The 57,671-nt window shown below is 36.4% G+C and carries 45 protein-coding genes and 1 tRNA gene (1 of these 46 running past the window's edge); 25 read left to right on the forward strand and 21 right to left on the reverse strand.

The features are described from left to right. Positions 1–678 precede the first annotated feature (678 nt). A complete protein-coding gene (rimK, locus tag AACZ41_RS14590; RefSeq protein ID WP_339629285.1) occupies positions 679–1,554 on the forward strand; it encodes a 30S ribosomal protein S6--L-glutamate ligase in 876 nt (291 codons plus the stop codon). Between the two features lie 407 nt (positions 1,555–1,961). Here rimK and AACZ41_RS14595 read toward each other — a convergent pair whose 3' ends face one another. Then, positions 1,962–2,837, reverse strand: a complete 876-nt coding sequence (locus tag AACZ41_RS14595; protein ID WP_339629286.1) for a hypothetical protein — start codon at positions 2,835–2,837, stop codon at positions 1,962–1,964. 146 nt (positions 2,838–2,983) lie between these two features. Here AACZ41_RS14595 and AACZ41_RS14600 point away from each other — a divergent pair, with 146 nt between their 5' ends. From AACZ41_RS14600 to dnaE (AACZ41_RS14610), 3 genes are all read left to right on the forward strand, one after another. Then, on the forward strand, positions 2,984–4,381 hold the full coding sequence (locus tag AACZ41_RS14600; protein ID WP_339629287.1) for an ADP-ribosylglycohydrolase family protein: 1,398 nt from the start codon (positions 2,984–2,986) through the stop codon (positions 4,379–4,381). Positions 4,382–4,472: 91 nt separating this feature from the next. Continuing rightward, complete coding sequence (gene dinB, locus AACZ41_RS14605; protein WP_339629288.1) at positions 4,473–5,687, forward strand: DNA polymerase IV; 1,215 nt, start codon at positions 4,473–4,475, stop codon at positions 5,685–5,687. 256 nt (positions 5,688–5,943) lie between these two features. Beyond that, positions 5,944–8,985: a DNA polymerase III subunit alpha gene (gene dnaE, locus AACZ41_RS14610; protein ID WP_339629289.1), complete on the forward strand. Its 3,042-nt coding sequence runs from the start codon at positions 5,944–5,946 to the stop codon at positions 8,983–8,985. Positions 8,986–9,243: 258 nt separating this feature from the next. On the opposite strand, the gene AACZ41_RS14615 is transcribed toward dnaE (AACZ41_RS14610), so the two are convergent. Continuing rightward, positions 9,244–10,875 carry a carboxylesterase family protein gene (locus AACZ41_RS14615; RefSeq protein ID WP_339629290.1) on the reverse strand — a complete coding sequence of 544 codons (1,632 nt, stop codon included), beginning with the start codon at positions 10,873–10,875 and terminating at the stop codon, positions 9,244–9,246. A 189-nt stretch (positions 10,876–11,064) separates the two neighbouring features. On the opposite strand from AACZ41_RS14615, the gene AACZ41_RS14620 reads away from it, so the two are divergent. Beyond that, entirely contained in the window at positions 11,065–12,087 is a 1,023-nt protein-coding gene (locus tag AACZ41_RS14620; protein WP_339629292.1) for a nucleoside hydrolase, read from the forward strand. Here AACZ41_RS14620 and AACZ41_RS14625 read toward each other — a convergent pair. Further along, positions 12,084–13,064 (reverse strand): Gfo/Idh/MocA family oxidoreductase, encoded by a 981-nt coding sequence (locus AACZ41_RS14625; protein WP_339629293.1) that lies wholly within the window; start codon positions 13,062–13,064, stop codon positions 12,084–12,086. The two genes, AACZ41_RS14620 and AACZ41_RS14625, sit on opposite strands and share 4 nt — an antisense overlap. A gap of 42 nt (positions 13,065–13,106) precedes the next feature. Continuing rightward, entirely contained in the window at positions 13,107–14,786 is a 1,680-nt protein-coding gene (locus AACZ41_RS14630; RefSeq protein ID WP_339629294.1) for a sulfatase, read from the reverse strand. A 220-nt stretch (positions 14,787–15,006) separates the two neighbouring features. On the opposite strand from AACZ41_RS14630, the gene AACZ41_RS14635 reads away from it, so the two are divergent. Further along, a complete protein-coding gene (locus tag AACZ41_RS14635; RefSeq protein WP_339629295.1) occupies positions 15,007–15,879 on the forward strand; it encodes a DUF808 domain-containing protein in 873 nt (290 codons plus the stop codon). 136 nt (positions 15,880–16,015) lie between these two features. On the opposite strand, the gene AACZ41_RS14640 is transcribed toward AACZ41_RS14635, so the two are convergent. From AACZ41_RS14640 to dnaE (AACZ41_RS14655), 4 genes are all read right to left on the reverse strand, one after another. After that, a tRNA-Asp gene (locus AACZ41_RS14640) sits at positions 16,016–16,089 on the reverse strand. A gap of 72 nt (positions 16,090–16,161) precedes the next feature. Then, positions 16,162–17,091 carry a DUF58 domain-containing protein gene (locus AACZ41_RS14645; RefSeq protein WP_339629296.1) on the reverse strand — a complete coding sequence of 310 codons (930 nt, stop codon included), beginning with the start codon at positions 17,089–17,091 and terminating at the stop codon, positions 16,162–16,164. Positions 17,092–17,215: 124 nt separating this feature from the next. After that, positions 17,216–17,533 (reverse strand): thioredoxin, encoded by a 318-nt coding sequence (gene trxA, locus AACZ41_RS14650; RefSeq protein WP_027065108.1) that lies wholly within the window; start codon positions 17,531–17,533, stop codon positions 17,216–17,218. A 236-nt stretch (positions 17,534–17,769) separates the two neighbouring features. After that, on the reverse strand, positions 17,770–22,155 hold the full coding sequence (gene dnaE / locus AACZ41_RS14655; protein ID WP_339629304.1) for a DNA polymerase III subunit alpha: 4,386 nt from the start codon (positions 22,153–22,155) through the stop codon (positions 17,770–17,772). 399 nt (positions 22,156–22,554) lie between these two features. On the opposite strand from dnaE (AACZ41_RS14655), the gene AACZ41_RS14660 reads away from it, so the two are divergent. Together AACZ41_RS14660 and rimM are read left to right on the forward strand one after the other, a co-directional pair. Next, the gene (locus tag AACZ41_RS14660; protein WP_339629306.1) at positions 22,555–23,142 is read left to right on the forward strand and encodes a 30S ribosomal protein S16; all 588 of its coding nucleotides are present in this window, start codon (positions 22,555–22,557) and stop codon (positions 23,140–23,142) included. Positions 23,143–23,155: 13 nt separating this feature from the next. Then, the gene (rimM, locus tag AACZ41_RS14665; RefSeq protein ID WP_339629308.1) at positions 23,156–23,683 is read left to right on the forward strand and encodes a ribosome maturation factor RimM; all 528 of its coding nucleotides are present in this window, start codon (positions 23,156–23,158) and stop codon (positions 23,681–23,683) included. On the opposite strand, the gene AACZ41_RS14670 is transcribed toward rimM, so the two are convergent. Both AACZ41_RS14670 and AACZ41_RS14675 read right to left on the reverse strand, forming a co-directional pair. Beyond that, complete coding sequence (locus AACZ41_RS14670) at positions 23,680–24,726, reverse strand: sugar phosphate isomerase/epimerase (RefSeq protein ID WP_339629309.1); 1,047 nt, start codon at positions 24,724–24,726, stop codon at positions 23,680–23,682. The two genes, rimM and AACZ41_RS14670, sit on opposite strands and share 4 nt — an antisense overlap. 38 nt (positions 24,727–24,764) lie before the next feature. Beyond that, a complete protein-coding gene (locus tag AACZ41_RS14675; RefSeq protein WP_339629310.1) occupies positions 24,765–27,530 on the reverse strand; it encodes a discoidin domain-containing protein in 2,766 nt (921 codons plus the stop codon). Between the two features lie 123 nt (positions 27,531–27,653). On the opposite strand from AACZ41_RS14675, the gene AACZ41_RS14680 reads away from it, so the two are divergent. The 5 genes from AACZ41_RS14680 (at position 27,654) to AACZ41_RS14700 (ending at position 33,070) form a co-directional block, all read left to right on the forward strand. After that, complete coding sequence (locus AACZ41_RS14680; protein WP_339629311.1) at positions 27,654–29,090, forward strand: sulfatase; 1,437 nt, start codon at positions 27,654–27,656, stop codon at positions 29,088–29,090. A 201-nt stretch (positions 29,091–29,291) separates the two neighbouring features. Beyond that, positions 29,292–30,377, forward strand: coding sequence for a histidine kinase (locus AACZ41_RS14685; RefSeq protein WP_339629313.1), 1,086 nt, complete (start codon positions 29,292–29,294; stop codon positions 30,375–30,377). After that, a complete protein-coding gene (locus AACZ41_RS14690) occupies positions 30,374–31,087 on the forward strand; it encodes a LytTR family DNA-binding domain-containing protein (protein ID WP_339629315.1) in 714 nt (237 codons plus the stop codon). The genes AACZ41_RS14685 and AACZ41_RS14690 overlap by 4 nt, the downstream gene beginning before the upstream one ends. 38 nt (positions 31,088–31,125) lie before the next feature. After that, on the forward strand, positions 31,126–31,836 hold the full coding sequence (locus AACZ41_RS14695) for a methyltransferase (RefSeq protein ID WP_339629316.1): 711 nt from the start codon (positions 31,126–31,128) through the stop codon (positions 31,834–31,836). A gap of 55 nt (positions 31,837–31,891) precedes the next feature. Next, positions 31,892–33,070: an acyl-CoA dehydrogenase family protein gene (locus tag AACZ41_RS14700; protein ID WP_339629317.1), complete on the forward strand. Its 1,179-nt coding sequence runs from the start codon at positions 31,892–31,894 to the stop codon at positions 33,068–33,070. A gap of 176 nt (positions 33,071–33,246) precedes the next feature. On the opposite strand, the gene AACZ41_RS14705 is transcribed toward AACZ41_RS14700, so the two are convergent. The 3 genes from AACZ41_RS14705 to AACZ41_RS14715 all read right to left on the reverse strand — a co-directional run bounded on the left by AACZ41_RS14705 (position 33,247) and on the right by AACZ41_RS14715 (position 37,154). Continuing rightward, a complete protein-coding gene (locus AACZ41_RS14705; protein WP_339629318.1) occupies positions 33,247–35,544 on the reverse strand; it encodes an FdhF/YdeP family oxidoreductase in 2,298 nt (765 codons plus the stop codon). A gap of 95 nt (positions 35,545–35,639) precedes the next feature. Continuing rightward, a complete protein-coding gene (locus AACZ41_RS14710; protein WP_339629319.1) occupies positions 35,640–36,005 on the reverse strand; it encodes a hypothetical protein in 366 nt (121 codons plus the stop codon). Positions 36,006–36,275: 270 nt separating this feature from the next. After that, positions 36,276–37,154, reverse strand: a complete 879-nt coding sequence (locus AACZ41_RS14715; protein WP_339629321.1) for a sugar phosphate nucleotidyltransferase — start codon at positions 37,152–37,154, stop codon at positions 36,276–36,278. Positions 37,155–37,295: 141 nt separating this feature from the next. Here AACZ41_RS14715 and AACZ41_RS14720 point away from each other — a divergent pair, with 141 nt between their 5' ends. Beyond that, entirely contained in the window at positions 37,296–38,648 is a 1,353-nt protein-coding gene (locus AACZ41_RS14720) for a Gfo/Idh/MocA family oxidoreductase (RefSeq protein ID WP_339629323.1), read from the forward strand. Positions 38,649–38,659: 11 nt separating this feature from the next. Here the strand turns inward: AACZ41_RS14720 and AACZ41_RS14725 are convergent, their stop codons facing one another. Both AACZ41_RS14725 and AACZ41_RS14730 read right to left on the reverse strand, forming a co-directional pair. Continuing rightward, positions 38,660–39,853 (reverse strand): permease, encoded by a 1,194-nt coding sequence (locus AACZ41_RS14725; RefSeq protein WP_339629324.1) that lies wholly within the window; start codon positions 39,851–39,853, stop codon positions 38,660–38,662. Positions 39,854–39,972: 119 nt separating this feature from the next. Continuing rightward, on the reverse strand, positions 39,973–41,163 hold the full coding sequence (locus tag AACZ41_RS14730; protein WP_339629325.1) for a histidinol-phosphate transaminase: 1,191 nt from the start codon (positions 41,161–41,163) through the stop codon (positions 39,973–39,975). A 555-nt stretch (positions 41,164–41,718) separates the two neighbouring features. Here AACZ41_RS14730 and AACZ41_RS14735 point away from each other — a divergent pair. Continuing rightward, a complete protein-coding gene (locus AACZ41_RS14735; protein ID WP_335636915.1) occupies positions 41,719–42,192 on the forward strand; it encodes an Lrp/AsnC ligand binding domain-containing protein in 474 nt (157 codons plus the stop codon). A gap of 1 nt (position 42,193) precedes the next feature. On the opposite strand, the gene AACZ41_RS14740 is transcribed toward AACZ41_RS14735, so the two are convergent. Next, positions 42,194–43,585: a Gfo/Idh/MocA family oxidoreductase gene (locus AACZ41_RS14740; RefSeq protein WP_339629326.1), complete on the reverse strand. Its 1,392-nt coding sequence runs from the start codon at positions 43,583–43,585 to the stop codon at positions 42,194–42,196. A 234-nt stretch (positions 43,586–43,819) separates the two neighbouring features. Between AACZ41_RS14740 and AACZ41_RS14745 the strand changes: the two genes are divergently transcribed. Together AACZ41_RS14745 and AACZ41_RS14750 are read left to right on the forward strand one after the other, a co-directional pair. Next, positions 43,820–44,275, forward strand: coding sequence for a small multi-drug export protein (locus AACZ41_RS14745; protein ID WP_339629327.1), 456 nt, complete (start codon positions 43,820–43,822; stop codon positions 44,273–44,275). 104 nt (positions 44,276–44,379) lie between these two features. Further along, positions 44,380–44,751: a pyruvate kinase gene (locus tag AACZ41_RS14750; RefSeq protein ID WP_339629329.1), complete on the forward strand. Its 372-nt coding sequence runs from the start codon at positions 44,380–44,382 to the stop codon at positions 44,749–44,751. 165 nt (positions 44,752–44,916) lie between these two features. Here AACZ41_RS14750 and hutG read toward each other — a convergent pair whose 3' ends face one another. From hutG to hutH, 4 genes are all read right to left on the reverse strand, one after another. Then, the gene (gene hutG, locus AACZ41_RS14755) at positions 44,917–45,873 is read right to left on the reverse strand and encodes a formimidoylglutamase (RefSeq protein ID WP_339629330.1); all 957 of its coding nucleotides are present in this window, start codon (positions 45,871–45,873) and stop codon (positions 44,917–44,919) included. A 65-nt stretch (positions 45,874–45,938) separates the two neighbouring features. Beyond that, positions 45,939–47,939 (reverse strand): urocanate hydratase, encoded by a 2,001-nt coding sequence (locus tag AACZ41_RS14760; RefSeq protein WP_339629331.1) that lies wholly within the window; start codon positions 47,937–47,939, stop codon positions 45,939–45,941. Positions 47,940–48,017: 78 nt separating this feature from the next. Continuing rightward, a complete protein-coding gene (gene hutI / locus AACZ41_RS14765; protein WP_339629332.1) occupies positions 48,018–49,265 on the reverse strand; it encodes an imidazolonepropionase in 1,248 nt (415 codons plus the stop codon). A 4-nt stretch (positions 49,266–49,269) separates the two neighbouring features. Then, positions 49,270–50,844: a histidine ammonia-lyase gene (hutH, locus tag AACZ41_RS14770; RefSeq protein WP_339629333.1), complete on the reverse strand. Its 1,575-nt coding sequence runs from the start codon at positions 50,842–50,844 to the stop codon at positions 49,270–49,272. Between the two features lie 84 nt (positions 50,845–50,928). On the opposite strand from hutH, the gene AACZ41_RS14775 reads away from it, so the two are divergent. Together AACZ41_RS14775 and AACZ41_RS14780 are read left to right on the forward strand one after the other, a co-directional pair. Then, the gene (locus AACZ41_RS14775; protein ID WP_339629335.1) at positions 50,929–51,816 is read left to right on the forward strand and encodes a LysR family transcriptional regulator; all 888 of its coding nucleotides are present in this window, start codon (positions 50,929–50,931) and stop codon (positions 51,814–51,816) included. A 99-nt stretch (positions 51,817–51,915) separates the two neighbouring features. Beyond that, complete coding sequence (locus tag AACZ41_RS14780; protein WP_339629336.1) at positions 51,916–52,473, forward strand: nitroreductase; 558 nt, start codon at positions 51,916–51,918, stop codon at positions 52,471–52,473. A 2-nt stretch (positions 52,474–52,475) separates the two neighbouring features. On the opposite strand, the gene AACZ41_RS14785 is transcribed toward AACZ41_RS14780, so the two are convergent. Then, positions 52,476–52,991: a DUF456 domain-containing protein gene (locus AACZ41_RS14785; RefSeq protein ID WP_339629337.1), complete on the reverse strand. Its 516-nt coding sequence runs from the start codon at positions 52,989–52,991 to the stop codon at positions 52,476–52,478. A 143-nt stretch (positions 52,992–53,134) separates the two neighbouring features. On the opposite strand from AACZ41_RS14785, the gene AACZ41_RS14790 reads away from it, so the two are divergent. The 6 genes from AACZ41_RS14790 to hemW all read left to right on the forward strand — a co-directional run. Further along, positions 53,135–53,497 (forward strand): BlaI/MecI/CopY family transcriptional regulator, encoded by a 363-nt coding sequence (locus tag AACZ41_RS14790; RefSeq protein WP_339629338.1) that lies wholly within the window; start codon positions 53,135–53,137, stop codon positions 53,495–53,497. Continuing rightward, positions 53,494–55,125, forward strand: a complete 1,632-nt coding sequence (locus tag AACZ41_RS14795; protein ID WP_339629339.1) for a M56 family metallopeptidase — start codon at positions 53,494–53,496, stop codon at positions 55,123–55,125. Before AACZ41_RS14790 ends, AACZ41_RS14795 begins: the two co-directional genes overlap by 4 nt. Before the next feature lie 91 nt (positions 55,126–55,216). Beyond that, positions 55,217–55,693 carry a hypothetical protein gene (locus tag AACZ41_RS14800; RefSeq protein WP_339629341.1) on the forward strand — a complete coding sequence of 159 codons (477 nt, stop codon included), beginning with the start codon at positions 55,217–55,219 and terminating at the stop codon, positions 55,691–55,693. A gap of 5 nt (positions 55,694–55,698) precedes the next feature. Further along, complete coding sequence (gene ruvC / locus AACZ41_RS14805; RefSeq protein ID WP_079511787.1) at positions 55,699–56,253, forward strand: crossover junction endodeoxyribonuclease RuvC; 555 nt, start codon at positions 55,699–55,701, stop codon at positions 56,251–56,253. A 25-nt stretch (positions 56,254–56,278) separates the two neighbouring features. Further along, the gene (locus tag AACZ41_RS14810) at positions 56,279–56,641 is read left to right on the forward strand and encodes a four helix bundle protein (protein ID WP_339629344.1); all 363 of its coding nucleotides are present in this window, start codon (positions 56,279–56,281) and stop codon (positions 56,639–56,641) included. Positions 56,642–56,676: 35 nt separating this feature from the next. Further along, a protein-coding gene (gene hemW / locus AACZ41_RS14815) for a radical SAM family heme chaperone HemW (RefSeq protein ID WP_339629345.1) crosses the window boundary here: on the forward strand, positions 56,677–57,671 show its 5' portion. It continues 139 nt past the right edge of the window; only the first 995 of its 1,134 coding nucleotides appear in the window; the start codon lies at positions 56,677–56,679; its stop codon lies beyond the right edge, outside the window.

Consider the following 57,671-nt stretch of genomic DNA (forward strand, 5'->3'; position numbering starts at 1 on the left):
ATATCAATTGACATTATATAAAATTAAATATATGTTAATCAGTTGATTATAATATAACTTACGGAAATTTGGTAGTAAATACGCTGGATTCAAAATCCAGTTCTTCGGAGTGCGGGTTCGATTCCCGCCTCGAGTACATAAAAAAACCGTAACAATCTAATTATTAGAATGTTACGGTTTTATTTTTTTTATGAGGATGTTTTTAGCGGTCTTGCCATAGGTTTTTCAGTAACAGATAGTTTTAAAGTGGTTTTTCCTTTGAGCGATATTAATTTTGAAGCAGATCGATTGTTCAGGGAAAATTCCAGCACCATTCTATTTTCTAAAAGATGTGCATTTATATAATCGTTAAAAATTTATTTGGAATATATGGCCTTAAAGGATTTTGGGGCATAAAGGGTGATTTCCTCCTGTATAAGGGTCAATTATAATGGCAATTTTTTATTGATGGCATTTAAAAAGGACCATCATTAAGTAACTTTTGAATAAATGGGTGTATATATTTAATAACTCATAATAAAGATTAACTTGGCGATTACTTGTCTTAAAATTTACCTGGTCTTGGACCTCTAGGCTAGTTCTGAAGTATTTTGATTAAAGTATTTTTTCAAATTTTAAGTGTCGCAATGCTAATTTTAATTCAAATAAATAACCTAAATAAAGCAAAAAAAAAGTAATATGAAGATTGTAGTTTTATCACAAAATCCAAACTTATATTCTACCAAGAGATTAGTCGAAGCCGGAGAGAAAAAGGGGCACGAAATGGTTGTTATAGATCATACCAAGTGTAATTTGGTTATTGAAAAGAAAAAACCAAGTATTATTTATAAAGGGCAGGAAATTACTGATGTAGACGGCGTTATTCCTAGAATTGGGGCTTCTGTGACTTTTTTCGGTACAGCCGTTGTAAGACAGTTTGAAATGATGAAGGTTTTTACCGCAACAGAATCTCAAGCATTGGTTAGATCTAGAGATAAACTTAGAAGCCTACAGATATTGTCTAGAGCAGGTTTAGGGCTGCCAAAAACCGTTTTTAGTAATTACTCTAAAGACGTTAGTCAAATTGTAGAACGTGTAGGGGGGGCTCCGTTAGTTATTAAATTATTGGAAGGAACTCAAGGTTTAGGAGTAGTATTGGCAGATAATCAAAATTCAGCAGAGTCTATTTTAGAAGCATTTAATGGTCTACAAGCTCGTGTAATAGTACAAGAATTTATAAAAGAAGCGAAAGGGGCGGATGTAAGGGTTTTTATTGTTGACGGAGTAGTAGTGGGTGCTATGAAGAGGCAAGGAAAAGAAGGTGAGTTTAGGTCTAATCTCCATAGAGGTGGTAGTGCGAATATTATAGAATTAACTGATGAAGAGGAAAATGCCGCACTTAAGGCGGCAAGGGCTATGGGCTTAGGAATTGCCGGGGTAGATTTACTGCAGTCAACGCGTGGTCCTCTAATATTAGAAGTAAATTCTTCGCCAGGTTTGGAAGGTATAGAAAATGCAACTGGCAAAAATATTGCAAATCACATTATTAGGTATGTTGAAAGAAATGCCGAATAATAATGTTAAAATAATTGGTAATTAGAAGAAGAAGTATTCCTATTACACCATTTTTTAATAGGAAAATTAAAAAACAAAAAAGCCAGAATATTAATATTCTGGCTTTTTTGTTTTTTTACGTTAATCAATACCATACCCATGAGTACAACTTAGGCATTTATACGTATTTTGGCAGGAAGGGAAATAGCAATTAGCTATCGTCTTAAAAAAGACGAGCTTAATAAAACATACCGTATCATCCTCAAAGACTTTGCTAAAGTAAATATCGGACTATTTGTAAGTATTTTGATAACCTATTTAATTCCGTTTCTAAAAACGTAGGCACTAGTGTACAATTGTAAATTTATGTTATTAGTTCTTTAACAACTGGAGATGCCATGCCCATGCCCATGAGTTATGAGATTGTATTACTTGACACTAATCAATACAGCTTCACAACTTTGAAGGTCTGAGTTAAGAACAATATTCTCAGATTTTTTACCATCTGATATTTCAACTGAGACGGTGTTAGGTGGTGAGTCCCCTAAATTGTGTGCATAAAGAAACAGGTCATTAGATTTTTTAGGGTCTAATTTTACTTTAAATTCTTTTTTCCAGTATGTTAAATAATATTTAGAAACTACGGATACACCATTGAGGTATATAGAAACAATATCGCCATCTTGTCTACCATGATCCCAAATCTTTATAATTATATTTTCTGAATCGAAATGTAATTCCTTGGTGTATGATATTTTCCTACCCTCAAAAGTTTCTCTTAAGACCGGTTTCTTTTCAGTTGGGGTTACTTCTGTATTTTTAGGAGCAATTGCTTTTTTAGTTCTTGATTTTTTCTCACTTAGGACTGAGCTGGTATTCGCTAATTGTTGTTTTTTCTTTCGCTCATCAGATGCCGCATTGGTTATGGTAAAGAAGGGGGTCACTCTTTTGGCTATCTTATATTTATCGTCTGGAAACAATTCTATGGCAACAACTTGATATCGACTGCCAGAGCCAATATTCTTAGCAAGCTCAATACCTTCTTGAAAGCCATCATTTTTAAAAGTCCCTAATTCTTGAACGACCATTTCATTTCGTACCAGAAAAAAACGGATAGTTTTACTTGTGTCAATATTTATGGTGTTCCATTCTAAAGTAATTTTATCAGGAATGTTCCAATTTGTACCTGTATCGGGTTTGGTAAGGTTGATTACAGAATTTTCATTGTCCAGATTATTTTGTCCAAATAAAGTTGCAGTAAAAAAACATAAAAACGATATAATTATAAAATGGATTTGGCGCATAATTTAAGTCTTGTTTCAAAGATAGTATTTAACCTTAACATCCTAATAGTGCTTTGGCAGATTGCAATTTACTTGGTATTTATTGATAGAAACTATAATCAGATTATATTATTTACTTAGCTTTATTGTGTATGAAATTATCCATTATGATATTATATTTAAATAGATTTTCAAGAAAAATTACGCATTACTTTTTAGGATTATTAATAGTAATTTCTGCAATTTCCTGTAAGGATAAAATGGGTTCTACAGGAAAAATGTCACACGATATAGTACAAGATTCTTTGTTGGATTATAAATCCTATCAACCAAAAAGCACTGATATTACAATCTCGAGATCAGCATACAAGAATAAATTATATGGTTTTTGGTTGGGCCAATGTATTGCCAATTGGACAGGCTTGATTACCGAAATGGATAAAATTGGAATTCCCAATAGTGAGGGTAAAGGAGAAGGTTTTTATACTCGTGATAACTGGGGTAAACCCGACCAGCCTAATTTATGGAATTCAAATAATTATTCTAAGACAATTGATTTTTTATACGCTGAGGTAGACAGTATCTGGGGTGCAGATGATGATACGGATATTGAATATATCTATCAAGAGTTGCTTTATAAAAATAAGACATCACTTTTATCAGGTGAAATGATTAGGTCCGGATGGTTAAAGCATATTAAAAAAGAAGAAGAAAACTATTTGTGGGTTTCCAATCAGCAAGCGCTTGATTTAATGGAGGAAGGTATGCTGCCGCCAGAAACAGGATTGCCCGAAAATAATCCATTTTATGAAATGATCGATGCCCAACTGACTACCGAAATATTTGGTTTTTTCGCTCCCACACGCTCAGATGTAGCACTGAAAATGGCGCATTTACCTATACAAACGGTAGCTAGAAAAAATGCAGAGTGGATTTCTAATTTTAATGTAGTCATGTATGCTCTGGCCTCTTTGGCAGATGATGATAAACCAATTAAAGTGAATCTAGATTGGATGGCTGCAGAAGCCCGTAAACAATTGCCCAATGATTCATACTCGGCTAAAATGTTCGATTTTGTAAAAGGTGAATATGAATCAGGAGCTACATGGGAAGAAGCTAGAGATGCATTACATGAGAAATATCAAATTCGTCAAGAAGACGGGTATTTATGGGCTACAAAAGATAAGACCTGTAATGGTTGTTTTGCGGCAGGTATTAATTTTGGGGCAAGTATTGTTAGCTTATTATATGGGGAAGGCGATATAAAGCAAACTATTAAAATTGGAGCATTATGTGGATGGGATTCTGATAATCCTACCGCTACGTGGGGCGGGTTATTAGGTTTTATGTTAGGCAAAGAAGGGGTTGAAAAGGCTTTTGATAGAAAGTTTGCCGAAAAATTCAACATACACCGTACTAGAATCGGTTTTCCAAACGATGGGATAGATGATTTTGACCATATGGCTACAAAAGGAATCTATATCATTGATAGGGTAGTGCAAGAAGAGATCGGTGGTGGGGTTGACTTAAATAAAGATGTTTGGTACATACCTCAAGAAAATTGAATAAAATATTAAGATGTTAAATATTGGAATAAATCCTAATAATTGGAAATAATCCATAATTTAGCTATCCCGATTTTTTAGAGGGGTAGTTATGAGCAAGACCATACTTCATATAGATTTAGATACATTTTATGTGTCCGTAGAGCGACTCAACAATCGCGAGTTGCAGAACAAACCTTTGTTGGTAGGCGGTACGGGAGACCGTGGTATAGTGGCGGCATGCAGTTATGAAACCCGTGGATTTGGAGTACATTCTGGTATGCCTATGAAAATGGCGCGTGAACTATGTCCCGAAGCTTTTGTAATTCGTGGTAATGCGGGGGAGTACAGCAAACACTCAGATGTGGTGACCGAAATCATCAAAGAATATGTACCCGTATTCGAAAAATCAAGTATCGATGAGTTTTATGCTGACCTCTCTGGTATGGACCGCTTTTTTGGCTGCTACCAGTACGCTTCAGAAATGCGAAAGAAGATTATTAGAGAAACGGGACTCCCAATTTCTTTCGGTTTATCGGCTAACAAGGTCGTTTCTAAAGTGGCCACCAATGAAGCAAAACCTAATAATCAACTGAAAATAGATGAAGGGCTTGAGAAACCTTTTTTAGCGCCCCTTTCTATTAAAAAGATTCCAATGGTAGGTGACAAAACCTATCAGACGTTGCGAAATCTTGGGTTACGGCAAGTGCGCACCGTACAAGAAATGCCCATGGAGGTTATGCAGCGGGTACTGGGCGCCAATGGGGGAGTGATTTGGAAAAGGGCTAATGGTATAGATAATACGCCCGTAATTCCCTTCTGTGAGCGAAAATCGATTTCAACCGAACGTACATTTGATAAGGATACTATTGATATAAACAGACTTAGAGGTATTCTCATTGCCATGACCGAGAACCTAGCATACCAATTACGACGTGGAGAGAAACTTACCGCTTGTATATCGGTTAAAATCAGATATTCGGATTTTAATACCTATTCAAAACAATTGCGTATACCCTATACCAGTGCAGATCATATTTTGATTCCCAAGATTTTAGACCTGTTCAAGAATTTATATAACCGCAGGTTATTGGTACGATTGATAGGCATACGTTTTAGTCATTTGGTTACTGGTAACTATCAAATCAATCTATTTGATGATACTGAAGAAATTCTAAGCCTATATAATGCAATGGATGAAATTCGCAAACGCTACGGAGATAAGAGTGTGCTACGGGCGTCGGGCATGGGAGCAAAGACCATTGGCAGAATGCATAATCCTTTTAACGGACTGCCGCCTGTTGTGCTAGCTCACAGGAAATTATAAGTCCTTTAGCCCCAAAAGGGTGGAATAAAATAGAGTGTGTTGCGCATTGCGCCCAAAGAAAAGCCTCGGAATGACGCCTTCTATTCACTGAGCGTAGCCGAAGTGAGTATTGGGAGTTAGAGAAGAGGAAAATAGAAAAGAAAGGCATCGCGAATAGCGGACAGCGCACCAAGCCCAGCACTAAGTGTGAAAAACCATCAACCGACAATCAAAAAATAGCGCGCAGCGCAAAACCCGAACAACGAACAACAAAAAAGTGTACCTAAACTGCCATACATATTATAGCCTTCGCTACGGTACCTTTTCGGAACTGGAGCTTTTGCAACTGGCAAAGGAGCATCACGTAAAGCAATTGGCATTAACGGATATCAACAATACTTCTGCCTGTTTAAATTTTGTTCGTAAGGCTTCTGAATATAGTGTTCGACCTATTTTGGGCATCGATTTTAGAAATGGGGTAGAACCTTGTTTTGTAGGTATTGCAAAGAATAATGAGGGGTTTTTAGAACTCAATGATTTTTTATCGCATCACATTCATCAGAGAAATAAAATTCCCGAAATAGCTCCGAAGTTTGAACATGCATATGTTATTTATCCCTTTGAGAAAGTGCTTCAGAATGAAAAGAAAAGCTTTGCTGAAAATGAGTTTATAGGAGTTTCTGTCAACGAACTAAAACGACTTCGCTTTTCAAAATTATTAGAGCAACGCGATAAAATAGTACTGTTGCAACCCGTAACATTCAGGAACAAGCGCGATTTTAATGCGCACCGATTATTACGTGCCATTGACAATAACACCTTGCTCAGCATGCTATCGGTTACGGAACAGGCGAGTGAAGATGAAAAGATGTATTCCATCCCTAATCTGGCGGCACATTTTTCTGAACATAGTTTTATTCTAGAAAATACACAGCGGTTGATGGATTCTTGCGCTATACATTTTGATTTTTCTGAAGGTAGAAAACCACAGAATCTTCAGACCTATTTAAAAACAAAGGAAGAGGATGAAGTGTTTCTTGAGAAATTGTGTCAAGAAGGTTTGCCATATCGATATCCAGAAGTAGACCAGCCAGTTTTAGAGCGTTTGGCAAAAGAACTCTTCCTTATTAAAAAAATGGGTTTTGTCTCTTACTTTCTCATCAATTGGGATATTATTTCGCATGCACGTAAGCAGAATTTTTTTTACGTTGGGCGTGGCAGTGGTGCCAATAGTATCGTAGCCTATTTACTTTTTATTACCGATGTGGATCCTATGGAGCTTGACCTCTATTTTGAGCGATTTATTAATCTGTACCGCGTGAATCCACCAGATTTCGATATTGATTTTTCCCATAGGGATAGGCCCGTAATGACCGAATATATTTTTAATCGATTTGAGAATGTAGCCCTGTTAGGTACCTATGTTACGTTTCAATCGCGGGGAGTTATTCGTGAATTGGGTAAGGTGTTCGGTCTTCCTAAAGATGAAATCGATTTGCTTTGCGATGGTAATGTTCAAGCAAGTCGTTTAGATAATATTTCGACCCTAGTGTTAAAATATACGCAGTTGCTACACGGCATGCCCAATTACCTGAGCATACATGCCGGCGGAATTTTAATTACCGAAAAACCCATTCACTGGTTTTCGGCTACGAATATGCCACCAAAAGGATTTCCGACCACACAGTTCGATATGATTATTGCGGAGGATGTCGGTATTTTTAAGTTCGATATTCTTGCCCAAAGGGGATTATCTAAAATAAAGGAAACCTTGGATATTTTGGAACGCGACCGCCCAGAAGAATTCGCCAAGTTCGATATTCATGATATCAAGGCATTTAAAAAAGACCCTAAAATCAATAATATGGTTAAAATGGCGCAATGTATGGGGTGTTTTTATGTAGAATCGCCCGCTATGCGTATGCTATTGAAAAAATTAGAGGTGGATACCTACTTAGGGCTGGTGGCGGCAAGTTCCATAATTCGCCCGGGAGTGTCTAAAAGCGGAATGATGCGCGAGTATATTCTGCGCCATCGTAATAAAGGCAGGGCAGAGGAGTTAGCGCACCCGGTGATGCTAGAGATTATGCCAGAAACTTACGGAGTAATGGTGTATCAAGAAGATGTCATTAAAGTAGCACATCATTTTGCGGATCTTGATTTGGGCGAAGCCGATGTGTTGAGACGCGGTATGAGCGGTAAGTTCCGGTCTCGCGAAGAGTTTCAAAAAGTGCAGGATAAGTTCATGGATAACTGCAGAAAGAAGGGTTATGAGGAAAAACTTATTGAAGAAATTTGGGACCAAGTGGCTAGTTTTGCTGGTTATGCCTTTGCTAAGGGCCACTCCGCTTCGTATGCAGTTGAAAGTTATCAGAGTTTATTTTTACGTGCTTATTATCCGTTAGAATATATGGTGGCAGTACTTAATAATGGAGGCGGATTTTATAGGCCTGAGTTTTATGTACATGAAGCCCGAATGTTAGGTGCCACCATACATCCGCCTTGTGTAAACAAGAGTTATGCTGGTAACCGTATTTATGGAAAAGAACTGTATTTAGGCTTAGGCTATTTACGTGAATTGGAAGAACGTGTTATGGAGCGCATTCTAAAGGAGCGATTTCTTAACGGAAGCTTTATTTCTTTAGAAGATTTTCTTGATCGGTTAATTATTTCCATAGAGCAGGTGAGTATTTTGATCCGTATCGATGCGTTCAGATTTACAGAAGCCAATAAACACGAGTTGTTATGGAAAGCACATCTCTTTTTGAACAAAACAAAAAAGATAGACCACCCGAAACTGTTTGCGCCACGGCATCAACACTTTGAAATACCTTCATTGTACAGTACCGATTTAGAGGTTGCTTTTACGCAACTGGAGTTGCTCGGGTTTAGTTTATGTAGCCCCTTCGAACTCTTGTCAGAACCGCTATTGAATAGCACGGGCAGTAAAGATTTTGAACGATACCTGAATAAAAACATCGATATCTATGGTTATTTAGTAACCGTAAAACGTACTAAAACACATACGAATAAGGCGATGTATTTTGCAACGCTAATAGACCAACAGGGTCAAGTTTTTGACACCGTATTGTTTCCGCCAGTAGCTGCTAAATATATGTTTAGAGGTAGGGGTATTTACCGATTTTATGGTAAGGTGGTAAGTGAATTCGGCTTTTTAAGCATAGAGGTTATCAAACTACAAAAACAAGATTTTGTTCAAGACCCAAGGTATGCCGATATGAAAACCAGCGCCAAAGTTTTTGACCAAAAGAAAACGAATGACCAAGAAGAAAATAGACTAGGAAATCTGCTTGTTTAAAAAGCGTCAAGTACATATCCTAATATCCAGAATAATATAAGGAATACGAATAAAGTGCCTATACATCCGCATTTTCCGCCTCCAATTTTTTTTGCGCCGTACCAGGCACCAATAATTTGAATTAGTTTTTTCATGGGAGCAATTTACAGGTTTTGGTGGTTACATTTAAAACAAAATATAACTCAAAAAACATAATTGGTATTGGATTCCTTTTTTAAGAACCTCAATACCAATTATCAAAAATCATATAACTATCCTTTAATTCTTTTTGTAAGCCTTATCCAAAAACTCATAACGGGCATCATTCTCGGCTTCGATTAATTTGCTTTCTGTATCGATAACCATGACAGAAGGGCTACCATCTTTTGGTTCTGCGGCTTCCCAATTTGGTAAACCTTCTCCATTCGGATTTCCAGCTTTAATGAAATTAGCGAAATAAGTCATCATGTCTTTAGAGACCTTAAAGTCATCTGCAGTCCAAGCATAGTCTTTTACCAGGTGTAAATTTCCCATGCAGTATTCAATTTCACAAGCATGTGGCGCTCCAACTGTTTTTGGCATTGGTGGTGCATCAGACACTTTTTCTACTGTTCCGCCAGCTAAACCTGAAGCAAGTGTGTTATCTACAAGTTCAGGTCTTATTTTGCTATATAAATAACGATAGACAGGTTGGTCGCTATTTTTTCTATGAAGATCAAACCATTTCCAGGTACTGTACGATATAAATCTATCAGATGATAAAGCGGTAGCAGATACTTCTATTTCTTTTTCGGATCCATGTGGATACAATTCTAATACCTTGGCATATTCTTTAGGATAAGCTTCTTTTACCTTGTTTACATAATTTTCTTCTGTATAAGGACCTTGGGTAAATGCCATTCCGGGTATTTCGGCAGAATTCCAACCAAGTAATAAGGGCACCATGGCCTGTTCTTTGCTTTCGAATATCTCTGGAAGTGTTTTAGGTAGGAAATAACCATCTAACACAGCCGGAAATCCAAATCTTTTAGAACTATTATATAGTTCATAAACTTCCCGGGTACTCAATTTTCTCAATTCCGCAAGTGTTGGGTAGCCTATGCTTTTTGCAAATTCTAATCCAGTATTTTCAGCTTCTTTCAAAGTAACCGGTGACATTGTTGGATTGATTGAAGCACCACTTTCCCCTATTGCACCAGCAATAAGATTTTTTGATAAAGGCGAAGCCATTTGTTGGCTTACACCTATCGACCCAGCCGATTCACCAGCGATGGTGACTTTGTTTGGGTCGCCGCCAAAAGCAGCAATGTTCTTATTCACCCACTTAAGCGCTGCATTTTGGTCCAATAAACCATAATTTCCGGATGCTTTATAAGAGGCCTCTGCGCTTAATTCTGGATGCGCTAAAAAACCAAAAATGTTTAAACGATAGTTGGTAGTAACCACTACGATACCTTCTTTGGCCATGCTTTCACCATCATACCGTGGCTCAGATGCATCACCGGCAACATTTCCGCCACCGAAAAAGTATACCAGTACTGGTAAATCTTTCATATCCATATTTGTTGGAGTCCAAACATTTAAATAAAGGCAATCTTCACTAACTCCATTTGACCTAGACTTCATATCTCCAAAAACCATGGTTTGCATCGGTCGTGGGCCAAATGATTTTGTTTCCTTTATACCATTCCAGTTATCTAACGGTTGTGGAGCTTTCCAACGAAGTTCGCCTACCGGTGGTTTGGCAAATGGAATTCCGAAATAACGCTGAATACCATTATGGGTATCATAGTTACCTTCTATAGTTCCGTTTTCAATTTTTACTTGAACGGGAAAAGAGTTGGTCTCTTGCGCTGGAGAGTAAGTACTAGATAAGATTAGTGTGAATAGTAGAATTTGAATGTTTTTCATTTGAATAAATTTTCTATTGTCTCAATATGTTACAATAATACATTTATTATTTTAAATATTTGACCATCTGTTAATAAAAAACAATCTTTTAGATGTGCGTATTCTTCTTTTGTTTTATAGTGCAACATTCTGGTTAGAAGAATATATTATCTATAAAAAAACCTAAATTTAGGTGCTAATCTGAATCTTATGAAATCGATATTCTTTTGCTTCCTTATGACTTTTTCGACCTTAAGTTTTTCGCAACAAGTTGGTTTGTCAGAATTAAACGAATTGGTAAAACCGCGTATGCGGGTGATTATAGATAATGATTTAGGCGGTGATCCAGACGGACTTTTTCAATTAGCGCATCATTTAATGTCTCCATCCGTAGAAATACGCGGAGTTATTGCTTCTCATTTATATGAACAAGGTTTTGGGGCCCCAGGAACTTCTCAGTATGCGAAAGAGAAGGCGCTAGAGATACTAAAAATTTTAAAGTTGGAAAACTCAATACCAATCTATACTGACAAAAGTGAAAGTATGACTGATGTTAAGAAACCGATAGATAGTGATGCTGTGCAGGCAATTATAAAAGAGGCATTGCGAACCGATACCGATTTACCACTTTATGTTGTTTGTGGTGGTGGGTTGACCAATATAGCAAGCGCTTATATGTTAGAACCTAATATTGCAGATAAGATTACTCTAGTTTGGATCGGTGGACCAGAATATATGGACATTGCTATACCACCACCAGGATTTACCACGTTAGAATACAATTTGGGTATAGATATTAAAGCTGCTCAGGTCATATTCAACACCTCCAACATTAAGTTATGGCAAGTGCCTAGAAATGTATATAGGCAACCGATAATGTCTGACGCAGAACTATTAACACGAGTTAAAGGTAAGGGTCAATTAGGTAATCATTTATATGGTGTAATGGCAGAAGCTTTCGGTAAATTGAATAAATGGAATATACCAATTGGTGAAGTCTATATTTATGGCGATAATCCATTAGTGTTATTAACGGCTATTCAATCTTCATTTGAACCAGATCCTTCATCAAGTACTTATGTGGTTAAACAAGCACCAAAAGTGAATGATGCAGGCGTTTATGAAACCAATTTGGAAGGGCGGAATATTAGGGTCTATCAACAGTTGGATAATCGATTGTTGTTTGAAGATTTTTTTGCTAAACTAGAGTTGTTGTCATCACAAGAAAATTAACTGGTTCGTCCACTCAACTTCTCTAAAGTATCCATGACCAATAAACCATCTTTTGCAGGGCAAGGATTTTCCCCTTTACCTAGAAAATAAGCTACGGTAGCCTTTATCATAGGTTCTTGAACATGTTTTGGGTTATGAAACGAAAAGGTTTCTATTCCTTCGGTAGTGGTTAGTATAACCTCGCTACCAAAAAAGGAAAACTCGATGTTGCCCTCTGTACCATAAATGGTGCATTGGTCTTTTTCATTTAAGGCAGTGGTATTGAAACTCCAAAGACCACGAAACTGAACTCCATTTTTAAAGGATATAATGCCATTAACGACATCTTCAACTTTACTGTCTGGATGTGATGAATGAGAGAAACCAGCAGTACGTTGTATAGGACCAAAATAATGAATCATCAAATCTATTTGATGTGGTGCTAGATCATAGAAATAACCACCCCCGGAAACGGCAGGATTCACTCTCCAATTATCTTCTGAATCGGTAAAAATTTGAGATTTTTTAGATTGTAGTATTTGAATATCGGCATGAGTAATTTGACCTATTTTATTTTGATTTAAAAGATCTTTTACTTTTAAAAAAGCAGGTAGTTCTCTTCTGTAATGTGCAACTGTAAGTTTACTATTACCTTTTTTTAACGCATCACATATTTGTTTGGCCTGTGCAACATTTAAAGTCATCGGTTTTTCGAGATACACGTGTTTACCCGAATGAATCACCTCTAAGGCATATTCTAAATGAGTAGATGGGGGAGTGGCAATATAAACAGCATTTATGTCTTTGTTATTTAAAATATCGTTAGCATTGGTAGTCCAATGAGGAACATGGTGTCTTTCAGCAAAATTCATGGCTTTTTCGGCATCTCGTCGCATGACCGCTACTAAATGGGAGTTCTCTACCTTCTGAAAAGCGGGGCCGCTTTTTACTTCTGCAACATTGCCACAGCCAATTATACCCCAATTAATTATCTTCATAGATTACAAAAACTAAGTTGTAGGGTTGAAATAAAATACAAATTAATTTTTGTTCGTTTTTCTCTTCTCAATAATTTCCTCTAGCTTCTTTTTATTGACTCCGAAAATCCCATTTTGCTCTACATCGTCCATAAAGGTATTTATGTATTTTTGGTTTAATTCATCACTGTCACCATACTTTTTTCTTACTTCTACCAACTCTTTATGCAGTTTTTCTTTAATCGAAGCATAAGAAGGGTTGTCATATTCATTCGTTAATTCTTTAGGGTCTTTTAATCGGTCTATCAATTCCCAATGATCCAAGTCAAAATAGTAATGAATTAATTTGTATTCTTTGGTGATAATAGCATAATGCCTGTTAACCATATGTTCTGCTGGATATTCGTAATAATGATAGTAAACAGCTTCACGATTCCAGTCTTCCATTTTACCGGTAAGAATAGGCATTAGGCTTTCCCCTTGCATGTCCGTTGGTTGTTCTATACCGGCTGCATCTAAAAATGTTTGTGCGAAATCTAAATTCTGAACCATTTCATCTGATGTTGTGCCAGGCTTTACTTTGTTGGGCCATGCAACTAAAAGTGGAGTTTTAAACGATTCATCATAAACAAAACGCTTATCGAACCAACCATGCTCCCCTAAATAGAAGCCTTGATCAGAGGTGTAAACGATGATGGTATTTTCCATTAAATCATTTTCTTCTAAATAATCTATAACCCTACCTACGTTTTCATCGACCGATTTAATGGTGCCTAGATAATCTTGCATATAGCGTTGGTATCTCCATTTCATTTTGTCTTCATCGCTGAGCGAAGGGTAGTTGGTTTTAAAATCTTCATTTATTTTATTGTACTGAGCTCTAAATTTGGCCATTTGCTCAGCATCCATCCGACCAACCGAATTTTCAAATCTTAGTTTATCGATGCCTATTTCTGGCTCGTTCATTTCATCGATAGTTTCAGGGTAAATTTTATTATCCCCTGTCCAACTTAAATGTTTTAGTATACTCATTTCAGCCTCTGCCGCTGCTGGGCGACCCTCATAAGTGTCGAACAGTGTTGCTGGTTCTGGAAAGGTTTTATTCGTGAATTCTTCCATATGGCGCTCGGCCATTAACCAAGAACGGTGTGGTGCTTTGTGTAAATACATTAATAAAAAAGGATCTTCTGGTTTACGTTCGGTCTTTAGCCAGTTTAAAGTCATATCGGTTATGATATCTGTTACATATCCTTTTACATTGATTTCACCTTCATTTTTTGTAATGAAATCTGGATTGTAATAGGCACCCTGACCTGGTAGAATTTTGAATTGGTCAAATCCTTTAGGGTTATTTCCAAAGTGGAGTTTTCCGAACATTGCTGTTTGGTAGCCTGCCTTTTGAAGAATCTGTGGGAAGGTCACATTGGTGGTATCAAATGGAAAATGATTGTCAATTTTACCATTGATGTGAGAATGCTTTCCAGTAAGAATTACGGCTCTAGAGGGTGCGCAAATCGAATTGGTGACACTTGCATTGGTAAACAGCATTCCCATTTTTGCAATGCGATCTATATTCGGTGTTTCAATCAAACTATTGTCGTATGCAGAAATTGCCTGATATGCATGGTCGTCAGACATTATAAAAACAATGTTAGGTCTAGTTTGTGGAATTTCTTCTTTTTTAGGGTTGCATCCTATGAATAGAATAGAAGTAATTCCTAGTAGATATATGAAATTTTTCATAAAAGGTCTTGGTTGTTTAATTAGAAAATCAAGATACATAAAATAGGGCAATCTTTATCGCGTCTTATTTTTTGATATGAAAAGTTTTTTGGATTGATATTAGAAATTTCTACAATCAAAATATAGCAAGACTCTATAAATGGGTCTTGAGTTACCATTTGTGTGGATAGAATTCTAAATTATGATTTGGATAAATTATTTTTGACCAAAATATAGAAAAATGGCTTCAGGATTTTTTGCGATTTTAGATGATGTAGCAGCATTATTAGATGATGTTGCGGCAATGAGTAAAATTGCAACTAAAAAAACAGCAGGTATACTTGGCGATGATTTAGCGGTAAATGCTGAGAAAGCATCTGGTTTTGTTTCTAAACGTGAGCTACCTGTGTTGTGGGCCATTACTAAAGGGTCTCTTCTCAATAAAATTATAATTCTACCAATAGCTTTTTTATTAAGTGCATTTTTGCCTTGGGCAGTTACGGTGATATTGGTATTGGGCGGAGTCTATCTTGCTTTTGAAGGTGCCGAGAAAATCTATGAATTTTTTGTACCTCATGAGCATGCTCATGCTAGTGCTGATATGGAAGATATTGGTGCGGAAGAAATCTTGGAAATGGAAAAGACAAAGGTAAAATCAGCTATTGTGACCGATTTTATTCTGAGTATAGAAATTGTAATCATAGCTTTAGGCGCAGTGATTAAAGAACCTTTAGTAACTCAAATTGCTGTGGTGTCTGTCGTAGCATTATTAGCAACGGTAGGTGTTTACGGTATTGTGGCGCTTATAGTGCGAATGGATGAATTCGGATTTAGATTAATCAACATTAACAAAGAAGAGAATAGTGTCTCCGATAAAATAGGGCACTTTTTTGTTAATGCGCTACCTAAGGTGATTAAAGCACTTTCGATAATCGGGACAATTGCCTTGTTACTCGTCTCTGGTGGTATTTTTGTTCATAACATTGATTTTTTTCATCATCTTTTACCTAATGTACCAGGTATACTTGTTGAGTTCGGTGTAGGCTTGGTTGTCGGGTTTGCCGCACTACTATTATTTGTGGCCTTTAAGAAGGTATTTTTTAAAACCACTTAGAATTAAGTTGTTTTTCACAAAGTGATTTATATATATCGTAAGGATGTATAGTTACTTTTTTAGTCATGCTAGTTGGTGCTATTCCAAAGAAATCTTTATAAACGAAAAAAGCTCTCAATTTCTTGAGAGCTTCTTGCGGTCTGGACGGGACTCGAACCCGCGACCCCCTGCGTGACAGGCAGGTATTCTAACCAACTGAACTACCAGACCGTAGCGTTTAGCGAGTGCAAATATATGTTGTTTATTGAATTGCACAAACATTTTATTGAAATATTTTTTATGCTAAAGAAATTTATTTCGCTCAACTAAGAACGTGTTGAGAACTGTCGAGAAATCACTTTGAATATCAATATCCACATATTTGATTTTATATTGAGCGCATTTCATCTTAATATCAGCGATATAGGTGCTTATTTGTTCATGGTATGCATCTTTGATATTGTCTGCATAAAGGTCTAAATGCTCACCTGTTTCAACATCAACAAATCGTTTTGGAGTATTTTCAAAATTGAAAAATAATTCGTGTTGCTTGTCCATGGGATGAAAAAGGACGACATCATGCTTATTATATTTCAAATGACGAAGTGCTTCGAACAGTTCTGCGTCATCTTTTTCGGTTTGAAACATGTCGGTAAACAAGAATATTAGGCTACGACGTTTTATATTTTCTGCAATTTGATGTAGATAAGTATAGGTCTTAGTTTCTTTTGGTGGATTCTTTATTTTACCGATCTCACTTAATTGAGCCAATAACATTTGAAAATGGCGCTCACTACCCTTTTCTGGGGCATAGTAATTATAACTATCTGAATAGATACTTAAGCCAACCGCATCTCGCTGCCTTTTAAGCACGTTCATCAAAGCTGCTATAGCTAGTACACTAAATCCAATTTTATTTAATGAATCGATACTTAGATTTTCAACTTCGGGATAATACATAGATGCAGAATTATCTAAAATCATGTGACATCTGAGGTTGGTTTCTTCCTCGTACCGCTTTGTATACAGTTTATCGGTCTTTGCAAATAGTTTCCAATCGATATGCTTGGTGCTTTCCCCGTTATTGTAGATTTTATGTTCTGCGAATTCTGCAGAAAACCCATGAAACGGACTTCTGTGTATACCACTAATAAACCCTTCTACTACTTGATTGGCAAGAAGTTCAAGATTAGAGAATAATGATGATTTATTTAATTCTGATTGTAGGTTCACGAGATTAAAGATAGTAATTGCCCCCTACCTTCCAAAGGTTGAACTGCTAAGATTTAGGTAAAAAAAAAGAGGATGACTTGTTAGACATCCTCTTTTTAAGAAAATTATATTTTATATGAACAGCTTATAAAGCGGCGTCAATAGCATCTGTGTACACTTTTTTAGGTGAAACACCTACTTGTCTACTTACAATTTCACCATCTTTAAACACCAATACAGTTGGTATATTACGTACTCCGTATTTTGCAGCGAATTCTTGATTTGCATCAACATCTACTTTACCTACAACAGCTTTGCCATCGTATTCAGTGCTAACTTCGTCAATAATAGGACCGACCATTCTACAAGGGCCGCACCATGCTGCCCAAAAATCTACTACTACTGGTTTATCGCTTTTTAAAACTACCTCGTCAAAAGTAGCATCTGTTATTTCTAATGCCATCTTATTTACTTTTATTGATTATGCAAATTTAGTCAATTATTCTTCCGATTCCTTATGAGGTCACGATTCGTTTTACCTATAAAGGTATCAAGCTAATTTATCAATTTATCTAGCTAGTTTTCACCTATCCTCAGCTAAATTTAAGTCATAATATAGTTATTTGCTTAGTATTAATAAAACTATGTTGTTAATGATAAAATGACTGAGTAAAGTATAGTTGTTAAAATTGAGCTTATTTAATTCAATTTGTAATGTACATTTTGCTCTTCAAGTTGATTTAATAATTCAGTTGATATTTGCACTTTTTGTCTTCTGCTCGATAAATTAACCTTTATTTTTTCTTCCATCTCATACACGATAAAATTAATAGGATGCTCTCCTTTATGATTTACAAGCGTGTCTTTTAGCTGTAATACTTTGTTTTCCTGTAATTCGGAGATGTCTAATTTAATGGTCAATTTTCGTGCATAGGTTTCCATAACCTCTTGCAGCATCATAAAACTGTTGAATTGCATTCTTGGGTCACCTTTTTTGCCTGTTTCTTTATTTGTCCATCCCTCACGAACGAATAGCTTCACATAAGCGAAAGAATTGATCATAAGAAAATGGCGAAATTTTAAATATTCTTCCCCAAAAATCCGAAATTCAAAAGAGTCGGTATAATCTTCCATGGTAAATGCCGCCCAGCCTTTTCCATTTTTAGAGACTCTATGTTGAACATCGGTTATAACGCCAGCAAAGGTAAGTTCTCTGTTCACATAACTCGGTAAATCGTTAGCACAGGCAACATTGGCATTACAGAAAGACTTTATTTCCGTTTTAAAATCATCTAACGGATGGCCAGAAATGTAGATGCCTACTACCTCTTTTTCCCTACGCAATTTTTCCATCGTTCCCCATTCTTCGCAAGGTGGCACCATTGGTTCTGGAATCTGCACTTCACTTGCATCGCCAAATAAACTTACTTGAGCTGAGTTTTCGTTTTCTTGAAATTTGGCTCCGTATTTGATAACCTTTTCCAAGAAGGTGATTCCATCTCCCTCATCGTGAAAATATTGTGCTCTATGTGAGGTGCCAAATGAATCGAAACCACCGGCAACGGCTAAATTTTCAAATGCTTTTTTATTTGCTGCGCGAAGGTCTATACGTTTGGTAAGGTCAAATACCGATTTAAAAGAACCATCTTCTTGACGATTTTTAACGATGGTCTCTACAGCTGAACGCCCAACACCTTTTACGGCACCCATACCAAAACGAACTGCTCCTTGTTTGTTTACTGCAAATTTGTAATAGGATTCATTAACATCTGGCCCGAGAACATCTAAGCCCATACGCTTACATTCCTCCATAAAGAATGTTACTTGCTTAATATCGTTCATGTTATTGCTCAATACAGCTGCCATATATTCGGCAGGGTAGTGGGCCTTTAAATAGGCGGTCTGATAAGCGATATATGCATAGCAGGTAGAGTGACTTTTATTGAAGGCGTAGGCAGCAAAAGCTTCCCAATCTTTCCAAATTTTTTCTAATACTTCCCTCGGATGTCCTTTTTTCTCTCCACCATCTAAAAACTGAGGTTTTAATTTTTGTAGTAAGGCAAATATCTTTTTACCCATCGCTTTACGTAAAACATCGGCATCACCTTTAGAGAAGCCTGCCAGTTTTTGCGACAAAAGCATCACTTGCTCTTGATATACGGTTATCCCGTAGGTTTCCTTAAGATATTCTTCCATGTCTGGAAGGTCATATGCGATTTCTTCACTTCCGTTTTTACGCGCAATGAAACTGGGGATATATTCCATTGGGCCAGGGCGATACAAGGCGTTCATGGCAATAAGGTCATCAAAAACGGAAGGCTTTAAATCCTTCATGTGTTTTTGCATTCCGGGCGATTCATATTGAAAAACCCCTACCGTTTCTCCTCGTTGGAAAAGTGCATAGGTCTTTTCATCGTCCAACGGAAAATCATCGGGCACCAAATCAATATCATGTTTTGCCTTTACAATTTTTACGGTATCCTTGATTAAGGTCAAGGTTTTTAATCCTAAGAAATCCATTTTCAGCAAGCCAGCGCTTTCAACAACGGAGTTATCGAATTGGGTTACGTATAAATCGGAATCTTTGGCCGTGGCAACGGGTACGAAATCGGTAATATCACTTGGGGTAATAATTACCCCACAGGCATGTATACCGGTATTACGCACAGAACCTTCTAAAATTCTGGCCATTTTTAGGGTCTGGCCTTCTAGGTCATCACCATCGTGAATGTTTAAAAGCTGATGTATTTTTTCTAAATCATCGGCCCTAAATTTCTTCTTTAAATCTGCTTCACTTTGTCCAAAAATTTTGCTCAATTTGGACATGGTAGGAATCAACTTGGCAATTCTATCGGAATCGCTCAAGGGTAAATCAAGTACACGCGCCGTATCTCTAATAGAAGATTTAGCGGCCATGGTACCATAGGTGATAATCTGCGCTACTTGGTTAGCGCCATATTTATTGATTACGTAGTCCATAACCCTGCTACGGCCTTCGTCATCAAAATCAATATCGATATCGGGCATGGACACACGATCCGGATTCAAGAAACGCTCAAAAAGTAAATCGTACTTTAAGGGGTCAATGTTGGTAATGGTCAAGCAATAGGCAACCACAGATCCCGCTGCAGAACCACGACCTGGACCAACGGAGACATCCATATTTCGTGCTTCACGAATAAAATCTTCCGTAATTAAAAAGTATCCAGGATATCCTGAATTTCGAATCGTATCCAATTCAAAATCGATACGTTCCCTTATTTCCGGTGTTATTTCAGTATATCGTTTCTTGGCACCTTCATAAGTGATATATCTTAAATATGCATTTTCACCACGATTACCTCCGTCTAAAGTATCCTCAGGATCTTTGTATTCTTCTGGGATATCAAAAACGGGTAAGAGTACATCACGAGCCAATTCATAGGGTTCGATCTTATCAAGAATTTCCGATATGTTTAAAATAGCATCGGGCAGATCTTTAAAGAGATCTTTCATCTCATTTTGAGACTTGAAATAGTACTCTTGATTCGGTAAGCCGTATCTGTATCCTCTTCCACGACCAATTGGTGTAGCTTGTTTTTCTCCGTCTTTTACGCAGAGTAGAACATCATGTGCATTGGCATCTTCTTTGGCGCAATAATAGGTGTTGTTCGTCGCAACCAGTTTTACCTCGTGTTTTTTGGCAAATTCAAGTAATACTTTATTGACTCTTTCTTCATCTTCCTGGCCATGGCGCATCAATTCCATATACAGGTCGTTACCAAATTCCTGTTTCCACCATATAAGTGCTTCTTCTGCTTGATGTTCACCAACGTTCAATACTTTACCGGGTACTTCGCCATATAAATTACCGGTCAATACAATGATATCTTCTTTATATTGTTGAATCACTTTTTTATCGATACGAGGTACATAGTAAAATCCGTCCGTGTAAGCGATAGAAGACATCTTGGCCAAATTGTGATATCCCTTTTTGTTCTTGGCGAGTAGTACTATTTGGTATCCGTAATCTTTAACGCTTTTATTCTTGTGATCTTCACAGACAAAGAATTCGCAACCTATAATTGGTTTTACTTCTTTTGCCGTAGGTTCCTCACCTTTTTCAACTGCCTCTGCATTTTTGGTCTGGACAGATTTGTTATAGGCGCCTATTTCCTTTACGAAATGGAATGCGCCCATCATATTGGCGTGATCCGTAATGGCTACAGCTGGCATTTCTGCATCACCAGCGGCTTTTACTAAATCTTTTACGGCAATGGTAGATTGTAATACCGAAAACTGTGAGTGGTTATGAAGATGGGTAAAGGTCGCATCTTCTAAGGTCTTTATATTTTCTTTTAACTCTTCTTTAGAGACACCACCAGTATCTTTCGCCCAAAGGGCATCCGCAATTTTCTTAGAAGCTTTTTTAAGGTTGATATGCTTAAGGCCGATGAGTTCAATTTCCTTCGGATTAGCTTCCGAGAAATTTTTGAAATAATCATGTTGAACATCTAATTGCTCGGTAGTGTATTGTTGTTTTCTGACCAATTCCAAAAAACACCGGGTTGTAGCCTCAACATCTGCCGTTGCATTGTGCGCTTCCCCAAAAGGCTCACCGAATAAATACTGATGTAATTCTGTAAGGGTCGGCAATTTGAATTTACCGCCACGACCACCAGGTATTTGACACAATTTGGCTGTATATTCTGTACAGGTATCTAAAACAGGAAGTTCTTGTAATGGATTTTCAACACTCAACCGATGAAATTCTGCACCCATAATGTTGAGGTCGAACTTTACATTCTGCCCAACAATAAATTTAGTTTTGGACATTGCGATATTGAACTTCTCCAATACTTCTGCTAACGGAATACCTTTTTGTTCTGCCAACTCGGTCGAGATACCGTGAATTTGTTCTGCATCAAAAGGAATGGTGTACCCGTCTGGTTTCACTAAATAATCTTGATGCTCTATTAGCTTACCCATGTCATCATGCAATTGCCAAGCAATCTGTATGCAACGTGGCCAATTGTCCGTGTCAGTAAAAGGAGCATTCCAATTTTTAGGAAGACCGGTGGTTTCGGTATCAAAGATGAGGTACATAGCGAATATTATGAGAGTTCAATACGGCCAGTTCAGTAGCCTAAAAAGTGCCTATAAAATTACTAAAAAGTAAGGTGTCGGGAAAGGGGAGTTACTAGGAGTTATTAACTAAAGAAATCGATTCTATGACTATGGTTTTATTTTTTTAATGTATACCAGAGTTTATAAAGCTTATTGATGAAATTAAGCAAATGATAAGAAGTGCTAGTTTATGTTCGATAAATGAGCGATTCCTCTCATTTATTTACTGGATTTAAATAATGAAGTTGATTGCTATTCAAAAAACTGTAAATCTTGATTGTGTATTAATTAAAATCAGGTATATTTGCACCCGCTTAAGAGTAAGTTAAATAAAAGAATTAATAATCAAGGGTCGGGCACCCTACAAATTAATGTGATATGCCAGTAAAAATTAGATTACAAAGACACGGTAAAAAAGGAAAACCATTCTATTGGGTAGTTGCTGCAGATGCAAGAGCTAAAAGAGATGGTAAATTCTTAGAGAAATTAGGTATCTACAATCCTAATACAAACCCTGCAACAATTGAACTTGATATTGATAGTTCGGTAAAATGGTTGCAAAACGGTGCACAACCGACAGATACTGCAAAAGCTATTCTTTCTTATAGAGGTGTACTTTTAAAGCATCATTTATTAGGTGGTGTTCGCAAAGGTGCTTTAACAGAAGAGCAAGCTGAAGAAAAATTCAATACCTGGGTTTCTGAAAAAGAACAAGCTATCGCTGATAAAGTAGGTGGTTTAGATAAAGTTAAAGCTGACGCTAGAGCTGCTGCATTAAAAGCAGAGAAAGAAGTAAACGATAAGCGTGCCGCTGAAGCTGCCGCTGCATTACTTCCTGAAGTTCCAGAAGGCGAAAGCGCTGAAGCTGAGGTAGAAGCTGTTGAAGCTGCTGGTGAGCCAGAACAAGTTGTTGAAGCTGCAGATGCAACTCCAGAAGCTCCTGCTGCTGAAGAAGATAAAGCATAATTTATAAGAAACGATGCAAAAGGAAGATTGTTTCTACCTAGGTAATATCGTTTCAAAATATAGTTTCAAAGGTGAGGTGCTAGTAAAACTAGATACCGATGACCCCGAGATATACGAAAACATGGAATCAGTATTCGTTTCTTTAGGAAACAATCTGGTTCCATTTTTTATTAAAAGATGTCGCCTTCATAAATCTAATCTACTTCGTATAGATTTTGAAGAAGTAAAATCAGAATCTGATGCAGATCGCATTATGAAAGCTGGTCTCTATCTACCATTAACAAAATTACCAGAACTAACAGGGAATAAATTTTATTATCATGAGGTAATAGGGTTCACGGTTATAGATTCTGTGCATGGTAATATTGGCTTCATAGAAAGTGTAAACGATACTACTGCACAAGCTTTGTTCGAAATACAAAAAGAGGACAAACAATTGTTGATTCCTATTAACGATGATATTGTCACTAAGATAGATCGTGAAAACAATACGGTTTTCGTTAAAACACCTGAAGGTTTGGTGGATTTGTATCTTTCTTAACTTTCTAAAGCTTTTTTAGCATAGGTTAGACATTTTTTAACCTCTTGTACCGCATCGGATCCTTCTGGAATATCATATTCTAATTCAATAGTTGCCGGAAATGCATATTTATTGTCTCTCATTAATTTTAGGACTTCAACAATAGGCGTGTCACCGGTTCCCCATAGTACATTGCCTTTATCATGTTCAGGAGTTTGCCTATCTTTTATATGCATACTCTTGATATGGCTATGTTTTTCCCTTACAACTTCTAAAGGCGCTTCGTTTCCTGCAGCTACAAAATGGCCTAAATCTAGATTTAAAGCATTGTGGCTAGATTGCTCCAAAGCTGTATCCCAAAAGGTTGGAGTTTGCTGTTCATGACCATGGTATGCTACAAAAACATCATGTTTTTCAGCCATTTGACCCAATTTCAACGTGTGTGCGTCATCACTAGGGTGTTCTAAAGTTACGTGGCTAGCACCTAAAGCTTTAGCTGTTTTCATACCCCAATTGATTTCTTCGTCAGTATTGTCCTTTCCAAAGGCATTTGGCTTAAAAGCATAAATGCTAACACCGGCATCATTATACATTTTACGAAGCGCGATAAACTTGTTCATCGAGACGGTTGCACGCCAGTTAGCGACGGTCTTATTATATTCTTCTAATTTTGCCTGCATTCCCATAAATGTCTTTTCCTCCTCATCATTCAGTTCGCTGTTCCTTTTACGTCTCATTAGACCATAAAAAGATCTTCTATCTACCGGATTTTCTGGTTTTCCTGCATATTGTTCTGCAGGGTCGCCCATAAGTTCTACTGCATTTATTCCGCTATCTAAAATATACTGCAATGTAGCTTCTGCGCTTTGGTCTGGCATACTTCTAAAAGAGTAGGTGATAACACCTAGTTGAACGCCGTTTATCTTAGAATTAAGTTGTGGTGTGAAACTCATAAAACCAGATGCTCCAAAAACTGAAGGGCCTAATAGGGTAGTACCGGCAATTAGTGCTGTTGATTTTTTAAGAAAAGACCTTCGTTGTTGAATTGATTTTTTTGTTTTCATGATGATAGGTTTTTGTAACGTAAAAAATTGAAATTCGTTTATTTAGATAGTTCGTTTTTGGTGGTTAGAGCATATAATTTTAACTGTCTTATACGCCACGGTATTTCATTCTCATCTTTTACCGTAGAAGTCAATTTAAATTTCAGGAATTTTGTCAAAACCGGATTGAAATCTAATTTAAAATCTTGATCTGTACCTTCACCTTTATCCAGTACAACCCAATTTTCTCCATCCTGTGAAGTCGATATTTCATAAGAATTTGCAAATGTTTGTAATGGCGGTGGTGACCCTTCTCTCCAGCCCCTTGAAATGGGTTGTGAATTGTATTGTAAGCCCGTAAGTGCTATAGCATTTGGAAATTCAATTTGAAACCACATTCCTTCCTTTTGATTTTCACCTGTAGTCCATCCTTCAAAATTAAATGCACTTTTTGGGGAAGCGGTTCCTCCAATTCGATTAGGCGCCGTATGACTTGCCGTAATCTTCCAATCGGGTTGTAATGGTAATGAAGTCGGTACAGAGTGTATCAATTCAGGATATCTATATGTTCCTTGTTGGTCAACTGTTTTCGCTCTTACTTCGGCAACATATTCGCTCGTTACCATTGAAGCTTCGTTAGATAGGTTATTTCTAATATAAGAGGCGATTGCAGCTACCCATTCATCAGATTGTTCTTTATTTCCTACCATAATGCCAGCTGGATAGGTTTTGCCATCTAAGGGTCCTTCTAGACCATGTAGAATGGTTTTAATGATATATTCTGGATGTTCTTGTACACGTATTGATCCAGATAAAGGTGGTGCCATTATGGTTCCATTTCCTAAAGGAGTTCCTGTGCCATCGTTACCGTGGCATTGTACACAAAGTTCATTGAATATAATTCTGCCTTTTTCTAAACTTTCTTGTTGAACATCGCTTAAAAGAATTTCATTTCGATTCCAACGATTTTCTTGTTTTATAGGGGTTAATATTTGAGTGCCCACCGTTTGTATTCCTTTTGCTTGATTGGTTTTTATAATCTTGGATAGTGCTTTTTGATAATCTGGTATCTCTAGAAATTTTACGGTCAACATGGCTTGTAGGGCTACATCTATGTTGTCATCCTCCAATAATTTTAAATAGGATGTTGCCAGACTTTTATTCCCAGATTTATAAAATGTTTCGCTGGCGCGGATTGCTTGTATTCTTATTTTAGGATTAGAATCTTTAAATAGTGTTTCCAATTGGTCTGTTTGTAGTGCTCCAAGTCCCTCTAGACACCAAATTGCATGGGCTCTAGCTAATTGATTTTTATTTGACAATGCTACCTTTCGTAGCTCTGGCACCGTACTTTGATCACGTGAAAGAACAATTAATTGTTGGGCTTTATCTCGCCACCAACCATTCGGGTGTTCCAGGTACTTGATCAATTCAACTGGAGTTTTATCGAACATTTTGGGTTGGGTCTTGTCACGTTCTTTACTTTCATGGGTAATACGCCATATTCTACCTAGTCCTATAACTTTGTCCAATTGGTATTGTTCTATTTTGGTTCTTAGATAGGTGCCTTTTTGTGCCCACTGCCCTTCTTGAATAATACCATGATACATATCGGTAATATATAATGTGCCATCGGGAGCGGTGGTCATGTCTACCGGTCTGAATAAAGGATCGGTAGAACGAAGAAATTCTGATTGTTCTTCTTGAAAGGCATTGTGTAATGTGGTTAAACCTTCAGATACGACAGGATTAATTTGTCTTACGATTCTCGCAACAGGCTCGCCATAGAAATACTGGCCATATAGATCGGCTGGTAGCCGGTCACCACGGTAAACATCGTTGCCTGCTGAACCGGTGACACTGTTCAATGATCCATCTGCCTCTCTTATTTGATCCATACCTCCTTGCATGTCTGCAATTTTAACTGCGGCACCATAGGGTATTTTGAATCCTTCTTCAAGTTCATTTTCTATCGTGTAATTGCCATAATGAATGGGAAATTGAAAATGAGATGGAACACCACTAGCGCCACCTTGAAACCATAACTTTCCATCATCATCATGCGTAACACCCCATTGTGCTCGGTTATATCCTGTTTTTTCCCTTATTACGCCATTTGGTGTTTCTTTAACTCTAAATGCATTTACCGTACTGTAGAGCCAATTATCCATTCCATAATACATGAATGCCTGTTGATGCTCCACATTGCCAGACCTGCCATATTTATTGGTGAAAAACTCTTTTTTATCGGCTTTACCATCTCCAGTGGTATCTGTATATTTATATACATTGTCGGTGTCTGATTCCATAGTTAAAATACAATCCTTACCGTATGGTAATACAAACCGCGGAAAAATTAAACTATCAACAAATACGGTTCCTGTTTCATAGATGCCATCATTGTCTTTATCTTCCCATCTGGAGATTCTGCTTTTTGGGTCTAAAGTACCATCAGAATCTGCTGATAACATATAGGTTCTTAGTTCTAATACATACATTCTACCGTTTCCATCAAAAGAAATGGCGCCTGGTTGTTCAATTTGGGGCTCTGTTAGAATGGGTTCTATATGATACCCTTCTGGCAATAAAAACTTGGCAGCCTGTTCTTCTGGATAAAGTGGAAGTACTGGAGATTTCGGTTCAAGGTCAATTCCTGCCCAATCTTCACCTTTTGGGTCTGCATCTTCTGGAAGGGTTAACATTGGAAGTGAATCTGACATGGAGTTAATAACAACATCTACTGGTTTGGGAGTAGTATTTTCCCGTTTACAACTAAAAAGCAAATGAGAAGCGATAATAAGACTTAAAAACAATGTATATTTCATAGAAGATGCTAATGAAGTAATCGTGATTGAGATGAATTTCTAATCTTGAAATTATGAAATTTTACATTGATTCATTAGTATATGAAGTAGAATCTGCATATTTGTTCAATAGAATCACATTTTATGAGTTCAAAAGTTATTTATATCCTATTTCTAACCCTATTTTTTTGTCAAAATAGTAAAAGTCAAGAATCTATAAAGCAACATTTTTCATCACCGAATATTATATTAATTTTTACCGATGATCAGGGTTACAATGATGTGGGTGTATTTGGGGCGGAAGATATTTCGACGCCCAATCTTGACCAAATGGCTAAAGATGGAGCAAAACTCACAAATTTTTACGCTGCTCAAGCGGTTTGCTCTGCTTCAAGAGCGGCTATTCTTACCGGTTGTTATCCCAATCGCATAGGTATTCACAATGCATTAATGCCAAATAGCAAGGTTGGACTCAACCCGAAAGAGACTACCCTTGCAGAAATGTTGAAAAAAAAGGGTTATGCTACAGCAATATTTGGTAAGTGGCATTTAGGTGATGCGGAGAAGTTTATGCCTACTAAGCAAGGTTTTGACGAATATTTCGGAATACCCTATTCGAACGATATGTGGCCATTACATCCTCAGCAAGGCCCTGTTTTTGATTTTGGTCCATTACCATTATATGAAAATGAAAAGGTAATCGACACCCTTACAGATCAGACAAACTTAACAACATTGATTACCCAGCACAGTGTTGATTTTATTGAACGGAATAAAGACAATCCGTTTTTTCTTTATGTTCCGCACCCTCAGCCCCATGTTCCTCTTTTTGTTTCCGATAAGTTTAAAGGAAAGTCGAATAGAGGTCTTTATGGTGATGTAATTATGGAGCTAGATTGGTCGGTTGGTGAAATAATAAAGTCCGTAGAAAAAAATGGTTTGACCGAGAACACGATAATAATCTTTACTTCGGATAATGGACCTTGGTTGGCATACGGTAATCATTCAGGTAGTGCATTGCCATTTAGGGAAGGTAAAGGAACCGCATGGGAAGGTGGACAACGAGAACCTTTTATTATAAAGTATCCGAAAGAGATTGAAAGAGGGATAGTCATTGATGCGCCACTAATGGCTATAGATATTTTGCCATCCCTCGCAGAGGTAACAAATTCTAAATTGCCTGAGGAAATAATTGATGGCAAAAGCGGGTGGAGTTTATTGACCGGTAAAACAACTGAAAGTCCGCAAGAGGCTTATTTTTTTTACTATCGAGTTAATGAGTTATTCGCAGTGCGTTATGGAAAGTGGAAGTTATATTTTCCGCACACATATAGAACTATGGACGGTCAAGAACCTGGGAAGGATGGCTTGCCTGGTGACTACAAAATGGTTGATTTACAATACATTGAATTGTATGATCTAGACTCAGATGAAAGTGAAACAACAAATGTGGCAACGAGTAACCCAAAGGTAGTCGCAAAGATTCAAAAACTAGCTAATGGCATGCGTACAAGATTGGGAGATTCTTTACAGGAAATAGAGGGTCTAGAGAATAGAGCTCCAGGTTCTGAGGGTCAATAAGGCTATAGATTATCTTTTAAAACCATAAATTTATAATCTATTAAATTGTTATGATAATTTCTATGCTTTCATTATTCTTTATCATATAATCTTTTTGCATCAATGTATTAAAATATTTGCTTTTGTTATGATAAATAGTATCAACTAAAGATTTACGTTAATTGAATACAAATTAGATAAAGGTAGTATTACTTAGAATATATGGATATTAGAATAGTTAACTTTCTTCAAAACACTTATTTACAAGATGGTAATTGGAAAAAAATAGGTCACCACGTCTTATTTTGGTCAGTCTATTTCGTATTCAATACGTTACGTTGGAGTAGTATTCATAATGACTTCATGCTTTCCTTAAAAACCAACTTAATTGGTTTTCCTATTCATATGCTATTGGCGTATGTAAATGTGTATTACCTAATGCCTAAATTCATTTACACGAAAAAGTACTTTCATTATGTTATTTATTTTCTCTTGTCACTTTTTATTATGCTGTTGGCTAAATTTAATCTAACCTACTATTTAGTGAGTACCGATGTAATGCCGGAAAGCCCAGAAAGGGTTAGTAGTCTAACATTGGATTATGCTGTACAGACTATGATCGGTGAAGTTTATGTAACTTCATTTTTCACGGCTATAAAATTGACAATAGATTGGTTGCGCGAAAGTAGCAAGCTACACGATTTAGAAAAACGGCAACTAAAAACTGAGTTACGTTTTTTAAGGTCTCAGGTATCGCCGCATTTTTTCTTTAATACACTAAATAATATATACTCTCTTACTTTAGATAAGTCAGATCAAGCTCCTGAGGTTATTCTTAAATTATCGGAACTAATGCGGTATTTGCTATATGCAACCAAGAAACAAAGACAAGATTTGACCAGTGAGATAAATTGTATTAAGAATTATATAGATTTGGAGCGTATTAGATTTGATGATAATTTAAAGATAAAAATGAATATTTCAGGAAATCTAGACAATTGTAAAATTGCCCCTATGTTATTGATTCCTTTAGTGGAAAACTGTTTTAAACATGGTGCAAGTAAGAATGTTGGTAAAATGAAAATAGATATCGATTTGCAAGTCGTTGATGGTTTTATGAATTTTAAGGTGTCAAATACAATACCTAATTCCCATAAAGAATTTAAGTATCCTGTAGAGTCGGGTGGTATTGGACTTTCTAATGTGAAAAAACGTTTAGAACTTGGGTATGCTAAAAGCGATTATGAGCTATCTATTTTCGAAGAAAATCAAATGTTTAATGTTATTTTAAAACTTAAGGTAATATGATTTTGAAAGTGATTGTTGTAGATGATGAACCATTGGCGGTTAATGTAATTAGAAACTACATTCTCAGAGTAAAAGAGTTGCAATTAGAAGGTATATTTTCTAATGCTATGGATGCCTCTACTTTTTTAAGGGACAACTCTGTCGATATCATGTTTTTGGATATCAACATGCCCTATCTCGATGGTTTAGAATTTTTAAGCACGCTTCACAAAAAGCCATTTGTGATAATGACTACTGCTCATGAAGAGCATGCACTAAAGAGTTTTGAGCTTGAAGCAATAGATTATTTGGTTAAACCTATTTCTCTACCAAGATTTTTTAAGTCTGTAGATAGAGTTATTGGTTTGAAACAGGGGGCTAATAAGGTGGCAAACGACAAAGATGAAAAGCCTTCTATTTTTGTAAAGGTTGATAAAAAGAAATTGCAGAAGATATTTCTTTGTGAAATAATGGTCATTGAAAGTCTTAAAGACTACATCAGAATAATCACTCCCACGGCAAAATATATTATTCATAGAACCTTAAGTAGCTTTACTGATGAGTTGTCTGGCGATAATTTTATACGAATTCATAGGTCTTACACCATAGCAGTCGATAAGGTCAGTGTAGTAGAAGGTAATAGTGTTGAAATTGGCGGAATACGATATACAATTGGCAGAAGTTATCTGAACGAAGCAAAAAGTAGAATCTTGAATAATTTGAATGAGTAGCGACCGTAAATTAGTAACCAATTTTAAATGGAGTTTTAATGAGCGGGCCTTTTCGATTTAAACAATTTGAAATCAATCAAGATCGGTGTGCAATGAAGATTGGTACTGACGGGGTTTTACTTGGCTCTTGGACTGATATCAGTAATGCTGAATCTATATTGGATATTGGTGCGGGTACCGGTGTAGTTGCATTAATGTTGGCACAGCGAAGTTCAGCTGAGGTAGTTGATGCAATCGAGATTGATCCAGAAGCGTATGAGCAATGTGTAGATAATTTTGAAATATCACCCTGGGGCGATCGACTTTATTGCTACCATGCCGGTTTAGATGAGTTCATTGAAGAAATTGAAGATTTATATGATTTAATTGTTTGCAATCCTCCTTTTTATACCGAAAGTGTTACCTCAGGTGATTTGCAAAGAGACCAGGCTAGGCAAAATGATTTTCTTCCGTTCGAAGAACTATTAGTAGGGGTTTCAGTATTAGTTTCTGAACATGGAATCTTTAGTACGATAATACCTTTTAAGGAAAAAGATGATTTTATACGAATGGCAGCATCACATCAATTATTTCCAAGTCGTTGTATGCATGTAAAAGGAAACCCTGCTGCCGAAGTAAAAAGGGTTTTATTAGAATTTACTAAGAAAGAAAAAACATGTGAAGTGCTAGATTTAATAATTGAAATAGAGCGACATGTTTATACAATGGACTACATTAATCTAACAAAAGATTTTTATTTAAAAATGTAACTATACGGTTGCATAATGTTATATTTCTTTAATTATCTTTGATAAAAGCAATGTTATGAGACCTGATTTATTTGAAGCACCAGACTATTATAATTTAGATGATTTATTTTCTGAAGAACATTTATTGGTACGTGATGCAGCGCGCCAATGGGTGAAAAGAGATGTGTCACCTATAATTGAGGAATATGCACAAAAGGCAGAATTTCCAAAACAGATTATTGGTGGTCTTGCAGAAATTGGTGCCTTCGGTCCATATATTCCTGAGGAATATGGTGGTGCAGGGTTAGATCAAATCAGCTACGGACTCATCATGCAAGAAATTGAAAGAGGAGATAGTGGAGTGCGGTCAACAGCATCGGTTCAATCTTCTTTGGTCATGTACCCAATATTTACATACGGTACCGAGGAGCAACGAAAAAAATATTTACCGAAATTGGCAACTGGGGAGTGGATGGGGTCATTCGGATTAACAGAGCCTAACCATGGTTCTAACCCAAGCGGTATGGAAACCAAATACAAAGATATGGGTGACCATTATCTTTTGAACGGAGCCAAATTGTGGATATCAAATTCTCCATTCTGTGATATTGCAGTGGTGTGGGCAAAGAATGAAGAAGGTCGTATACATGGTCTTATCGTGGAACGCGGTATGGAAGGCTTTACAACACCAGAAACACATAATAAATGGTCATTAAGGGCTTCGGCTACAGGTGAATTGATTTTTGATAATGTAAAAGTACCTAAAGAGAATTTATTGCCGAATAAGTCAGGTTTAGGAGCACCTTTAGGATGTTTGGATTCTGCTAGATTTGGAATCGCATGGGGTGCTATTGGGGCTGCAATGGATTGTTATGATACTGCATTGAGATATGCAAAAGAGCGAATTCAATTTGGGAAGCCAATTGCTGCAACACAATTACAACAAAAGAAATTAGCCGAAATGATTACCGAAATCACCAAAGCTCAATTACTAGCTTTTCGTTTAGGTCAACTGAAAAATCAGGGAAAAGCAACAACAGCGCAAATTTCAATGGCAAAAAGAAACAATGTTGAAATGGCTATAAATATAGCGCGTGAAGCAAGACAGGTTTTAGGCGGTATGGGTATAACGGGTGAATATAGCATTATGCGGCATATGATGAATTTAGAAAGTGTCATAACTTATGAGGGTACTCATGATATACATTTGTTGATTACCGGTGCTGATATTACAGGTATGCCAGCATTTCAATAAAATAGCATTTTACTTTAGTAGCCATAGCATAAATCTCAATCTATCTTTGAGTAGCTCTAGTAAGATGTGTGCATGTTTATGATATAAAAAAGCCGATGTTTTCATCGGCTTTTTTTATGCTTTATGGTTTAAAATGAGTATGTATGTAACAACCGAAAATAAAGTGTTTTAGATAACTATTTCTTTACCAATCTTACCTTTATTGATTTACTTATTGGAGTTTTACTGCGATCTGCAAAGTGATTATAGGGTACCAAAACGTTTGTTTCAGGAAAGTAAGAAGCCAAATTACCCGATGGTATATTATATGGTACTACTTTGAAATTATGTGCAACTCTTACGGTAGAATCATAAGTACTTGTAATATCAACAATATCTAATTTTTTGAGGCCTACAGCTTTCATATCATTAAGATTCATAAAAATCACCCTTCTGGCATTATATACTCCACGATAGCGATCATCTAATCCGTAAATAGTGGTGTTGAACTGGTCATGAGAACGTATGGTCATTAACATGTATTCATCTTTTGCCAATTCGTGAAGTGGTAACTTGTTGATAGATATCTGAGCTTTTCCATTAGGTAGCATGCTAAAATCTAAATCACGTACATTATTTGGTAAGTAGTACCCTGCACCTTCTGAGCGTTCTTTAGTTTTATAAAACCCTTTTGCTACTTGGTCTATTTGTGTTCTAATTAGTTCGTAGTCATCACCTAAAGATTTCCAGTTCATAGAGTGGTTATCGCCAAAGAAAGCATGACCTATATTGGCGATAATTTCTGGTTCACTCATGACAGTGTTTGAAGCAGGCTTTAAAATACCTTTAGATTTTTTTACCCTTCCCATGCTATTTTCAACAGTGAAGTGACGGGGCATACCGTTTTTAATATCTTTTTCTGACCTGCCTATCGTTGGCAGAATCAATGCAGTTTTACCGGTAATTAAATGTGTTCGGTTCAACTTGGTGCTAATTTGTACTGTAAGGTCACAGTTTTGTATACCCTTGGCGGTGTATTCCGTATCTGAGGCAGCCATTACAAAATTACCGCCAAGGCACATGAAAATTTTGGCCTTTCCTTCATACATGGCTTTCATTGATCCTACAACATCCACTCCTTCATGATCTGGTGGGGTAAAGCCTAAATATTTTTTAATACGTCCGTTCATTTCTTTGTCAACGAAATGCTGAATGCCAACACTTCGGTCGCCTTGCACGTTACTGTGACCGCGAACAGGGCATGTTCCTGCATTCCGTTTGCCGATAGCACCTTTTAATAAAAGAAGATTTACAAATTCACGAATGTTTTCGACTCCATTTTTATGTTGGGTAAGCCCCATGGCCCAACAGACAATGATTTTAGATTTGTTGGCTAAAAGAGCAACGGTTTTATCTATTTTATCTTCAGGTACTCCGGTCAGGTTTAATAGCTCTTCAGATGAATAGGTGTCTAAATCGGAAATAAGTGTATCGTAACCGTTGGTATATTTTTGAATAAAATCATGATCAAATACATTTTTATGTTCTTTATCTAAGACTGCTAGTTTTTTTAATATCAATTTTATTAATGGAATATCTTGATTGATGTTTACAGGTAGATGTATATCTGCCATGTCCTCACCACCGCCAATCCAACCTTTTATATTTTGAGGATTTTTAAAATTCACTAATCCTGATTCCTCAAGTGGATTTATGCTAATGACTTTACCACCATTCTGTTTGCATTTTTCTAAAGCAGAAAGCATTCTGGGATGGTTCGTGCCCGGGTTTTGACCTGCAATTAGTATTACTTCGGCTTCGTAAAGATCTTCCAATGTCGTTGAACCTTTACCGATACCTAATGTTTCACCTAGTGCTACACCACTACTTTCATGGCACATATTTGAGCAATCTGGTAAATTATTGGTTCCTAATGCACGGGCGAACATTCCATATAAAAACGCAGCTTCATTACTTGATCTACCAGAGGTATAGAAAATCGCCTCATCAGGATTGTTTAATTTCTTTAATTCCGATGCAATTAATTCAAAAGATTCATCCCACGAAATAGGTTCGTAATGAACGCTGCCAGGTTTAAGCACCATCGGTTCTACCAAACGTCCAAATTTGTTAAGTTTAAAATCTGTTAATTGAGATAGTTCTTCAACCGAGTTTTTTTGAAAAAAATCTGCACCAATATGACTTGTAGTTGCTTCATCACCCAATGCTTTTGCTCCATTTTCACAGTATTCTGCCACAGGTGAAGGATGTTCAGGGTCTGGCCATGCACAACTAGGGCAATCGAAACCATCTTTTTGGTTCATGCTCAGTAAAGTTCGCATAGAACGGAGAACGCCCATTTCCTTAAAAGTATGTTTTAACGCTTCTCGTACGCCTAAATAGCCTGCTGCATGTGTAACAGGTTCCTTTATTTCAATTTCAAGAAAATCTTCTGACCCTCTAAAAGATACTTTTCGATTCGTATTAGACTTCATAACTTAAACTTAGGAATTGTAATGGTAAACTTTAGGTTTGTTTCTGTTAAAAAGTGTTCCTTTTAAAACAAGACCTTAGTTGCTAAGATGAAAACCTAACCTAATTTGGGGTTTGGATAATTGTCCGATTGGTCTTCGATAGTATTATCTAGACAAGTGAAATCTTTTTCTAGAAGTAAGTATAATTCATTTTCCTTAGATGTTTTCAGGACATTGTCAAACGTGATGATGTTGTTTGCATACCAAGATTTTCCAGTTGTGTCTGGCATTTCTAAAGTAATACTGTTATTATTAAAACTGATATTCAGGTTGTTAATATCCTTTTTTAGAACAACTCCGTAATTGAATTCTTGATTACCAAAATTAGTGCTATCATAAATCTTCCCATTTTCTGAAAGCGCTTTAACCTCTGTTTGGGTCAATCTAAACCGAATGGAATCGCCTTTTATTCGAATTTTCATAGCTACGAATTTAGTTTACAACAAAAATAGCCCATCTCACCACATAATATGAGCGGTTGACATCAATTTGTTTTTAATAGTTAACCTTCCTCGTAAGTTTACAGTGTAATAAAAAACGAATTAAATTTTTTTCATTTTCATATAGTGTTCTCGTAAAAGAGTCCAATCTCATAAAGATTGGACTCTTTTTAGTTTATCTCATTCTAAACCAAAAGAAAACCTCATTAGAACATTTGTTCTAATGAGGTTTTTATAAATATTCCAAGAAAATTAACTCCAAATAGGAGCAGGGTATTTTCCTGAGTTAGATTTTTCCTTTAGGCTATTCATTGCTTTTTCTTTATCACTTGCATAAGTTACGCCGAACCAATCTCCACCAGAAGGTATGCATTTTACTTCTATCTCGTTTGCTTGTAGCATCTCTTGTATCATCAATGGGATATAAAGCTCACTGTTTGCAATACGTTCATCATCATTTAAAAATAATCTGAATTCAGATTCAATCTTATCGAAAATGGAAGGTCTGCAAACCCAAAAGTTCATACTAGCCTGCTCATCTCCTGTGAAATCTAAATTTGTATCTTCATCAACAATTTTATCTTCTTTTTGAATTAGTTTAAGTCGTTCTTGAACAGAAACCAGATTATCACCTTCAACTTCACATACACCTCTAGAAACAGAGCCATGTTCTGATAATGTGTCTTTTAAAGTATATCCTAATAGGGCATATGCGTTATCATCCGATTTCATAAAATCAGCAGCTCTCTTATAAGCTGATTGACCATAAAAATCATCAGCATTAATGACTACAAACGGACCATCGATAACATTTCTTGCTGTCCAAACGGCATGAGCTGTACCCCATGGTTTTTTACGCTCACCTGTGAATGTAACTCCGTCAGGTAGATCAGTAAGTTCTTGTGCAAGAACATCTAGTTTTATAGTTTTTGGTAATCTTTTTGAAAGGTGCTCTTCTAAAAAGGAAACATTTTCTTTTTTCGTGATAACTACAATTTGCTCAAAATTGTTCTGTATGGCATCATAAATAGCGAATTCCATTAAAAATTCACCGTTTGGGCCCAAATCATCGAATTGTTTAAGTTTTCCATATCTACTACCGCTACCAGCAGCCATTAAAAGTAAAGTCATGATTTTTGTGTTTAAAAAGTCAAAAGTATGAAATGCTATGATAAATTATCTGTCAAATTAGATGTATCACGATTAAAATTGATGATTAGTTAATATTAGTCAAGTAGTTTTTATAAATTCAAAGCTTATAATTTGATGAATATGAGCTCTAGAAGAAATTTTATTAGGAATGCATCAATTGCAAGTATGGGAATAGTAGCAGTGCCAGGGTTCGCCCGAAATACTTTTAGCGCTACAGATAAATTGAATGTTGGATTGATTGGAGTCGGACTAAGAGGAACCAACCATCTGCAAAACCTATTGTTGAGGAAAGATGTGAACGTTACTGCGATTTGCGACGTTGACCAAGAACGTATAGCTATTGCTAAAAAGCATATTGCAGAAGCAAAAGGAAAAGCTCCAAAAGTATTCGGCTCTAATGATATGGATTATAAAAATCTTTTGGCCTTGGCAGATGTTGATGCCGTAGTAATAGCGACACCATGGCTTTGGCATACCCGCATGACGGTAGATGCTATGGAAGCAGGAAAATATGCTGGGGTAGAAGTATCAGCTTCAAATACCTTAGAAGAATGTTGGGATTTGGTCAATACTCATGAGCGTAGTGGTACCCATATGATGATATTAGAAAATGTAAACTATCGTAGAGATATTTTGGCCGTGCTCAACATGGTGAAACAAAATGTTTTTGGTGAGCTAGTTCATTTTAGATGTGGCTATCAACATGATTTAAGACATGTTAAGTTTAATGATGGAAAAACGGCCTATGGTAAAGGAGTTGAATTTGGGGAGAAAGGTATTTCTGAGTCTAAATGGCGAACTGAACATTCAGTGAAACGAAATGCAGATGTATACCCAACTCATGGTCTAGGTCCTATTGCTGTAATGGCAGATGTTAATAGGGGAAATCGATTTTTATCAATGACTTCTCATGCTACAAAAGGTATAGGTTTACATAATTATATTGTAAAAGAAGGTGGTGAAACTCACCCAAATGCAAAAGTAAAATTTAAGCAAGGCGATGTCATTACCTCTACCATAAACACAGCTAATGGCGAAACTATTATTATTACCCACGATTGTAATTTGCCCAGACCTTACTCTTTAGGGTTTAGGGTTCAAGGTGCTAATGGCCTTTGGGAAGTGGACGGAAGTAGAATTTATGTAGAAGGAGAATCTGAACCTCACACTTGGAGTGAAGCACAGCCATGGTTAGAAAAATTTGACCATCCACTTTGGAAAAAGTATGGCGAATATGCTTTAGATGCCGGTCATGGGGGAATGGACTTTTTTGTAATGAATTCATTTATTGAATCTGCGAAAGAAAATATCGCTCCACCATTAGATGCTTACGATGCTGCAGCTTGGAGTGCTGTTACACCACTTTCTGAGGTATCTATAGCAAATAATGGTGAACCTCAAGATTTCCCAGATTTTACACGAGGTCTTTGGATGAATAGAAAACCGTATAATTGGATGAAAGAAGCTTATTAGAATATAATGGCTTAAATCGCTTTAGCTTCATTCATTTTTTTGCTCTCACTAGATTCGTACTTACCTTCTGTAATTGTCATACGAGATTTTTTTTTAGCAGTTACTTTTGCAATTTTGCGTTCTCTCTCCATCATAAAACTTTTAGATTTCAAGATATCTGGGGCAAAAGAAATAGCTAGAATCGATGCTCCTAAACCCAGTAGTGTTAATGGATCGATGAAGAATTCGCTAAAAGAGAAAATACCGATAATTAATAGAGTTGAAAAAGGCAAAGAACATGCGAGTATATTTAATCCGAAATTAACATCGAAGGTCGGATTCGGCTGTGCGTCTTTTTCATCCATAGACTGAATGGCATTCATATGTGCGAACGGCCAAAAGCTACAAGCACTTTGTGGGAATACGACTAAAAGTAAAATCATTGCCGGTGTTAAGGCGGAGATTGCGAATGTAAATAGACCACTTAGTAAAAAGGCAAGTCCCATTCTGCGGAACAACATGGATAGAATCAATTTAAATTCACCTGAATTTATTCTAACGGCCATTCCAATAAATAACAATACTAAAGGCGTCATTAAGTCTTTTATGCTTAATGCGCTATTTTGAAAAAAGGCAGGTAATGAAGAAAGGTTTAATCCGAAACCTAACATAAACAAACCTACTAGAATGACCATATTAATAGGTTCGTTAACCAATGAAATGAAAAGACCTTTTAATTTGCTTTTAGAGGATACTGGCTTCTCAATTATTGCATTTTTGCGATACCAATGCATGGCTAGCATATATAAAAGTATAAGTACAAAAATTTTGTTTCCTATATCTGCTAATGCCGCCAAAGCCAAAGTATCGTCGCCTAAGTAAGCTACTATAAATGGAAAACAGGATAAGCCTGGTGCCGTCGATGGTAATAACATCATTAACGTTCTCTTTTTACTTTTCTCTTCTTTATGTAATGAAGCTGTAAGAAAATATTTTGTAGCTAATAACATTAACAAATTAAATGTCAAAGCGACTAAAGGAAATACTAACAATGTGCCATTAAGCTCTATTTTTAAGAGAGCAACGAAAATAGTGGCAGGTAAGGCCACGCTTAAAATTAAAACCTTAACTCCTTTTAAATCTTGCGAGGCTATTTTCTTTTGTAAAAGCAATCCAAGGCCAATCATTAATATTAATTCCAGTGTTTTTTGTAAAACAAAATTCATCTTCCGAGAGATTTAGTTTGAGCAGAGATCTTTAAAAATGAATAGCCCGAAGGAGTTGAACTTAAGACTGTTGTATCAAGGCAATTATCCTTTCACTCAACTCCTGGACTAATTCAAAATTAAACTAGCACTTTTTCAAGAGCAGCTGTAAACAACTTCATTTCGTCCATTGTACCCATGCTTACACGGCACCAGTTTTTTCCGTAGATTTCAAAAGCTCGTACACCAACACCTTTGGCGGTCATTTTTTCTAAGAAAGATTTACCGTCCATTTCTATTGGGAAAATTATAAAGCTAGTAGAAGAAGGTACATATTCAAAACCTAAGCGGTCAAGGTTTTCATATACGTATTCTCTACATTCTCTATTCAGTTTTCTGGATTTATCCTTAAAGGCAATATCTTCCAAACTGGCCATTGCGGCATAAACGGAAGGAAGCGAAATACCCATTCCACCACGTGTTATTTTTTGAATGATATCTAAGGTTTCTTGCTGTGCTACTACATAGCCTACACGTAAACCTGCCATACCCTGTATTTTAGAAAACGTACGGGCAATGATTACATTTTTACCTTCATTGATTAACGATACCATACTCTTTTTGGCACTATCTTCTAAGAAACCTAAATAGGCTTCATCAATAAAAATTGGAGTTTTCTCAGAAACGCGAGAACAGAAATCTAAAAGTTCTGCATGGTCGGTCATACTCCCAGTTGGGTTGTTGGGGTTGCAGATGTACACTAATTTTGTATCATCATCAACTACAGCTTCCATGGCTGCTAAATCATGAGACCAATCCTTTTTAAGTGGTATCGGTTTCCAAGTTGCACCAGTTGCTTCAGCAACTTTAATTAGGGACATATAAGCGGGATCTGCAGAAACAATATTTCCTCCTTGTTGAAACAATACCATTGCTGTTTTCTCCAATAAATCCGATGAGCCTGGTCCCATCATAATATTTTCTTGCTTCACACCCTCTTCAACAGCAATCTTATCCATTAACTGGTATAGCTCTTTCCATGCGTAACGATTACCTTTTGGTGCATATTCTTGCATAGCTGCAACTGCCATTGGCGATGGGCCATACGGATTTTCGTTTGCGTTTAATTTTGCCGCAAGCTCTAGAGGTTGGGACGGTGCATATGGTAAATATTCTTTAAAAAACGGGGTATATGGTATATTTCCTTTTACATCCAAAGAAATGGTATGTGAAGGAAAAGCCCCATAGGTTAAATAAGGTGCGGCCATTACACCTGCAGCGGTGAGTACGCCTTTTTTAAACCAATCTCTTCTATTTAATTTTGTTTTCATTCTATGTTCTATTAGGATTGTATGTTCAGAATCATCTAATAAGTTCCCTTAAGGTTCTAAATACATAACATGCGAGCTAAACGTTTTTTTTTAAATGGATACTCAAGATGTGGTTGGAGGTAATGTTTTAGACCCATTATCCATCTATTTGGCATGCTATTTTATTATAATTAGACTTAAACAATATTATTGATTGTTGAAGGATAATAAAAATACCTTGAGATTATAACATATTGTAATTAAGGTAATTAAGTGGTTATTTTTCGAATAAAAAACAGGTTTTATTGCTTAAAATGATTATTAATCAATTTTATTTTTTTTAATGATTAAAATCTATTGATTTGATATTAATTGAAGTGAAAATGCTTTTTACACATTCGTTAATATGGGTATTGAATTATAAATAATTTAATAATTATCGGCAATTTATTTATCATATTATCATCTACAATTAGATAACTATAAATTAAATTTGTTAAAAAGGGTTAAACGCTTATAATAGTTTAATGAGTAGTCAATTTTTAATTAATGTGAAAATTTAATCGAACGGATCAAATGAGAAATAAATTAGACCATGTAGATTTTAATATTTTGAATATTCTGGCTGAAAATGCACAAACCCCTTATACCGATGTAGCCAAAAAATTGATTATTTCTCCAGGAACGGTACATATGCGAATGCGAAAAATGAGGGAGATGGGTTTAATAACCGGTGCAACCCTTAGTTTAGATTACGCTAAAATGGGTTGGAAAATGACTATTTTTTTAGGAATATTTTTAAGTGAGATTAACCTTTTTAAGAAGGTCATGAAAAAATTAAATGAAATTGAAGAGGTGGTAAAGATACACCACGTAACAGGCAAATACGATATTTTCATAAAGATGCATGCAAGAGATAGCTTTCACTATAAACAAGTATATCAAGATGAAATTCTTAGCATTACAGGTATACGTGGTATAGAATCTTTTATTTCAATTGAAGAGAATGTGGAACGCCACATTCAATTCACTGAAGTAATAGAAGATTAATTTACATTAATTTCATTTCTATAGGGTTCCAATTAACGGGTTGTTTTCTAGAATAACTTTCGTTGGCCAAAAGCGCTGCTCCGGCTGCTCTAAGTCCAAATTTTGGGTCTTGTATTACTTTGCCATTACTTCTTATGCTTGTAAAGAAATTATTGAAGTGGTCGTAATGAGCTCCTTTGTAATTACCAGGTGCTTCCCAAGTGGTTGTGCCAGTTGACAGACTAGAACTTCTAGGTTCTAAATTTTTAGCTGCATATTCGTTTTTGATTTTTTGTTGCATTTCCTCAGTAAACGATATTAACGAATATCCACTTGGGGTCATGCTTAATTTTGAACGGTTTACGGTGACCGAGTTTTGCCCTATTTCCATTTCACCTTCAGTGCCTATAAGTTTAAAACCACCACCACCACCACTGCCTGCGATAAAGTTTATTCGGAAAGCTGCATTAAAAGGTGCATGAGTTTCGGTTTTAGGATAGTCATATAAAGTTATAGATACATCGGGTACATCTCTACCGTCTTTCCAATAACGCAGTCCACCAGTGGCTAAAGCTCTATTTGGTCCATGGGAACTTATGACATAGTTTAAAGTAGAAAATGCGTGAACGAATAAATCTCCGGCAACACCGGTACCATAATCTTGGTAGTTTCTCCACCTAAAAAACCGTTTTGGTTCGAAAGGTACCTTGGGTGCATTGCCTAAAAAGGTATCGAAATCAACGGTATTCGTGTTTGCATCTGGCGGTATAGGATATTGCCACGCACCTTCGGCAGAATATCTGTCGTTATACATGTCTAACATCACAATATCCCCAATAGCACCTTCTTCATAAAGTTGCTTTGCTTTCTCATTGCCAAGTGATGACATTCCTTGGCTACCAACTTGGCATATTTTACCTGAGTTTTTTTGAGCTTTTATTATTTCTTGACCTTCATTGAAATTTTGCACCATCGGTTTTTCGCAATATACATGCTTGCCAGCATTAAGTGCAGCAACTGCTATAGTTTGATGCCAATGATCTGGTGTTGCAATAATTACGGCATCAATATCATTACGATTTAATATTTCTCTATAATCTCTAGTCACGAAAATATTTTGTCCCCAAAGTTCTTTTGCTCTTTCAAGCCTTCCCGTATATAAATCGCATGCTGCGACCAATTGCACTCCATTAACTTTCAGGGCAGCTTGTGTGTCGAATATTCCCTGAATTCCTGTGCCGATCAAAGCAATATTTATTTGATCGTTCGCGCTAAACTCTTGATGGGTGTAGCTTCTACTTAATATTAAATGTTCTTTGCTAGAAGCTGCCAATAAAAAAGGACTTGTGCTTATGGCAGCTGAGGTAAGTGAAGCGCGTTTTATAAACGATCTTCTAGAGTTTTTTTCGCTCATGTTTTTGGTGTGGTATTGATAGTTCTTGTAATCTTTTAAAAATAGTAATTTTATAATTGAATATGGTCATACGTATTTCATATAAAAAAGTAGGTAATAATTTTAAATGCCGTTGTTACTAAAATATTTAAGCTGTTGGTCTTGATAATTCGCATATCATCATTATTTATGATTTAAATGGCAAAGAATTTTTCTATAAGGGCGTAATTTTGCAGTCGCTTAAAATAGACTTTATTGAAAGATTTGATCATAGCAGCACTTTGGAGCATCTCACCACTAGGGGAAGCTAAGGTGGGTATACCCTATGGTTTACTAAATGGAGTTAACATTTACTTGGTGTTAATAGTGTGCTTTTTAGCAAATGTTTTGGTATTTCCAATCATGATGTTTTTCTTACATACCATCAACACATACTTACTTCGTTGGCATTTTTACAAAAAAGGTGCGCTTTTCATTGCGCGTAGGGCAAAAACCGGCTCAGGTGATCAAATAAAAAAATATGGTTTTTACGGGCTTATATTTTTTGTAATGTTACCTGTTCCTGGTACAGGAGTATATGCGGGTAGTATTGCGAGTTATCTTTTTAAAATTGAAAGAAAAAAAGCCTTTCTTGCTAATACCATTGGTATCTTTTTATCTTCTGTAATCGTTTGGGTCACTACTTTGCTGACCATGAAAGGTATGGCATAGTATCTTGTTGTGTTTCTATTACTTCTTGCATTTTGTGAATAACTAAACATCTTAAAAGTTCTATTACGAACATAAGCCCTTTAAATTTGCAGCTTTTTAATGCTATGAATGACCTTAAAATTGGTGATAAACTTTATAATGTAGAGCAGAATGGCTTCAACGATTTTGCTAGATATTCATTTTCTGAAGTGGTGCGTTTAACTGAAACTTTGGCCGTGTTGAAAAATGGGGTTAGACTCATAAATAGACCAAAACAATCTTATATTATGGAAGATGTTGGCTATTCGGTTTCACGTAATAAAGGTTCGCATTGGCATATCGTTTCTTTAAAAGCAATTCGTAACGCACAAATTGAAAATGAGAAAATTAAAATTCATGATTGGTTTGCTTCGAAGCAATTTTCATTAAAAGAAAAACAACAGATTTTTCAACTTTTCAGTAAAAATGAAGACCAATTAAATTTGATTATAAAATAGTTGTTGTAAGAAATTAACAGGCTATACATTTATTTAAAAACCTTTATTATCTTTGTGGCGTTGTGTTGTGTCTCAAAGAATATTTGAGACAATTGTGTTTATCGGTTTATGCCGATAGTACCCAATGAAAGGCTTTCCATAATGGGAGGCTTTTTTTGTTTTCGCTTATACTTTATGGATAACATAATGAACCAAAGAGGCTGCTAACTTTGCAGTTTGATCATCTACATCGAAATTCGGATTTAGTTCTACGACATCCAATCCTAATAATTTACCCGATTCAAGAATAATTTTAAGGCTTTTAAGAACAATGTCAGGAGAAAAGCCCATTGGCGATGAGGCGCTAACACCTGGTGCATAAGCTGAAGAAAAACCATCTAAATCAATTGTAGTGTAGAGATAATCAACATCCTCTATAAATTGCATGAGACGTAATTCTACATGTTCTAAATAGGTCATGCAAAAATACTTTTGCTCTAAATAATTTGCGTGATGGACCTCTGCAAATTCAAATAGGTCTTTTGTGTTCGCATCTTTTCGAATACCTAAAGCCATATACTTTATTGACTCATTTTTAGCATTATGCTCCGTGGCTATTTGGTAAAAAGGTGTTCCTGAGGTATTACCATTGGTATTTGGCCTAAAATCGAAATGCGCGTCAAAATTAATGATACCTATTGTTTTGTTTTTCGGTAAATATTGAGACAAACCGTTGTAATGCCCATAAGCAAGATCGTGACTACCACCAAGTATAAGTGGAATTGAATCGTTTTCTAAAAGAAATGTAACGGCACTTGTTAAATCGTTCTGTAGCGTTTCTAAATCTTCATCATTACATTCAAGATTTCCAAAATCGATGATTTGCGTGTTGTCGTCAAGATGATTGGGCATTTTCCCCAATTGCTTCCTAATAGCATCTGCACCCAATGATGATCCAACTCTGCCATGGTTTCTTCGTACTCCTTCATCGCTACTGTAGCCTAATAGGGCTATAGTCTTGTTTTGTTTAGACTGAAATGGTGATTTGATACTTGAAAGAATAATTTTTTCATTCAAATAGAGTTGTTGGTCAGACGACCTTCCAATCCAATTTTCTTTTCTAGGAGGCTTATAATTTGACATGTTATATCAGCAAATTAGTGGTGAAATCTAATGAATTAAAGCATCAAATTTACACTAGAATTCGATTAAAACAAGTTCTCTAAATATTTGTCTTCTACTAAATTAGGAAAAGTAACTTTAAGCATTGGTGTTCTTTCCATTTCTCGTTGAATAGCGAACATGGCTTCTTTATTTCGAGCCCAGCTTCGGCGAGATATCCCATTGTTTACATCATAAAAGAGCATGTTTTTGAGTTTACGCTCTGCATCTTTTGAGCCATCTAATACCATACCGAAACCACCATTGGTGACTTCACCCCAACCAACACCACCACCATTATGGATGGAAACCCATGTAGCACCTCTAAAACTATCGCCAATGACATTGTGTATGGCCATATCGGCAGTGAATTTGCTACCATCATTTATATTACTTGTTTCTCTGTAGGGTGAGTCTGTTCCGCTTACGTCATGGTGGTCTCTACCCAAAATAATAGGGGCAGATAGCTCTCCATTTGCAATTGCCTCATTAAAGGCCAAAGCTATTTTTGCTCTACCTTCTGCATCAGCATATAATATTCTGGCTTGAGAACCTACCACTAACTTATTTTGTTCTGCTTCCGTTATCCATTTGATGTTGTCTGACAATTGCTGTTGAATTTCAGTTGGCGCATCTTTTTTTATTTCCTTTAAAACACGTAAAGCAATGGTATCCGTTTTACGTAAATCTTCGGCTTTTCCTGAAGAACACACCCATCTAAAAGGACCAAAACCGTAATCAAAACACATTGGCCCTAAAATATCCTGTACATAAGAAGGATATTTAAAATCAATAGTATTCTCTGCCATTACATCAGCTCCCGCTCTGGAGGCTTCTAAAAGAAAGGCATTGCCATAATCGAAGAAATAAGTCCCTTTTGCCGTATGCAAGTTTATGGCTTCGGCATGTCTGCGTAAAGATTCTTGAACTCTAACTTTAAAAGCTTCTGGGTCTTGATTCATCATTAAATTAGCTTCTTCAAATGAAAGCGCGACTGGGTAGTACCCACCGGCCCAAGGATTGTGTAAAGAGGTCTGGTCAGAACCTAGATGGATATAAATATCCTCATTATAAAAGCGCTCCCACACATCAACAACATTACCAATGAATGCTAAGGAGATTACTTCATTATTCGCTTTAGCTTTTTTTGTTCGAATCACCAATGAATCTAAATCTTGAATTAATTCATCTACCCAACCTTGTTCAAATCTTTTTTTGGCGGCATGCGGATTAACTTCTGCACAAATAGTAATACAACCAGCAATATTGCCTGCTTTTGGTTGGGCACCGCTCATACCGCCTAAACCTGCGGTCAGGAAAATCTTCCCAGCCGGATGTTCGTCGTTCTTCAATACTTTCCTAAATGCATTCATCACTGTTATAGCTGTACCGTGAACAATGCCTTGCGGACCAATATACATAAATGAACCAGCCGTCATTTGGCCGTATTGTGTTACCCCTAATGCATTGTATCTCTCCCAATCATCTGGTTTAGAGTAGTTCGGAATCATCATTCCGTTTGTTGCCACCACGCGAGGAGCTTCTTTAGATGAAGGAAAAAGGCCCATTGGGTGACCAGAATACATATGTAAAGTCTGTTCTTCAGTCATTTCCGATAGATACTGCATGGTAAGCAGATACTGAGCCCAATTTTGAAATACGGCTCCATTGCCACCGTAGGTAATCAACTCCTGAGGATGTTGGGCAACAGCAGGGTCTAAGTTATTCTGAATCATGAGCATGATTGCAGCTGCTTGAGAAGTATGTGCCGGATAGCCAGATATTGGCCTAGCATACATCTCATAAGATGGCTGAAAACGATACATGTAAATACGGCCGTAAATTTGCAATTCTTCAGCAAACTCAGGTGCTAGTATTGCATGCCATTTTGATGGAAAATAGCGTAAAGCATTTCTAATCGCCAATTGTTTCTCTTCATTAGAAAGTATTTGCTTTCGGTTTGGAGCATGACTAACTTCTAAAGAACGTTCTTTTTTTTGAGGAAGTTCTTTCGGAATACCGGTTTGTATAAGTGCTTTAAAATCCATCTTTTATTTTTTTGAATATAGAATGTGTGAAAATTTTAAATATGACCGTAGACTTTTTGAATTTTCACTAACGACTAATTACTTATGCCTGTCAAATACAAGATTGCCATTCTTCCATACCATGCAAGGTTTTAAGTTGCCTTGGTTGTAAAGAATATCTTGGTAATTGTCACTGTGAAAAACTGCAAAATCGGCCAGTAGCCCTTCTTCTAGTCTTCCGCGATCAGAAAGGTTTAAGGCCGCAGCAGCTCTAAAGGTGATTCCTGATAAAACTTCTGCATTGGTCAGTTTTTCGAATGTACCTAAAATACTGGCTTGAGTTAATAAGTCGCCCATGGGTGCAGAGCCTGGGTTGTGGTCGCTTGCAATTGCTAAAGCGGCACCAGCATCTAATAATTTACGAGCGGGAGTGAAATCACATCCTAATCCTATAGAAGCACCGGGTAAGGCAACAGCTATGGTATCGCTATTGGCTAGTATCTCAATTTCATTATCGGTGCTTGCCTCTAAATGATCCGCACTTATTGCTTTGAAATCTACGGCAACTTTGCTTCCGCCTGGTGTAAATTGATCAGCGTGAACGGTGATGTCAAATCCCATGTCATACGCTTTTTCAAAGTAGGCTTTAATGTCTTGTGATGAAAATGCACTCTCTTCAATGAATGCATCAATACGGTTGGCTAATTTTTCTGCTTTAAGAATAGGGAATAATCCATCAGCAATTTCTGCTAGATACTCTGTTTCTGTACCTGAAAAATCTTTAGGTAGCATGTGTGCAGCTAAACATGTTGTTATTAAATCTGGTAAGGCGCTATTATTGGCTTCCTTGATTGCTCGTAGCATTTTCAACTCTTCCTTCACGGTAAGGCCATAGCCACTCTTTACCTCTATAGTGGTGGTGCCATTTTTTAAATGACGATTAGCAAGTTTTATGGTGCTTTTGGTCAATTCTACTTGTGTGGCTTTTCTAGTTTGCGTAACCGTATCCCAAATACCACCGCCCGCATGTGCGATTTCTAAATAAGATTTACCTGCATTTCGCATTGCATAATCCTTAGCTCGTGATCCTCCAAAACAGATATGGGTATGAGCATCTATAAAGCCTGGTACACATACATGATTTCCTTTTAGGGTTATCGTTTCTTCAATTTTTTCGGTTTTTTTTAAACTTTCAAAACCTCCTATTTTGGTAATAGTTGAATCAGTTATAAGGATACCTCCATCAGAAATTATGTGCAATTCACTATCCTTAACGGCACCTTTTAAAGGCATACCTGTCATGGTTATAATTTGCTTGAAGGGGCCTATTAATGTTGCTTTTTTCATGTTTTCAATATACTTCGAATTCTGTTGAAAATTTAGTTTTCAAAGAAATGTTTAGTTCTTTTTGAACACGATCTACAACTTTTATGATGGTTTTATTATGAATCATTTCAATTCCTTTTTCAATATCGTCGGCGAAAATGCGATCTTTTACAGCAAATGCGACCTGCTCACGAACGGCGTTATGCACTTCGTCTAAAAAGACACCGGATTTTAGTGGTTTTCGGAATTCAAATGCTTGGGCTGCAGTTAATAATTCTATGGCCAATATTTTTTCTACGTTTCCAATGACCTGTAACGCTTTTCTCGCTCCAATAGAACCCATGCTTACGTGATCTTCTTGGCCTAGAGATGTAGGAATACTATCTGCACTTGATGGAAAACAAAGTCCCTTATTTTCACTTGCCAAGGCTGCCGTAGTATACTGTAAAATCATATAACCAGAATTGATGCCAGTATCGTTCATTAGTAATTTAGGTACACCAGGACTATTACCTTCCAGCGCTAAATAAATTCTTCTATCTGAAATATTCCCTAATTCCGAAGCTGCTAAACACGCATAGTCTAATGCCATGGCTAATGGTTGCCCATGAAAGTTACCGCCACTAATGGTCAATTCTTCATCAATAATTACGGGGTTATCGGTAACCGAATTTAATTCAACTTCAACTAATTCTTTTAGGTGTAGCCAAGCGGTACGAGAAGCACCATGTACTTGTGGAATACACCGAATGGAATAGGGGTCTTGTACCTTTTCACAATCAATATGGTCCTCCATGATTTCAGAACCTTTCAATAATTTCTTTACTCTTTTCGCAACATGAAGATTACCTTTAAATGGGCGTAAAGCATGAAGTTCATTGTAAAAAGGTTTTACAGAACCTTGTAAACCTTCAATCATCATGGCGCCAATAATATCGGCTTGTGCTAATAAGGAGTGTAGTTGGGAAACTACCTTTACGGCATGCGCTGCAATAAACTGAGTGCCATTTATCAAAGCAAGACCTTCTTTTGGACCCAACGCGATAGGCTCAAGTCCTGTTTTTTCAAACAAGGTTGCTGTCGAGATAATTTCATTTTTATATTCCACTTTTCCCATTCCAATTAAGGGAAGAAAAAGATGGGACAAAGGCGCCAAGTCTCCCGATGCACCAACAGAACCTTGAGACGGAACTACCGGAATAGCATCATTCTCTATATGCCAAATAATCCGTTGTAATGTCTTCAATGCGATACCTGAAAAACCTTTAGCTAAGGATTGTGCTTTAAGAATCAGCATCAATTTTGCAATGTCTGTTTTTATTGGGTCACCAACACCTACACTATGACTTTGAAGAATATTGGTCTGAAGAATATTCGTTTCCGATTTTGAAATCTTGGTAGTGCATAAGGGCCCGAATCCAGTATTAATACCATAAACAGGGTGTCCTTTGTCTACTATTTTCTGAACGATGCCCCAGCTTTTCTCTATTTTTTTCTCGGTTTCATTTGAAAGAATAACAGAAATTTTATTCTCAGTAATTTCTAATGCTTTACCTGTGGTAAGCCAATCTTCACCTAGTTTAAAAGTCTGTTCATTCATTGCTTTTGTGTTTCAAGATTTAAAATAAAATTAATACCTATTTTTAATACTTGGTAATATCAATTTTGTCATTAATCCATAACTATGAGTAATCAACTTGAGCTGCGTCATTTAAATTATTTTCTTGCTGTCGCGAATGAATTACATTTTAGAAAAGCTGCGGAGAAGTTATTTATATCCCAACCCGGACTAAGCCGACAGATACGGCAAATGGAGGATATTCTTGAAACGCAATTGTTTGAACGAAACAAGAAAAAAGTTTCGCTTACGCCAGCGGGTCATTATTTAAAGAAAGAAGTTGAATTTGTATTCAACCATTTAGAGAATGTTGAACGGCAGCTAAAATTGGTAGGTGATGGTAATAGTGGTGAGTTGCGAATAGGGTTTTTAGGTTCTGCCATGCAGCGGATTATTCCAGATTTATTATTGAAGATTAAGGAGAATTACCCTAGAGTAAAAACATCTTTAGAGGAGCTTTCAAATTTTGCACAAGTAGACGGAGTTCTTAATGATCAATTGGATATGGGTTTCGTGCGCGTTTCTCGAGTACCCAATACTTTGAATATGAAAACTGTTTTTAAGGATACATTTTCATTAGTGCTGCCAGAAAGATACCCAATGTTGACACGTGAGTTTGAAGGAATGCATCAATTTATAAATGATGAATTTATTCTTTTCAGTCAAGCCTATAGTCCTTTGTATTATGATACCATAATGAGTATTTGTCAAGATGCAGGTTTTGTGCCGAAAGTCTCTCATAAATCGGTTCATGCACATACCATTTTTAAATTAGTAGAGAATCATATGGGTATCGCTATTGTGCCAACAGCTTTGCAGAACGGATTTCAAATGCGAGTAAAATTTATTGAACTTAAGAATATTCCCCAGCGGGCAGAATTATCGGTCATATGGAAAAAGGAGCATAAGAATCCGGTTTTGAAAAATTGCATGGAGTTACTTTTAGCAAAATAGCGTTAAATCAACGTAAGATATGTTCGCGCTTTACTTTTAGTAAATGCGTAACATAAAATTTATAGGATAAGGTTTAATTTTACAAGATAAAATGACATTATGATATTTGATTTAATAAAGAAGAGAAGGTCTATTTTTCCAGTACAGTATAATGACACCCCTGTTTTGAAGGCTGACATAGAAAAGGTATTGGAGGCTGCAAATTGGGCGCCAAACCACAAATGCACAGAACCTTGGCGTTTTAAAGTGATTCAAGGAAAGGCGAAAAATCGACTAGGTACTTTTTTATCTAAGAAGTATGAAGAATTGGATCCAAGGCCAAAAGCAATGAAAATCAAAAAGCTTCAAGAGAATCCTCAAAAGGCAAGTGCTGTTATTGCTATTTGCATGCAGCGAGACCCAAAGGAATCTTTGCCAGAATGGGAAGAAGTGGCCGCTGTTTCTATGGCCGTACAGAACATGTGGTTGCTATGCACAGAAATAGGTATAGGTTGTTATTGGTCTTCACCCGGACTCATAAAATACATGGATGAATTCTTTCCACTTGTAGAAGGTGAAAAATGCTTAGGATTCTTTTATATGGGAAATTTTGACGGAGATCTTCCTGAAGGAAAACGAAATCTGATTGCTTCAAAAACAGATTGGATTACTGAATAGGGTTAATTAAAGAAAGGAAATAGTGCTGCTTTGTGTTGCCAGGCTTCAGAAATGAATAACCCTAAGTATACAATGGCTACCAAGAATTTCATAAAAGTACCGGTCAAAAAACCTAGAAATGAACCAAAAGCCGCTTTTGCAGCGGTTTTTTTGTCCGCTTTATTTAATAATTCACCTACTAAAGCACCAATAAAAGGCCAAATAATAATGCCAAAAGGGCCTAATATAGGAAAGAAAAGTGCGACTATTAAACCAACAGTGGTACCTATAACTCCTGCACGGGTACCTCCAAATTTTTTAGTTCCTATGGCTGGTATTACATAGTCTAAGGCAAAAACCAGTAAAGCAATGGCTAGTGTAATTACTAGAAAGGTCCAAGTCATATCTATTACGCTTGTAAAATGTAGTAGAAGTAGGCCCACCCAACTAATTGGAGGCCCTGGTAAAATGGGTAAAAAACTACCTATTATGCCCACGATCATTAGTATAAAGCCTAGTGTCAATAAGAAAATATCCATTGTTTGATTTCAGTGTTTTGTATTAGACTAAGATAGGTCTCTAAAGTTACAGGAGAATGAACCAATATTATTTTTATAACTAAAAAATTAGTTTAAACTAAATATTTAGTTATATTTGAATAACAAACTAAAACATTAGTTGAATGAAACAGTTGACAAAAGCCGAAGAAGAGATTATGCAAGTTATATGGCAATTACAGAAATGTAATGTTGCCGCGGTTATAGAAAAATTACCTGAACCAAAACCGGCATACAATACGGTTTCTACCATAGTGCGTATTCTTGAAAGCAAAGGCTTTGTAGATCATGAGCAAGAGGGGAAAGGGTATTTGTATTTTCCATTGGTGCAAAAAGCCGATTACAGTAATCAATCTATTAATAAACTGGTAGATGGGTATTTTCAAGGTTCTTTTAAAAGTATGGTGTCTTTTTTTATGAAGAAAAATGATATGAGCTTGTCTGAACTTGAATCGGTATTGAATGAAATTAAAAAGGATATGCCATGATGCAATACATACTAGAGTGCATTACCTTTCAATTACTATTCTTGGTCATTTATGACTTTTTTCTAAAGCGAGAAACTTTTTTTCAATGGAATAGAGCGTACTTACTAGGTACATTTTTACTATCCCTGATTTTACCCTGGGTAAAAATTGAAGCATTTAAGCAGCAAATGCCACATACTTTTGCTGGGTATCCTGATTTTTTATGGAATTTAAATGCTGCACAAGTGGCAGTAGATGTTGAGGATACTGCGGGTTGGCAATTAACTTGGCAAGAAGGTGTACTCTATTCAGGAATGGTATTGGCGCTATTGTTTTTTGTGTTAAAACTAAGCCAAGTATATCTATTGAAAAAGCGCGGTAAGCAGGTTCAATTTCCAAATTTCACGCAAGTAATCATCACTAATAGCAGCATCGCCTTTTCATTTTTTAAATCCATTTTCATTGGTGACAAGGTGCTAAAAATGAAACATGATACCATTATCGAGCATGAGTTGGTACATATAAAACAAGGACATACTTGGGATCTATTATTCTTTGAATTAATGCGAATAATCGCGTGGTTCAATCCCTTGGTATATGTGTATCAAAATCGAGTTTCAGAATTGCACGAATTTATTGCAGATGCTCATGTAGCCAAAGAAGACAAATCAGAACAATATCAGCAGTTATTATCGCAAGTCTTTCAAACCGAACATATATCATTCATCAATCAATTTTTTACAAAATCATTAATCAAAAAACGAATCGTCATGTTACAAAAATCAAAATCAAAAAAAGTTTGGCAGTTAAAGTATTTGCTATTAATTCCTATGGTGTTGGGGATGTTGTTTTATACCAGTTGTGAGGTAGAATCAAAAAATGAAGATAGGGAATCAATAAATGAAACAAGTTTAAAATCTGGTATTGAAATACATTTTTCTAACGTAGAGCAAGTGCCAGTATTTCCAGGTTGTGAAAATACTGCGGATAAAAAAGCTTGTTTTAATGAAATGATGCAACAACATATCAGTAAAAATTTTTCTTATCCCGAGCAAGCTTTTGAAGCGGGTATTGAAGGAAGGGTAAACGTTATGTTTACGATTGATGAATATGGAAATGTTGACAATCTAAAGATGAGAGGACCAAATCCATTATTGGAAAAAGAAGTTGAGAGGATTATAAAAAGATTACCTCAGATGCAGCCGGCTAAACATAAAGGAAAAGTTGTAAGGATACCTTATTCTATTCCAATAGTATTCAAGTTAGATTATTTAAACTCATCAAAAGTTTCAAATAATAATGGTGAAGTGCCTTTCGCAGTTGTGGACGAAGTCCCCATTTTTCCGGGCTGTGAGGATGCTACTGATAAACGGGCTTGTTTTAATGACAAGATACAATTACATATTGGTAAGAATTTTAAATATCCTCAGGCTGCACAAGACGCAAATATTGAAGGTAGGGTAAGCACTATGTTTATGATTACTTCTGAGGGTACTATCGAGAATATTAGAATGCGAGGTTCAGATAAGCTATTGGAGGATGAGGTAGAGCGTATCATTAAGCGATTGCCCAATATGACTCCCGGAAAAAATGATGGTAAGCCAGTAAATGTACCTTTCTCTATTCCGGTTACCTTTAAATTGAAGTAGAACATTATACATTGTCAAAATATATTTCGACCTCATATTTGATTAAGCAACTCCTCAAAAAAATCGTAATTTCACCCGTAGAACAGGTGTGATGAAACGATATGTATACTTTCTTCTTTTAATACTTGTAAGTTCTTGTTCGTTCTTTGAATCAAAACAAAAACGAACTCAAGAGCTTATAAATGAAGAATTGCGTCATATAGATTGGAATAGTGTTGACTCATATCCCTTTTTCTACACCTGTGATGAAGCAGCTACCAAAGCTGAACAGAAATCATGCTTTGAAGAAACATTAATTTCTCATTTTCAAGAAACCTTAAATGATTTTGAATTTACACTTACCAATGCCGAAAGTGAAACGGTAGCGGTTATTTTTGTAATCGATACGATGGGTAAAATTAATGTCATCGATATAGAAAAAGATGCTTGGGTATTAACCCAAATGCCAGAATTTGACGGAGTTATTACCCAAAGCTTAAAGAATCTTCCTAAACTTGCACCCGCTTTAAAAAGGGGGATTCCGGTGAACACCAAATACCGTATACCTGTTCAATTAAATACAAACTAAACATTTTGGCGAACGAGAAAATCATATTGGGTATTGATCCAGGTACAACTATTATGGGTTTCGGACTCATTAAAGTAGTAGGTAAAAAAATGGAGTTTATTCAAATGAATGAATTGCTACTTCAAAAATATAATGACCCATACACGAAATTAAAGCTCATTTTTGAGCGTACAATTGAATTAATTGACACCTATCACCCCGATGAAATAGCTATTGAAGCACCGTTTTTTGGTAAGAACGTACAGTCGATGCTTAAATTAGGCAGAGCTCAAGGCGTAGCCATGGCTGCGGGACTTTCAAGACAAATACCGATTACCGAATACCTTCCTAAAAAAATTAAAATGGCGATTACCGGTAATGGAAACGCCAGTAAGGAACAAGTGGCAAAAATGCTGCAAAGTGTATTAGGATTAAAAACATTACCCAAAAACCTGGATAGCACTGACGGACTAGCAGCTGCGGTCTGCCATTTTTATAATGAGGGTAGGGTTGAGGTTGGTAAAAGTTATACTGGATGGGATGCTTTTGTGAAGCAGAATGAGAAAAGGGTTAAGAAATAAGACAATAATCAATTAGCAATTATCAATGAGCAATGAAAATCCATTATTGAAAAAATCTTATGATTTTGCTTTGCAAATTGTTAAGCTATATCAACTTATTACCAAAAATAAAAATGAATACGTTTTATCAAAGCAACTCTTAAGGTCTGGAACTTCTATTGGTGCTAATATAGCCGAAGCTAATGGCGCAATTTCTAAAGCAGATTTTTCCGCTAAAATCTCAATTGCTTACAAAGAAAGTTTGGAAACCAAATACTGGTTGAACCTACTTATGGATTCAGAATATATTGAAGTAACTACGGGGCAGAAATTGGTTGATAATGCAGACGAGCTTTCTAAAATTATGTTTTCGATTTTAAAATCCACAAGAATAAAAAAAGGAGCATAATTGCTCATTGTTAATTGTTAACTGTTTATTTTATCATGAGCGGAATATATATTCACATTCCTTTTTGTAAGCAAGCTTGTCATTATTGTGACTTTCATTTTTCTACCTCGATGGGGAAGAAGGAGGCAATGGTGAACGCGTTATGTAAGGAGCTAGAATTGCGTAGGGCGGAGTTTGAAGGAGAAACTGTAGCGACAATTTATTTTGGTGGTGGTACACCATCCGTTTTGCAAACGGATGAAATAGAGCAAATATTGAACTCGGTTCGCAGGAATTATAATCTTATCGATAATCCTGAAATCACCTTAGAGGCGAATCCTGATGATTTATCAGAAGAGAAAATAGTGCAATTGGCTGCGAGTTCGATAAACCGATTAAGTATCGGTATTCAATCGTTTTTTGAGGAGGATTTAAAACTGATGAATAGGGCACATAATTCTGCAGAGGCAGAAAAAAGTTTGCAATTGGCTAGTAAACATTTCGATAATATCTCTATCGACCTTATTTATGGGATGCCCAACATGAGTTTAGCTCGTTGGAAAGAAAATATTGATAAAGCTCTTGGATACGGAATTCCGCATATATCTAGCTATGCATTAACCGTAGAGCCTAAAACGGCGCTTGCCAAATTTGTGGAAAAAGGATTGGTTTCACCTGCCAGTGATGAAGAAGCACAAGAGCATTTTAACCTCTTGAACGAAATTCTATTAGGTGCGGGATTTGATTGCTATGAAATCTCCAACTTTGGAAAACCTGGTTATTACTCAAAAAATAATTCCGCGTATTGGCAGCAGAAAAAATATATAGGTATTGGTCCGTCTGCGCATTCATTTGACGGTGTTCGCAGGTGCTGGAACATAAATAACAATCCGAAGTATATTAAATCTATTGAGCAAAATATCGTTCCTATGGAAGTTGAGGTTCTTTCTGCGACAGATAAATACAACGAATATATAATGACTGGACTTAGAACCATTTGGGGAGTATCTTTAAGTAGAATAGCAACCGAATTTGGCCCAAAGTTTAAGGA

This window comes from uncultured Maribacter sp. (assembly GCF_963974015.1).
Classification (GTDB): Bacteria; Bacteroidota; Bacteroidia; order Flavobacteriales; family Flavobacteriaceae; genus Maribacter.

Excerpts from the sequence above, each read along its gene's own strand:
- AACZ41_RS14810 (WP_339629344.1), top strand. The coding sequence starts at position 56,279 with ATGAGCAATGAAAATCCATTATTGAAAAAATCTTATGATTTTGCTTTG.
- hutI (WP_339629332.1), bottom strand. The coding sequence starts at position 49,265 with ATGAAAAAAGCAACATTAATAGGCCCCTTCAAGCAAATTATAACCATG.
- rimK (WP_339629285.1), top strand. The coding sequence starts at position 679 with ATGAAGATTGTAGTTTTATCACAAAATCCAAACTTATATTCTACCAAG.
- AACZ41_RS14710 (WP_339629319.1), bottom strand. The coding sequence starts at position 36,005 with ATGAAAATTCGAATAAAAGGCGATTCCATTCGGTTTAGATTGACCCAA.
- AACZ41_RS14735 (WP_335636915.1), top strand. The coding sequence starts at position 41,719 with ATGAGAAATAAATTAGACCATGTAGATTTTAATATTTTGAATATTCTG.
- AACZ41_RS14730 (WP_339629325.1), bottom strand. The coding sequence starts at position 41,163 with ATGAAAACAAAATTAAATAGAAGAGATTGGTTTAAAAAAGGCGTACTC.
- dnaE (WP_339629304.1), bottom strand. The coding sequence starts at position 22,155 with ATGTACCTCATCTTTGATACCGAAACCACCGGTCTTCCTAAAAATTGG.
- AACZ41_RS14790 (WP_339629338.1), top strand. The coding sequence starts at position 53,135 with ATGAAACAGTTGACAAAAGCCGAAGAAGAGATTATGCAAGTTATATGG.
- AACZ41_RS14760 (WP_339629331.1), bottom strand. The coding sequence starts at position 47,939 with ATGGATTTTAAAGCACTTATACAAACCGGTATTCCGAAAGAACTTCCT.
- AACZ41_RS14615 (WP_339629290.1), bottom strand. The coding sequence starts at position 10,875 with ATGAAAAACATTCAAATTCTACTATTCACACTAATCTTATCTAGTACT.
- AACZ41_RS14715 (WP_339629321.1), bottom strand. The coding sequence starts at position 37,154 with ATGACTTTACTTTTAATGGCTGCTGGTAGCGGTAGTAGATATGGAAAA.
- AACZ41_RS14630 (WP_339629294.1), bottom strand. The coding sequence starts at position 14,786 with ATGAAAAATTTCATATATCTACTAGGAATTACTTCTATTCTATTCATA.
- AACZ41_RS14600 (WP_339629287.1), top strand. The coding sequence starts at position 2,984 with ATGATATTATATTTAAATAGATTTTCAAGAAAAATTACGCATTACTTT.
- AACZ41_RS14595 (WP_339629286.1), bottom strand. The coding sequence starts at position 2,837 with ATGCGCCAAATCCATTTTATAATTATATCGTTTTTATGTTTTTTTACT.
- hutG (WP_339629330.1), bottom strand. The coding sequence starts at position 45,873 with ATGTCAAATTATAAGCCTCCTAGAAAAGAAAATTGGATTGGAAGGTCG.
- trxA (WP_027065108.1), bottom strand. The coding sequence starts at position 17,533 with ATGGCATTAGAAATAACAGATGCTACTTTTGACGAGGTAGTTTTAAAA.
- dinB (WP_339629288.1), top strand. The coding sequence starts at position 4,473 with ATGAGCAAGACCATACTTCATATAGATTTAGATACATTTTATGTGTCC.
- AACZ41_RS14740 (WP_339629326.1), bottom strand. The coding sequence starts at position 43,585 with ATGAGCGAAAAAAACTCTAGAAGATCGTTTATAAAACGCGCTTCACTT.
- AACZ41_RS14720 (WP_339629323.1), top strand. The coding sequence starts at position 37,296 with ATGAGCTCTAGAAGAAATTTTATTAGGAATGCATCAATTGCAAGTATG.
- AACZ41_RS14685 (WP_339629313.1), top strand. The coding sequence starts at position 29,292 with ATGGATATTAGAATAGTTAACTTTCTTCAAAACACTTATTTACAAGAT.
- AACZ41_RS14690 (WP_339629315.1), top strand. The coding sequence starts at position 30,374 with ATGATTTTGAAAGTGATTGTTGTAGATGATGAACCATTGGCGGTTAAT.
- AACZ41_RS14785 (WP_339629337.1), bottom strand. The coding sequence starts at position 52,991 with ATGGATATTTTCTTATTGACACTAGGCTTTATACTAATGATCGTGGGC.
- AACZ41_RS14635 (WP_339629295.1), top strand. The coding sequence starts at position 15,007 with ATGGCTTCAGGATTTTTTGCGATTTTAGATGATGTAGCAGCATTATTA.
- AACZ41_RS14705 (WP_339629318.1), bottom strand. The coding sequence starts at position 35,544 with ATGAAGTCTAATACGAATCGAAAAGTATCTTTTAGAGGGTCAGAAGAT.
- AACZ41_RS14695 (WP_339629316.1), top strand. The coding sequence starts at position 31,126 with ATGAGCGGGCCTTTTCGATTTAAACAATTTGAAATCAATCAAGATCGG.
- AACZ41_RS14660 (WP_339629306.1), top strand. The coding sequence starts at position 22,555 with ATGCCAGTAAAAATTAGATTACAAAGACACGGTAAAAAAGGAAAACCA.
- AACZ41_RS14670 (WP_339629309.1), bottom strand. The coding sequence starts at position 24,726 with ATGAAAACAAAAAAATCAATTCAACAACGAAGGTCTTTTCTTAAAAAA.
- AACZ41_RS14725 (WP_339629324.1), bottom strand. The coding sequence starts at position 39,853 with ATGAATTTTGTTTTACAAAAAACACTGGAATTAATATTAATGATTGGC.
- AACZ41_RS14795 (WP_339629339.1), top strand. The coding sequence starts at position 53,494 with ATGATGCAATACATACTAGAGTGCATTACCTTTCAATTACTATTCTTG.
- AACZ41_RS14750 (WP_339629329.1), top strand. The coding sequence starts at position 44,380 with ATGAATGACCTTAAAATTGGTGATAAACTTTATAATGTAGAGCAGAAT.
- AACZ41_RS14675 (WP_339629310.1), bottom strand. The coding sequence starts at position 27,530 with ATGAAATATACATTGTTTTTAAGTCTTATTATCGCTTCTCATTTGCTT.
- rimM (WP_339629308.1), top strand. The coding sequence starts at position 23,156 with ATGCAAAAGGAAGATTGTTTCTACCTAGGTAATATCGTTTCAAAATAT.
- AACZ41_RS14780 (WP_339629336.1), top strand. The coding sequence starts at position 51,916 with ATGATATTTGATTTAATAAAGAAGAGAAGGTCTATTTTTCCAGTACAG.
- AACZ41_RS14700 (WP_339629317.1), top strand. The coding sequence starts at position 31,892 with ATGAGACCTGATTTATTTGAAGCACCAGACTATTATAATTTAGATGAT.
- AACZ41_RS14680 (WP_339629311.1), top strand. The coding sequence starts at position 27,654 with ATGAGTTCAAAAGTTATTTATATCCTATTTCTAACCCTATTTTTTTGT.
- hutH (WP_339629333.1), bottom strand. The coding sequence starts at position 50,844 with ATGAATGAACAGACTTTTAAACTAGGTGAAGATTGGCTTACCACAGGT.
- AACZ41_RS14800 (WP_339629341.1), top strand. The coding sequence starts at position 55,217 with ATGAAACGATATGTATACTTTCTTCTTTTAATACTTGTAAGTTCTTGT.
- AACZ41_RS14620 (WP_339629292.1), top strand. The coding sequence starts at position 11,065 with ATGAAATCGATATTCTTTTGCTTCCTTATGACTTTTTCGACCTTAAGT.
- AACZ41_RS14625 (WP_339629293.1), bottom strand. The coding sequence starts at position 13,064 with ATGAAGATAATTAATTGGGGTATAATTGGCTGTGGCAATGTTGCAGAA.
- AACZ41_RS14775 (WP_339629335.1), top strand. The coding sequence starts at position 50,929 with ATGAGTAATCAACTTGAGCTGCGTCATTTAAATTATTTTCTTGCTGTC.